Here is a 54236-nt window from a genome sequence, read left to right on the forward strand (position 1 = left end):
GCTCGCATTGGCAAGGTGCATGCCGGTGCGCAAAAGATCGTACAAGGGTTGGCTCATGAGTATGCGGTGACCGCTCAAGAGGCGGCTGCTAATTCAAATGTAAAGGAAGGCTATAGCTGTCTGATTGACGTAGAAGGAGAGCGCGTCGGTACCTTTGGCATTACTGGGCCGATTGATGTGGTGAAACCGCTGACCTTGGTAGCGGCAACGGTTGTTAGCTATCGGGTGAGGGAAACCTTTCGGCGCAGTGAAGCGGAGCGCATGGCTAAGCGCGTTTCCGGCGATATCCATCAGGCGGTGGCTGCTATTGAGGAAATATCCGCTTCTTCCCAAGAGCTGGCTTCGACAACAGAAAATGTGGTGCAGCTGTCGCGAGAATCCATGGATAAAGTGAAAAACACGGCGAAAATTCTGGATATGAGCCGGGCCATTGCGACGGAAACAAAACTATTGTCGCTGAATGCATCCATCGAAGCGGCGCGGGCGGGCGAAGTGGGACGCGGTTTTGCCGTGGTGGCTCAGGAAATGCAGAAGCTGGCGCAAAACAGCGCCGAAGCGACGGAGCAGATTAATGGAATTCTGGGGGATATTCAAAACGCGTTGAATCGGGTAATTGCTGGGGTCGATCAATCCGCCGGCATTTCCGGCGAGCAAGCTAAGGCCATGCAGGACATCAGCAATATGGTGGAAACGATGCAGAGCTCCACGGTGGCCTTGGCGTCTTTATATGATCGGTAATTGAGATTCAGGGGGCGGAACTATGGCTAAATTAGAGATTTCACGAGAAATGGCGCAGGAACTGACGGATTTTGTTTATAGCGCTACTGGTTGTCATACGATTGTGTGTGGCGAAGGCGGCGCTATTATCGGCGATTCAGCTAAAAATCGCTACGGCATGGTCCATGACGGGGCCAGGAGAATGATGCTCGGCGAAATTGATGAATTTTTTGTGACCGCTGAGCAGGCTGCGCAGGGGCAGATGAAAGAAGGCCAAAACTACCCTATCGTTTTTGACGGTGCGCGGGTAGGAAGCTTTGGCGTGGCTGGTGAGCTTACTATAGCGCGGCCTATTGCCAAGGTGGTGGCGGCGCTTTTTGGAACGAGGCTGCGGCAGCAGCAGCAGATTCAGCTGATTGAAACTATGTCGGGACAGGTGTCGGCGCAGGCGCAGCAAGCGGCGGCGGCGGTGGAGGAGATTTCCGCTTCATCCCAGGAATTGGCGGCGACGACGGAAAAAGTGTCGCGTCTGGCTGAGAATGCGGTGGAACGAGTGAAGGAAACGGCCCATATTTTGGATATGAGCCGGGCCATTGCCAGCGAAACGAAACTATTATCCCTTAATGCTTCTATTGAAGCGGCGCGGGCGGGCGAAGTGGGCCGAGGCTTTGCCGTAGTGGCCCAGGAAATGCAGAAACTGGCCCAAAACAGCGCCGAGGCGACAGAAACAATCAACAAGATTTTGGCGGAAATACGCAAGGCCAACGAGGATGTCATCGGCGGCGTGCATCAATCTGCTGAGATTTCCGGCGAACAGGCGAAGGCGATGGAAGAAATTGTACATATGGTGGAAGCCATGCAAGATACCAGCCAAAAACTAAAAGACGTGTTTTGAAAATTGATTAAAAAACCGGCGTAAGCCGGTTTTTTCTTATGGGCAGGCTTGGCAAAAAAGGAGAACTTCGAGTATAATAGATTATTATGGTGTGATGCACGTGTTCCTAGTTTTAAAGGAGACTCACGATGAAACGAGTTTTTGTTACTATTACAGGACGCCAAAAAGATGTATACGACCAGGAACAATGTCAGGAAATGACGGTTGCAGGCACGTATTATCGGCGGAACGGGGTCGATTACATTTCCTACCGGGAACGGGAAGAAGACGGCTTGGGACAAACGACAACCTTGTTGAAGATACATGAAGACCGAACGATTTTGGTGCGGCGCGGCGATGTGGAACAGGAACAGGAGTTTCGACGCGGCGAGCGTACGGAAAGCGGCTATGCTACGCCGTACGGCAAATTGTCCTTGGGCATTATGACGAAGGAATATTCTTGGCTTTTTGGACCGGCAAGCGGCGCGGTGGACATTACTTATGATTTGGAAATTGACGGACAATGGCAAAGTACCAATCAATTGTCTGTCGTGATACGGGAGGAGCAAATTTGTGGACATTAAGACAAGCCTAGAGAACGCCATTCGGGAAGCGGCTGCAGCGGCTATAGCCGCTGGCGACTTTCAGGCGGACACATTGCCGGAGGTGCTGCTAGAGGTGCCGCCGCAAAAGGAATTTGGAGATTATGCTACGAATTTTGCCATGCAGACCGCGCGGGCGGCGCGCACGAATCCGCGTAAAGTGGCCGAGGCACTGGTAAAGTATCTGCAGCGTCCCTGGCTGGAGCGCTGTGAGATTGCCGGTCCCGGTTTTATTAATTTTTATCTGCGGCCGGAATGGGTGCATGACCTGTTAGCAGATATTTTGGCTCAAGGAGATTCTTACGGCTGTACGCAAACCGGCAACGGTGAGAAGATCCAAGTGGAGTTTGTCAGCGCCAATCCGACAGGCTTGTTGCATGTGGGACATGGACGGGGCGCTGCTTTCGGCAGTGCTTTGGTCAATGTGCTGCGCGCCGCCGGCTATGACGTGCAGGCGGAATACTACATCAATGATGCGGGAAACCAGATTGACAATTTGGCGGCGTCTGTCAACGCTCGCTATTTGGAACTGTTGGGTCAAGAGATAGCCTTTCCGGAAAACGGCTATCGGGGCGAAGACATCATCACTACGGCCCAGGGCCTGCTTGATCGCGACGGCGACAAATATTTGTCCTGGAGTGAAGAGGAACGGGTAGCTCACTTTAAAGAAGTGGCGCTAGCGGAAAAACTAGCGATTTTAAAGGAGCACTTAGCGGCATTTAATGTGCATTTTGACGTATGGTTCAGCGAACGCACCCTGCATCAAAGCGGCGCTGTAGACGAGGCCTGCGCCATCTTGAAGGAAAAGGGCCAGGCTTATGAAAAAGAAGGCGCTTTGTGGTTGAAGTCCACTGCCTATGGCGATGATAAGGATCGGGTTATTATTCGCGACAATGGCGTGCCTACGTATTTGGCGGCGGATATCGCCTACCATCGCAATAAAGCGGAACGAGGCTTCGATAAAATCATTAATATTTGGGGCGCTGATCACCACGGCTATATCTGCCGAGTGAAGGCTTCCATGGCAGCCCTTGGTTATGAAGCGGAGCGTTTGGAAGTTTTGATTTTGCAGATGGTTAGTTTGTATCGGGATGGTCAACTGGTGAAGATGTCGAAGCGGACAGGCCAAAGCGTGACGTTGGACGAGTTGATGGAGGAAGTTGGCCGGGATGCGGCGCGCTATTTCTTTATTATGCGCTCCATTGACAGCCAACTGGATTTTGACATTGACTTGGCGCGGTCCCGGTCTAATGAAAATCCCGTCTATTATGTGCAATACGCACATGCCCGGATTTCCAGCATTTTCCGTCAAACCGCAGAAGCCGGGATTGTAATGGGGGAACTTGCCGCTTTGCCGCTGCAGGCTTTGCGTGAGGAAGCGGAGATTGAACTGATTAAAAAGCTGGGAGATTTTCCCGAAGAAATCGATCAGGCGGCTCGGGAACGGGCGCCGCACCGCATTGCTCGCTATGTGCATGAGGCGGCAAGTCTGTTTCATACTTTTTATAATCAATGCCGTATTATTGGCGCAGAGCCGGATGTGCAGCAAGCTCGTCTGGGTCTGGTTGCGGCGACGCAGCAGGTGCTGCGTCGGGCCTTGGGCATTCTCGGCGTAGATGCGCCTGAAAAAATGTAAGGAAAATTGGTTTTCCAGCTGGCGGAGTGCCAGCGTGCGTGCTATAATGGAGGACAGTTTTTAGAACGAGTAGGAGGATACCAGCATGGCCAAATTCATCTTTGTTACCGGTGGGGTCGTCTCATCCCTGGGGAAGGGCATCACCGCTGCATCCTTAGGGCGTTTGCTGAAGAGTCGCGGCTTGAAGGTGACCATTCAGAAATTCGATCCGTATATCAACATCGACCCTGGCACAATGAGCCCATATCAGCATGGGGAAGTGTTCGTCACCGAAGATGGAGGCGAAACCGATCTGGATCTCGGCCATTATGAGCGTTTTATTGATATTAATCTGAGCAAAAGCTCCAATGTTACCGCCGGCAAGGTTTATTTGTCGGTTATCAACAAAGAGCGTAAAGGCGATTATTTGGGCAGTACGGTACAGGTCATTCCGCACATTACCAATGAAATCAAAGAGCGTATCTATCGTGTTGGCCGCGAGGACAATGCGGATGTGGTCATTACGGAAATCGGCGGCACAGTCGGGGATATTGAAAGCTTGCCTTTCTTGGAAGCCATCCGGCAAGTGAAAAAAGAAGTGGGCCGTGATGATGTTCTTTATATTCACGTAACGCTGGTGCCGTACATTTCGGCAGCAGGCGAACTCAAGACCAAGCCGACCCAGCATAGCGTGAAAGAACTGCGCAGCATCGGTATTCATCCAGACATTATTGTCTGCCGTACAGAGCATGAGATTTCTCAGGATATGAAGGATAAACTGGCGTTGTTCTGTGATATTGATGTCAATGCCGTTATTCAAAACCGCAATGCTGCCAGCATTTATCAAGTGCCTCTTATGATGCATGAAGAAGGCCTTGACCGTATCGTCATGGAAAAACTCAAGCTGCAAGCCGGCGAGGCGGACCTGACGGAATGGACTGCTATGGTGGAAAAAATTATGAACCCCACGCAAAAGGTGACGATTGCGATGGTGGGCAAGTATGTAGCGCTGCAGGACGCTTATATGAGTGTTTCCGAAGCGCTGCGTCATGCAGGGATTGCTAATTCCGCCGCTATTGACATTCGCTGGGTTAATGCCGAGGAGATTGAAGAGCCAGGTACTGATTTGGCGGAAGTATTCGCTGGAGTGGATGGTATTTTGGTTCCCGGGGGCTTCGGTGATCGCGGCGTAGAAGGCAAGATTGAAGCCATTCGTTATGCGCGGGAAAATAAAATTCCGTATTTTGGCCTGTGTCTGGGCATGCAGACGGCAGTGATTGAGTTCGCTCGCAATGTGATGGGCTTTGTTGGCGCTCATAGCACGGAGTTTGCGCCGGAAACACCATATCCGGTAATTGATTTGATGCCGGATCAAGTGGATGTGGAACAAAAAGGCGGTACGATGCGGTTGGGCGTATATCCTTGCAAGGTCATGGAGAATACCCTGACGCAGGCGGCTTATCAAGAAGAATTGATTTATGAGCGTCATCGCCATCGCTTTGAATTTAACAATGCGTATCGTGAACAATTGACGCAAGGCGGTTTGATCTTGGGCGGCACGCTGCCCAATGGCCGATTGGTGGAAATTGTGGAATTGAACCGGAATGTGCATCCTTGGTTTGTGGCAACCCAGTTCCATCCGGAATTTAAATCCCGCCCGACCAATCCGCATCCGTTATTCCGCGATTTTGTGAAAGCCGCGGTAAACTATCACGCAGGTAAATAAGATGGAGCCGCCCTTCGGGGCGGCTTTTGGCATTGCAGCAGGAAAACGGCGTCGCGACGCGAAATGTTGAGAACAACGCTGATTGAGAAGGGGAGAAAGATATGACGAAGAAACGTTGGGGGCTAGTTTTGCTTGCTATCGTAATCCTTGCGGGCTGGTGGAAATGGTCGCCGGCAAAAGCGGAACCGCAAATTGCGGTGATTCATGTGGAAGGCGTCATTTTAGGCGGACGCGGTCAAAGCGGCCTATGGGGAGAAAACGGCGGCGTAGACGGCATTATTCGTCAATTGCATGAAGCTCGCGATGATGACGCGGTTAAAGCGATTATTTTGCGTATTAACAGCCCGGGCGGCAGCGCCACGGCGTCTCAGGAATTGGGGGAAGAAATCTTAAAAGTCAGGGCTGGCGGCAAACCAGTGGTATCCTCCATGGGAGACATAGCGGCGTCCGGCGGGTACTGGCTGGCGGCATGCACGGAGCGAATTTACGCCAATCCGTCAACGATTACCGGCAGTATTGGCGTATATATGCCTTATGCAAATTGGGAAGAACTATATCAAAAAATCGGCATTCGGAATGAACGCATTCAAAGCGGGCCGCATAAGGATATTCTTTCGCCGGATCGGGCGATGACGGCAACCGAAAAAGCGTTGCTCCAGGCCATGGTGAACGATATGTACGAGCAGTTTGTAACAGTAGTATCCGAGGGCAGAAAGCTGCCGCCGGAACAGGTTCGCTTGTTAGCGGACGGGCGCATTTACACGGGACGCCAAGCCTTGGCCAGCGGTTTGGTGGACGAAATGGGCAACTTGTATGATGCCATTGACGGCACGGTTGACAAATTAGGCTTGGCGGAACGCCCTATGATTCGGGAGATGGGGCAGACTTCTCCTTGGGACGCCCTTTTTGGCAGAACTACAGTAAGCAGCTTGGTACAGCAAGCCGTCTGGCAGGCACTGGGGACGGCGCCTAAAGCAGCTCCTGTGCTGGCGCCCATGGCCTTGCCGGCTGCCTACTAAGGAGGCGGGAGCATGAAGAGCAGGAGCTTGCTGGCAGGGATTGCTTTGGTGGGAATTTTGGCCGGCTGCGGTCTTAAGATGCCTGCGGCCGTGGCGCCCTTGCAGGTGCAAGGCGGTGAAATCACTGGCAGTGTCAGTGAAAATGGCGCTGGCAATATGGTTCGTCTGGTGCAAGGGACAGCGCTGGAAGGAACCAATGGCGTGGATATTGCCGCTGGGGGAGCCGGCATGGTGCGCTACTATCTAGAGGCTGGCGCCGCCCCGGAATTGGTGGCGGACAGCCGCTTCCTCTGGCGCTCGACCCAAGGAACAGGAAGACTGCTTTTGGAAGAATTGGGCCCTGACGGGCAGGTGAAGCGCAGCGTGGGCTGGGTTTATACTGGAACGTGGCCGGCGGCTGGCAGTGAACAGCGCTGGGTGGACGCCCGTTATCGCAGCAACTATGAAGCGAATTGGGTAGAGGCTCGTTATAGCGTACAACGCCTTTGGAACGAGTTTTTTCCAGGACAGCCGCTTAGCGCGGCCCATCGCTACCGCTGGGTGCTGGAAGCCGGCGAGGGGCAGCATGTATTGGTGAGTCGCTTTTCGCTGACGGCGCAGCCGGCTGCCGCAGTGGCTGTTTCTGCGCCCCAAGCGCTTGCGGTGCGCCAAGGAGAAGAAGTTCACTGGCGTACTCGTTTGCAGTATAACGGCTCGCAGCCGGAAGTAGAAATCACGGCGGCTATAGCGGAGCCGCAAGGATACGGCGTGACCGTGCAAGGAGACCGGGTGCGACATGTGCGTCTGACTCCAGGGCAGACTGTTGAATTGGATTGGGTCTTAGAGGGGCGTCGGGCCGAGCGTGTTAATTTTGGCAAGCCTTGGCAGCTGCAGTTATCCTTAAATGGAGAAGAAAAGGCGCAGACAGCGGTTTCTGTGGCTGCAGCCCGGCCGGGGAGCGTCTACTATGTGATGACGGAAGATTTGGAGCCGATTGACGGCGCTGGCTATGCCAAACCTTGGGGGAATCAGGACGGCTGGCTCAATCCAGAAGAATACCAAGTGCAGATGGTGCAGAAAGCGGAAACTCTTAATGCCATTGCCGCGCGTCATGGCGCTTTTTGGACTCATTATATCGCTTGGCCTGCGGTAGCCGCGGCGCAGTGGGCGCAAAGCCAATCACCGACCAAGCAATGGCAGGAAGCGGTGGCCGATATAGAACGTTCCGTGCGTCAGGAAAGCGCCAAAGGACATGAATATGGCGTACATATGCACACGGATTATGATCCGTACATACCTGGCAATGTATTATCATACTATGAGCCGGCAGACGGCCTTTGGGCCAATCATTTGCGGCATGGCTGGGCGCATTCGCTGGGGAGTTTTGGCGACTACGGAAACCGGGGCAGCAGGCTGGGAAGTTTGTATGCGTACCAGCGGCTTGTGGATGAATTGGCCGCCGACTCGTCCCAAGGACAGTTGTTGACGGCAAGAGCCGGTTCCTTTGATTTTGGCGCCAGCAGCGAGTCGCAAGACATGAGCAGTGAAGTATTTCGACGTTTGGGTTTGTGGGGTTCCAGTGACGCCGCCGGCAATAGCGGGAGGGAAACGTCTGCGCCTTATGGGGGCGAGTTGTATTTGGCCGCTAAAACAGATATTGGCCGCCCCGCGCGTGAAGCTTCTGAAGCCGGAGTGGTGGAGCTGCGTCCTACACCGCAGCCGCCTATCTTTTATGACCAACAAACGGCGGCGGTGATGAATGCCAAAGCGGATGCAGGCATGGAAGCTTTTGTTCGCAATGGCGCTGTTGTTCCTGGAGTGCATGGCATTATTGGCTTCACCCATGCCATGTTCATGCAGGGCGAGGGGGACTGGCGCAGCTTGTCCGGCGGCCAATTTGCCGCCCTAGACGCGCATCTGGCGTATCTAAAGCAGCGCTATGTACAGCAAGGATTATTGCGCTTCGCGACGGCCAGTCAATTGGTGCGCGCTTTCTTGGATGAAGAAAAACTGGAAGCAACCGCCTTGTACGGAAAGCGCCTGGAACACGGCTGGCTGAGCAGTCACTATGAAATAGAGCTGCTGGGGCGCGATTTGTCGGTTTCGGCGGAGCGGCCTCAGGCGGTTAGTGTCAAAATCCCCTTGTATCTTCGCGAACAGGCTTTTCGGGCGGAAGTGCGCAAAAACGGCGAGATGATAAGTTCCGCTTGGAATTTGCCTAACGCCGATAATGCTCTTGCTTTCGTCTGGGACGATCCGCAGGCAACGTATACGTTGACCGTGTATCATCAACCATGGCTGCGTAAAGCGGTAGCCGGATTGCGGCTGCTAAAGAGCTTTGTCAGGTGGTGACGGCGTCCTTATTTCAAAAGCGTGTATGTCCGGGCAGGATTTTTTTTTCCACTGGCGAACCTATTACTAAAAGGAGGAGTGGAGATGGTTGCTCGGACCTGGACGTCGTTGGCGTTGTTTTGTCAACGGTGCGGCAAACTAGAGCTGTATGAATTGTCTCGATTTTCCTTACGTCATGAACGGCAGCAGCTGTATTGCCATTGCGGTCAATGGCAAGGGGAGATCGTAGCTGCGTCGCACAGCCAGCCCTTGTTGCGGCTGCCATGTCTGTTATGCCGACAGGATCATCTGCTTTGTTTTACTCCGCAACAGTTTTGGCAGGTCGAAATGCATCGTCTCTATTGCCCGAGCCATACGCTGGAATTAGGTTTAATAGGTCATCCTGAGTTGTTGCGAGAGCAGCAACTTCGCCATCGTCAGATTTGCCAAGGTCTGCAGGGCGAAGAGGACGAAGAAACGATAGAGGACCCGCAGGTTCTTTTGGAAGTGTTGAATATGGTTCACGACTTGGCGGCGCAAGGGGAAATTTCTTGTGCCTGCCGCCAGCCGCAATTAGCGGCGGAAGTGTTGGATAGCGGCGTATTGTTGTCCTGCCGCTCTTGCGGTGCTAAGCACCTGGTTCCCGCTCGTAACGAGCGGGATTTGACTAAGGCCGCTCAGCTGCGGGAAATTGAACTGTATTCAGCTTCTTATGCGTATTTCCATTCTTAACCGGCGCTTGCCGGCGGAAGGATGAAACGAATAGAGGAGGAATGGCGATGAAGCTTTTTTTGGACACGGCCAATGTGGAGGAAATCCGTGCGGCGGCGGAATGGGGCGTTATTGACGGCGTAACTACAAATCCTTCCTTAATTGTCAAAGAAGGGAGAGACTTAAATACGGTTTTGCAAGAGATTGCCGAACTTGTGCCCGGACCCGTCAACGGTGAGGTTATTGCAACAGATTGGGAAGGCATGGTGCAAGAAGGACGCGCGTTGGCGAAGCTCTTTGCCAGCCTGGTCGTGAAGATTCCTATGACACCGGAAGGCTTAAAGGCTGTTAAGCAGCTTTCGGCTGAAGGCATTGAAACCAATGTGACCTTGGTGTTTTCCGCCAACCAGGCATTGCTTGCGGCTAAAGCAGGCGCACGCTATGTCAGCCCTTTTGTAGGACGTTTGGATGACATTGGCTATGATGGCATGGCCTTGGTGCAAGAGATTGTACAGATTTATGAACTCCACGGCTTTACTACCGAAGTTATTGCCGCCAGCATTCGCCATCCCCTGCATGTGACGCAGGCGGCCCTGGCTGGGGCGCATATCGCCACGATTCCTTACAAGGTGCTGCAAGGCATGACGAAACATCCGCTGACTGATAAAGGATTGGCAGCTTTTCTTGCCGATTGGAATAAATCAAAGTAGTTACAGCGCTCAGGGCCAGTCATTATGACGGCCCTGTTCTCATGGAGTTAGGGAGCCGGAGGAGCATCGGCTCCCTAAGAGAGTTATAAGAGTAATTTTCCGCAAGTTGATTTGAATAAAGAAAAAAACAGGAGGTTTTCAGACAAAATGGATCGTGAGTTATCATTAGAATTTGTACGGGTTACAGAAGCGGCGGCGATTGCCTGTGGGCGACTGATGGGCAAAGGAGACAAAATTGCTGCGGATCAGGCGGCGGTGGATGCGATGAGGACGATGTTCGATTCTGTCAACATCAGCGGTACCGTTGTTATTGGCGAAGGCGAAATGGATGAAGCGCCAATGTTGTATATTGGCGAGACGGTTGGCGCCGGCGGCATGGCGGTAGACATTGCCGTGGATCCGCTAGAAGGAACTAATTTGGTGGCGAAAGGGATGCCTGGAGCTATTGCGGTGCTGGCTGTTGCGCCGCAAGGCGGGTTGCTGCATGCGCCGGATATGTACATGGACAAAATTGCCGTTGGGCCTAAGGCAGCCGGTAAAATTCACATTGACGCTCCGGTCAAGGAAAATCTGAAAGCCGTTGCTTCCGCCTTGTCGCGCAAGGTTGAAGATTTGACGGTTGTTATTTTGGATCGCGATCGTCACAGCCGTTTGATTAAGGATGTGCGTGATGCTGGGGCTCGGATCAAGCTGATTACCGACGGCGATGTATCGCCGGTTATCAATGTAGGCATCGAAGGCTCCGGCATTCATATGTTAGTAGGGTCAGGCGGCGCGCCGGAAGGCGTTATTGCTGCGGCGGCTCTTAAATGCCTAGGCGGAGATATGCAAGGCCGTCTGCTTCCTTCTGATGACTGTGAAATAGCTCGGGCGAAGAAAATGGGTATTGGCGACATCAATAAGGTACTGACCATTGATGACTTGGTACATGGCGAGGACGCGATTTTTGCAGCGACGGCCATTACCCAAGGGGATATGTTGAATCCGGTACATTATTTTGGCGGCGGCGTGCGGACGCACTCTATTGTGATGCGCTACAAATCAGGCACGGTTCGTTTTGTTGACGCCATTCATAAGCTGGATCGGAAGAGTATGATTTTTAAACGGACCTGATTAGAACGTTTAAAGGATTTTTGATGAAAAGGGCGGCGCAAGCCGTCCTTTTGTATTGAGAATTTATTAGAATCAGAACGACAAATTCATTTTCGTGCTTTTCGCGATTTTCGCGGTTGAATCATAAATTGGAGGAACGTTGATAACGAACCGCGAAATACACGAAAGACGCGAAAGGGTTTTATAAGTAGCATTGACAGGTTTCATAGGAGATATATACGATGAGGGAATTACTTTCGTTAGTGCAGGCCGATGCCGCTTGCGCCGAGGCGATGCGTCTGATGCAAAAGCCCGGTCGGGCTGCTTGGGTCTACGGTCTGACAGGCAGTCAAAAACCATTTCTTTTGGCGGCTTCTTTGGCGGAAAAAATGCAGCCAATCGTGGTGGTTGCGGTGGATGATGCTCACTTGGAGGAGTATCGCCGAGAAATGGCTTTGTGGCTGCCGGTCTTAACTATATATGAGCTGCCGGCATTGCCGGAAGTTTCCTTTGCGCTTACAGCGCGCAGCCGGGAGAGAACCGCAGTTCGCATGGAAGCGCTGAGCGCTTTGGCGAGGTGTGAAGCTGCTTTGTATCTGACGACGATCGAAGCGGTTGCGCAGGGAGTTTGTTCTCAGCAAGAGTTGTTGGGTCGACGTCTGACTTTAAAAAACGGCGCTATGTGGGAACGGGAAAAACTGTTGGCGGAATTGGTCCGCTGCGGTTATGAACGGGTAGATGCGGTTGACAGCCGGGGGCAATTCAGCGTTCGCGGCGGTGTTATTGACATTTTTCCCTTGCAGCTGCCAACAGCCGTGCGCCTTGAATTCTTTGATAATGAAATCGATTTACTACGTTCCTTTGATCCGGAAACGCAGCGTTCCTTGGAGCGTTTAGAACAGGTGGATATTCTGCCCGCCCAGGAGGAGGCGCAGGGAACACAGTGCTTATTATCCTATGCCCAAGACGGCGCAGTTATTTTTGACGATCCGGCGCGGTTGCGGGAAGCGGCGCAAGCTTTGCTGGAAGAATGGCCCGCGGCGCTGCCTTGGGGAAAAATTGTGGAAGCAAGCCGTCTTCAGGCGGTGCAGTTTTGGTCTTTGATGCTGCAAAAAGTGGCGCATACAGAAGCACAGGATATTATTAGCATTGCCGCTAAAGGCGTAATGCCCTTTCATGGTCAGTTTGAACTTTTGACGCAGGAATTGCGTGCGCAAGAGGCTCGGCAGGCTGTGACTGTGCTTTTAGCAGGCAGCGAAGAGCGTTTGGAGGCTTTGCAGCAGGCCTTGGCGGCGCAGGGACAGGGCGTGTCGCGCGTAGCGAATTCCGGCAGCGTGCGCCTGCTCCTTGGAGAAATTACCGCCGGCTTTGAATGGGTTCAAGCTAAAGTAGTTGTCTTTGCGGAACAGGATTTACTGGGACGCCATAAAAGAAAACAGCGCCGTGCCAAAACGCAAGGGGAAAAAATTCGCTATTTCCGGGATATACGGATTGGGGATTATGTGGTACACGTCAGCCACGGCATTGGACGTTACGCCGGCGTGGAAATATTGGACATAGGAGGCGTACGCAAGGATTATCTGCTTATACGTTACACCGGTGATGATAAGCTGTATTTGCCTACGGATCAGGTTGGGCTGCTGCAAAAGTATATTGGCCAGGATGGAGAAGCGCCCAAACTCAGCCGTATGGGCGGTAAGGATTGGCAACGGGTGCGCAGCCGGACACAGGCGGCGGTAGCCGACTTGGCGCAAGAACTTGTGGCTTTATATGCGGCTCGCCAGGAGGAGGCCGGCTTTGCTTTTGAGGCGGATACACCGTGGCAAAGAGAATTTGAGGAATCCTTTCCTTATGAGGAAACGCCGGATCAATTGCAGGCGCTGGAGGAAATCAAAGCGGATATGGAACAGCCTCGGCCCATGGACCGGCTGCTTTGCGGCGATGTGGGCTTTGGCAAGACCGAAGTGGCGGTGCGTGCGGCCTTTAAAGCCGTGATGAGCGGCAAGCAAGTAGCCATGCTGGTGCCGACTACGGTGCTGGCGCAGCAGCATTATCAGACCTTGAGCTCCCGCTTTGCCGGCTTTGGAGTCGCTACCGGCGTTGTCAGTCGCTTTCGCAGCGCCAAGGAGATTCGCAAAACCTTGGAGGAAGTGGCTGCAGGAAAAGTGGATGTGTTGGTAGGAACCCATCGTATGCTGACAAGCGATGTGCGCTTTAAAGATTTGGGGCTGCTTGTTATTGATGAAGAGCAGCGCTTTGGAGTTGCGCAAAAAGAAAAAATTAAGCAATGGCGCAGCCAAGTAGATGTGTTGTCTTTAAGCGCTACGCCCATTCCAAGGACTTTGCATATGTCTCTTGTGGGCGTGCGTGATATGAGCATTATTGAAACGCCCCCGGAGGATCGCCTGCCGGTGGAAACCTATGTAGCGGAATATCATGAGGAGATTGCAGTGGAAGCCATTAGCCGGGAGCTGCGCCGCGGCGGCCAGGTATATGTTGTGCATAACCGGATTCAGGGCATAGAGCGCTTAGCTTTGCACTTAGGAGAACTGTTTCCTCAGGCTGGCGTACGTGTGGCCCACGGTCAGATGGCGGAGGAGCAGCTGGAGCAAGTCATGATGGACTTCTATGAAGGCGAAGAAGATATTTTAGTTTGCACCAGTATTATTGAAAGCGGTCTGGATGTGCCGAACGCCAACACTATTTTAGTATATGACGCGGATCGTTTGGGCTTGTCTCAACTGTATCAAATGCGAGGGCGGGTAGGGCGGTCCAGCAGAACTGCTTTTGCGTACTTCACCTACCGCAAGGACAAGGTTTTGACAGAAGTGGCGGAAAAACGGCTGCAGGCCATTAAGGAATTTACAGAGCTGGGCGCCGGCTTTAAGATTGCCATGCGCGATTTGGAAATCCGCGGCGCTGGCAGTCTGTTAGGGCCGCAGCAGCACGGGCATATCGTCAGCGTCGGCTTTGAAATGTATTGCCGTCTGCTGGATGAGGCAGTACAGGAACTGCGCACCGGGGCAAAGCCCAAGCAAGAAGTGGAGCCGCTGCTGGATATAAAAGTGGATGCCTATTTGCCGGAAGAGTATGTGGGCGATGCCATGCAGAAAATGGAATTGTACCAGCGTATTGCGGGAATTCGGCGCGACGAAGAAGTGGAAGAACTTTTGGATGAGCTCCTTGACCGCTTTGGCGAACCGCCGCAGGCTGTGTTGCGTCTGCTAGCGGTAGCTAAGCTGAAAAACCGCGTGCGTCGCTTAGGGATTCGTAGTATTGTGCAGAAGCCGGAAGGGTATGAAGTAGCCTTTCAAGAGCCTTTGCAATTTGCACCGGAGCATATAATGGCGCTAAAAGAGGGTTTGCCGTCCCGGGTCACCTTCTTTCCAGGCAGTGCTGGAGGGTTGCGCCTTAAAACAGCAAATCTGCCGCAGGAAAAGGCGGAGGCGTTGTTGTTCAAGAGCATGCAATGTCTAGAAGAAGGGACGCTAGCTTGAAAACCGTCTTTCGAGGTAGGAATGCCCAAGGTTTTCTGATATAATTAAAATTGCATTTTCTTGAGAGGATGGGCTTGGGTGAGTAGTAAAGACACCTTTTTGCGTGGCGCCTTGATTTTAACCGTTGCAGGAATTGTAGTTAAACTCATTGGCTCTGTAAATCGCATCTTATTATCCCGCTTATTGGGCGGGGAGGGAATTGGCTTGTATCAGATGGCCTATCCCATCTATTTGTTGGCGTTGAGCGTTTCCTCCGCCGGGATTCCTGTGGCTATTTCCATTTTGGTGGCGGAACGGGTGGCCTTATCGGACTATCGGGGCGCTAACCGCGTATTTCGCATCTCCCTGGCGCTGCTGACCTTTACGGGCGTCTTGTTTACCATTTTGCTGTATACAGGGGCGGGCTGGCTGATTGAGGAACAGTTTGTACGCGATCCTCGGGCCTATTACGCCTTGGCGGCCTTGGCGCCGGCTATCTTTTTTGTGACCGTTCTTTCCAGTTATCGCGGTTATTTTCAAGGCTTACAAATGATGACGCCTACGGCGGTTTCGCAGATCTTTGAACAGTTACTGCGGGTAATTACCATGATTGCATTGGCATTCATGTTGTTGCCGTATGGTTTGGAATATGCCGCAGCCGGCGCTAGTTTCGGCGCCGGACCGGGAGCTATGGCCGGCTTAGCGGTGCTGATTTACTTTTATATGCGTCAGCGTTCGCAGTTTAAAGAAAAAATGGCGACCCAGCCGGATTTGCCCCCGCAGTCCAGTTGGCGGATTATCAGTCGGATTGTAAAATTGGCGCTGCCGGTTTCGCTGGCCAATATCATGTTGCCGGTGGTTTCCAGCATCGACTTGTTTATTGTGCCTGCCCGACTGGAAGCGGCGGGCTATACGGTCGCTGCGGCGACAGAACTCTTTGGTTATCTTACAGGCATGGCTGTGGCGCTGATTAACTTGCCGACGATTTTGACGGCTTCTTTGGCGGTAGGATTGGTGCCTGCTATTTCAGAGGCCTTTACCCTGGGACGCAAGGAGCGGATTTACGATCGTACGGCGACAGCCATGCGTATTGCCAATCTAATTACCATTCCCAGTTTTGCGGGCATGTGCCTCTTGGCTACGCCGATTTCGCAGATGCTTTATGGAACGCCGAATGCCGGAGACTGTATTGCTATTTTGTCTTTTGGCATCGTTTTACTGGGAGTACATCAGGTTACAACTGGTGTTTTGCAGGGCTTGGGGCATACGACGATTCCCTTGGTGAACATGATGGCTTCGGCGGTTGTCAAAATCGGTATGAGCTGGTATTTGACGGCTATGCCGGAGTTGGGTATCAAAGGGGCGGCCTGGGCGACCAATGTGGATTTTGGCGTGGCAGCGCTGTTGAATATGTATTTTGTGCATCGGTATGTTGGTTTTAGTCTTGATTGGGGGCATACGCTGCGGACCGTGGCGTCAGCCGCTGTAATGGGGATTGCGGTTATCTTTTCTTTTGACGCCTTGTTTCAGACGCTACATAGCAATACCGTGGCTACGCTGGGGGCTATTCTATTGGGAGCTACGGTCTATTTTGCCTCTATGCTTATCGTCGGCGGCGTGACCGCGCAGGAAGTGGAGAAAATCCCCCGCATAGGCGCTAAGCTGACTTTGTGTTTGCAGCGCATAGGCTTGCTGCGTCACTAGAAGCTAAAGAAAAAAGAAAAAACTCCGGCCTCAAGCGGCTGTTTCGCAGTTGCCGTGGCTGTTGAGGAGGCGTGCACCATGGGTAAATTGACAATCGTCGGCTTGGGACCTGGTAATGCAGACTTACTGACTTTGGGGGCTGTAAAAGCCATGCAGGAGACCTCCTGTCTGTTGTTTCGTACGGGTCGCCATCCTACGGTAGCGGAGCTGGAGCGGTTAGGGCTTTCTTTTTTGACTTACGACGAAGTATATGAAACAGAAAGTTCTTTTGAAGCGGTTTACCAAACGATTACCGTAGATGTGCTGCGGCGCGCCGAAACAGCCGATGTGGTGTATGCTGTACCGGGCAGTCCGGTCGTGGCGGAGCGGACGGTGCAGATGCTTTGCGAACAGGCGCCGGCCTGGAATATTTCCGTGGAAGTTCTTCCAGGCATGAGCTTTGTGGAAATTCTTTGCGTACGCTTAGGCTTGGATCCGATTAACGGCTTGACTATTTTGGATGCGGCAGATCTGGAGCGTGTTTGCTGCGGCGCGCTTCCAACCGGACTTGTTGTTACGCAAGTCTACAATCGTCAAGTGGCGTCGGACGTCAAGCTGACGCTGATGGAACACTATGGAGACGTTTATCCAGTTGAGCTGGTTAATCATTTAGGCTTAGCGGATGAAAGCGTTCGCTCCATACCTTTGTGCGAACTGGATCGGCAGCAGGATATTGATCATCTGACCTCGATCTACGTGCCTTCTTTGCAAAGCAGAACTGAAGTGCAGCCTTTTGAAGTAGACGCCTTGACGGAAGTTATGGCAGTGCTTCGTTCGCCCGAAGGCTGCGTTTGGGATCGGCAGCAGGATCACCGCTCGCTGCGGCGGTATCTGTTGGAGGAGACCTATGAGGTCTTGGAAGCCATTGAAAAGGACGATATGGAACTTCTCTGCGAGGAGCTGGGCGATCTTTTGCTGCAAGTGGTGTTTCACGCTCGCATTGCCGAGGAAAACGGACGTTTTTCCATGCAGGAGGTGATTAACGGCGTAGTCGATAAAATGGTGCGCCGCCATCCCCATGTGTTTGGTGAAATTACCGTTGATGATGCGGCGGAGGTGGTGCGCAACTGGGAGCGCATCAAACGCGAGGAAAAGAATCGCGGCGGTGTTCTGGCTGGCGTTCCCCGAGAATTTCCGGCATTGCTTAAGGCCTGCAAATTGCAAGGCAAAGCGGCCAAGGTGGGCTTTGACTGGCCGGATGTGGCGCCGGTCTGGGGAAAGGTTGACGAAGAGCTTCAGGAGCTGCGTGAGGCGGCCAGCGAAGCGGCTCGGGAAGATGAATTAGGCGATGTTTTGTTTGCGATGGTCAATTTGGCGCGGTTCTTGCATGTGGAACCGGAAACCGCTCTTTTAAAGGCCTGCTTGAAGTTTGAAAAACGCTTTGGCTTTATTGAGAAACAGTTACAAGAAAAAGGAGTTTCTTGGGAGCAATCTTCGTTAACAGAGTTAGATGCTCTTTGGAATGCTGCCAAAGCCTTAGAATAGAGAAAATATGCGATGAAATAGCGTTTTTTTTCCAAAGGATAGAGGAATCTGGCGGCGCGTAGCGAATACACTTATTCGCAATCATGAAATCAAGGCGCTTTTTTTACTAAAGCGCGCTGACGGCATTGCCGTCAAAAAAAGACAAGGGGGATGGATTTGTGAACAAGACTGAATTGGTGGCCAGTGTGGCCGAGAAGACAGCCATGACCAAAAAGGATGCGGAAAAAGCCCTGAATGCGGTATTTGCCAGCATCGAAGAAGCTCTTGCCAAGGAAGAAAAAGTACAGGTCATTGGCTTTGGCACTTTTGAAGTAAAAGCTCGTGAAGCTCGTACCGGCCGTAATCCGCAGACCGGCGCTGAAATTAAAATTCCTGCGTCTAAAAACCCTGTATTTAAAGCTGGCAAAGCTCTTAAAGACAGCGTTAATAAATAAGGAATCGTGATTGTCAAAAAACCAGGCTGTCATGGCCTGGTTTTTTTCTCGAAAGTTGCGAATGTCATGCTGCCTTGAGACGCCTGATGCAGAGAAGATAAGCTTGGTTAGTACAGCAGGGTTTCAGGAGAACATGGCAAAGAGCAAGAAAGGCAGTGAATGGCATGATGGGCAGCATTTTAATTGTAGATGATGAGGCTTCCATTCGGGAGTTGTTGCGTTTTAATCTGCAAAAAGAAGGATATGTGGTGTCGGAAGCGGCGGACGGCTTGGAGGCGCTGCAACTAATTAAGCAGCAACGGCCCGATTTGGTGCTCCTTGATTTAATGCTTCCAGGCATGGATGGTTTGGAAGTGTGCCGCAGAATTAAGGGACAACAGGGAACTGCCGGTATTCCTATCATCATGCTGACCGCTAAGAATGAGGAAGTAGACAAGGTGCTGGGCCTGGAGCTGGGGGCGGATGATTACCAGACCAAGCCTTTTGGCTTGCGGGAATTGATGGCTCGCGTCAAAGCGGTGTTGCGGCGCAGCCAAAAAGGGAGCCATGGACATAGCGAGATCTCCATGGGCGCTTTAAAGATGAATTTCAGTCGTTATGAGGCTTGGCTGGACAAAGAGAAGCTAGAATTGACTCCCAAAGAATATGAGCTGCTAAAGCTCTTTATTACCAACACAGACCGCGTGTTCAGCCGAGAACAGCTGCTGGAAAAGGTATGGGGTTATGAATATTTTGGGGATACTCGAACCGTAGATGTGCATGTGCGTCACTTGCGGGCCAAGCTGGCGGCAGCGCCGGAAGTAGCAGAGGCCATCGAAACCGTGCGAGGCGTAGGCTATCGTTTTCAGGACATCTGAGAAATCAGGTGTCCTTTTTTATTAATCCAAACTTAACAGTAGCGTCAATTGTTTTATGGTATAGTGCAAATAAGAAGAGTTTAGTGCTAGCTAAATAAGCAGGAGGATGCCATACTATGAGCAATAAGATTCAAGCTAACAAGCTGAAATTATATTACGGGGAATCATTGGCGCTGAAGAAGGTTACCTTGGGCGTTGAAAAAAATAGCGTTTTAGCTTTGATTGGTCCTTCCGGTTGCGGAAAGTCGACGTTCTTGCGCACGTTGAATCGCATGAATGATTTAATTGAAAACGTACGCATTGAGGGAGAAGTATTGCTTGACGGCAATTCCATCTATCATCCCGACACCGATGTGGTCATGCTGCGCAAACGCGTAGGCATGGTTTTCCAGCGTCCTAATCCGTTTCCGATGTCCATTTACGATAATGTGGCCTATGGGCCCCGTATCCATGGAAACAGCAAGAAAAGCGCGCTGGATGAGCTGGTGGAGCGCAGTTTGCGCGGCTCCGCTCTTTGGGATGAAGTGAAAGACCGGCTGCATTCTTCGGCGCTGGGATTGTCCGGCGGCCAGCAGCAGCGTCTTTGCATCGCTCGCTTGCTGGCGGTAGAGCCCGAAGTACTGCTCATGGATGAACCCTGTTCGGCGCTGGATCCGATTTCAACCATGAAGATTGAAGAATTGGTTTCGGAGTTGAAACAACGCTATACCATCATTGTTGTTACGCATAACATGCAGCAGGCGGCTCGGATATCAGACTATACCGGGTTTTTCCTTAATGGCGACTTGGTGGAACACGATCAGACCGATGTGATTTTTACCCGTCCTCAGGATCAACGCACTGAAGACTACATTACAGGCCGGTTTGGCTGAAAAACTGAGGAGGATGGCTATGAATACGACGCGGCATAATTATGACTATGAGCTTCAAGGTGTGCGCAATGATATTTTGCAAATGGGACAGCTGGTAATTACGGCGATTGAACGTTCCATTCAGGCGCTGGTGGATTTGGATATGGAGCTGGCTTGCCAGGTTATCCAAGGGGATGACGCCATCGACGAGCTGGAACTGCTTTTGGAAGAACGCTGCGTGGTGCTCATTGCCCGGCAGCAGCCTTTAGCTAAAGATCTGCGCATACTCAGCACGGGACTGAAGATCAGCACCGATCTGGAACGTATTGGCGATCATGCCTTTGATATTGCCAAAATTGCCAAACGTCTGGGCGAAGGCGGCAACGGTCATGTCAAGCCCCTCTTGGACATACCGCGTATGGCCGGCTTGGCGACGCAGATGCTGCGCGACGCGTTGACGGCATATGTGAACATGGACGTAGAGCTAGTGGACAAGGTTTGTCAGGCGGATGATGAAGTGGACGCTTTGTACAACCAGCTGTTTCGAGAGCTTTTGACCTACATGCTGGCGAATCCGGCGGTCATTAATGACGCGACGCAGCTTATCTTTGTAGCGCGCTATTTGGAACGCGTAGCCGACCATACGACGAATATTGCCGAATGGGTCATCTATCTGCAAACCGGGCAGCGCTTGCATAAAAACTAAAGAATGAATGCTTTGAAAAACCGCGCAAGCGGTTTTTCTTGTTACTTAAGCAGGAAAGAGACGCCTCAAGTAGAATTGGTTACTAAAAGCGCCATTTTTACGAAGATGAGGTAGATAATAATGATGAAATCCGGTTTTCGCCTAATCGCAACACAGACTGTTGCAGAACTGGCTTCGAAGGCTCATACGTATGAGCATGAGCAAAGCGGGGCCAGGTTGGTATATTTGGAAAATGACGATGATAATAAAGTCTTCTCTATTACCTTTAAGACGCCCCCGGCGGATCATACCGGGGTGCCGCACATTTTAGAGCATTCCGTTCTTTGCGGCTCCCGCAAGTTTCCGTTGAAAGAGCCTTTTGTCGAGTTGATCAAGGGCTCGCTGAATACGTTTTTGAATGCCATGACCTTCCCTGATAAGACCATGTATCCTGTAGCCAGTCAAAATGACAAGGATTTTCGAAACTTGATGGATGTCTATTTAGATGCGGTGTTCTTTCCTGTCATCTACGAACAGCCGGAAGTTTTGATGCAAGAAGGCTGGCATTACGAGCTGGAAGCGCCGGAAGGGGAGCTTACGTACAAGGGCGTTGTGTACAATGAGATGAAAGGCGTCTTTTCTTCGCCGGAATCGCTGGTGGAACGCAAGACCTTGGAGGTTTTGTTTCCGGATACGACGTATCATTTTGAGTCAGGCGGCGATCCGGATTTTATTCCGCAGCTGACGCAAGAGCAGTTTTTGGATTTTCACCGCCGTTACTATCATCCGGCGAACAGCTACATCTATTTATATGGCAAGATGAATATTGAAGAGCAGCTGGCTTTTCTGGATGAGGCCTACCTAAGCCGGTTTCAGCGCCAGGAAGGCTTTGTGGCGGAAATCGAGCGGCAGAGTCCGTTTGCGGCGCCGCTCGAGGTGGTAGTGCCCTATCCGGTGGATGCCAGTGAAAGCCAGGAGGGCAAGGCGTTTTTTGGCCTGAGCCAAGTGGTAGGCGAGGCTTGCGACGCGGAGCTAGGACTGGCTTTTGCCATTTTGAATCATTTGCTGCTGGGTACGCCGGGAGCGCCGCTGAAGCAGGCGCTGATTGCCGCTGGCATCGGCCAGGATGTACTGGGGCGGTATGAAGATGCGTTGGTGCAGCCTGTGTTTAGCATACTGGTGCGCGGGGCGGCAGCCGATGCCGGCGATAAGCTGCGCCAGGTGGTACGGCAGACGCTGCAAGAGCTAGTAACTAAAGGAATTGATAAGGAACTGCTGGAAGCTTCCATCAACCGCAAGGAATTTGAACTGCGCGAGGCCAATTTCGGTTCGCATCCCAAGGGCTTGATATACCATATCCGCATGCTGGACAGCTGGCTCTATGGCGGCGATCCGTTGCTGCATCTGACTTATGAGCCGCTGCTGGCCAAGATGAAAGAAGGCTTGGGCGGGCGGTATTTTGAGGAGCTTATCGAACGCCATCTCCTGCAGAATCCGCACCAGGTTCTGGTGGCGGCCGTACCGGAAGCCGGTCTGGAGGAACGCCGTACAGAAGAGCTGCGGCAGAAGCTGGCTCAGCTCAAGGGAACGCTTGCTCCTGCGGAAGTGCAGCTCATTTGCGAGCAGACCAAACAGCTTAAAGCCAGACAGACCAAGCCGGACAGCCCGGAGGCGCTGGCGTCTATTCCGCTCTTGGCTCTAAAGGACATAGAAAAGAAGGTAACCCGTATTCCGCAGCAACAGCGCCAAGTGGAAGGGCGAACGGTTTTGCTGCAGCCTATTTTTACGAATCGCATTGCTTATGTCAATCTTTACTTTGACACTACCGCTGTGGATCAGGCGGATTTGCCATATCTCTTTTTGCTTTCCAGCGTTTTGGGCAAGGTGGATACCTGCGATGGTTCCTATCAGCAATTGGCCAAGGAGATCAATCTGCATACAGGGGGGATTTCCTACCAAACGATGGCGCTGCCGAAAGCATATGATGCAGAGGCCTATAAGCCGCGCTTGCTTGTAAAATCGAAGGCGCTGCTGCAAAAAGCGCCGCAGCTTTTCCGGCTGCTGCGCAGCGTTTGCCAAGGCAGTCGCTATGACAATCTGGCGCGCCTCAAGGAGCTTGTGGCGGAAAGCAAGGCTCGCATGGGGCTGGTCATGCTGGAATACGGGCATACGGTAGCGCTCAGTCGCGTGCTTTCGTATGTATCTCCCGTAGAAAGTTACAATGAGAGCGGCGTTTTTACGTATTATCGCTTTTTGGAAGACTTGGAACGGAATTGGGCGGACCAGGCGGAGCAAACGTCGGCGGCTCTGCAGCGAGTGGCGCAGCGCGTATTTTGCCTGGATCGTTTGCAATGGGGCGTTACTTGTGAAGAAGAGCAGTACGCAGAATTGGAACCTTTGCTGCAACAGTTCGCCGCGACACTGCCGGCAGGAGGCTTGCCCAGCGTTTCCTATCGTTTTGAGCTGCAGGCGGCCAACGAAGGGCTGATGACGGCGGGCAAGGTGCAGTATGTAGCCAAGGCCTATAATTTTGCAAAACTAAACTATGCGTATACAGGCAGCATGAAGGTTCTGGAAACGGTGCTGCGCTTCGACTATCTGTGGAACCGCGTTCGTGTTCAGGGCGGGGCCTATGGGGCGTTTGCGCGCTTTGATCGCAACGGGAATCTAGCCTTTGCTTCCTATCGGGATCCGAACCTGCAGGAAACGCTGCAGGTGTATGGAGAAATGGAAGACTATTTGCGGTCTTTTGCCGTATCGGAACGGGAAATGACCAAATACATCATCGGTACGATGAGCCAGCTGGATGCGCCCCTTACGCCGTCGATGAAGGGAGAGAAGGCCGAACTAATGTGGCTTATCGAGTTGACTTGGGAACAAGTCCAGCAGGAGCGGGATGCTGTGCTTAGCACCAATGCCGCCAAGCTTAAGGAATTGGCAGAGGTGGTAGGCGCCTGCATGGCGCGAAATCATATTTGCGTAGTCGGTAATGCCGGCAAACTGCAAGAGCAGGCTGGGCTGTTCGGAAAATTGGTTTCTGTTTTTTCGTAAAGAATTTGCTTTCAACAAGTGAGCCTCCTGGGTGGTAACGAAAGATCGTGCCCTCAGGAGGCTTTTTTAAGAGCTTGTTGAGTTAGTTTGATAAGGGGTGATGGTATGTCGTTGGCAAAGTATGAAATTTTTTCCACTATTGTTGATGCGGGAAGCCTCACTAAAGCGGCGGAACGCTTAAATCTGACCCAATCGGGAGTCAGCTATGCAGTGACTACGCTGGAATCGGAATTAGGCTTTTCTTTGATCAAGCGGGACCGTTCCGGAGTGACCCTGACGCCCAATGGCGAGCGGATTCTCCAGTGCATTCGCGGGATTTTGCATCAAGAAAAGCTGTTGAGGCAAGAGGCGGCCGCTATCAAAGGCGTAGATATCGGTACGGTGTCTATCGGGACGCTTGCCAGTGTCTCTATGCGCTGGCTCCCTGGTATTTTAGGCGAATTTCAACGGCTGCATCCTGCGGTGGAAGTCAAGACGCGCATGGGCGGGTATGATGAAATGAACGAATGGATCAGTCACCGGGTGGTGGATTTTGGTTTTGTGGCGCTGCCGGCGTCAAAACAATTTGACGCCATTCCGTTGAAACGCGACAAATTAATGGTGGTAATCCCGCCGGAGCATCCCCTAGGGAAGCGGCGGGAGCTGATGCTGAAAGAGCTGGAAAATGAACGGCTGATCATGCCCTTATGGGGGAGTGATGACAATATTCGCAAAGTATTAGCAAAAAGCAAAGTGAATTTTCGCATTCAATATGAGGTGGCGGAAGAACGGACCATTTTAGCGATGGTTCAAATGGGTCTGGGGATCAGTATTTTGCCCCAGTTAATGCTGGTGCATTTGCCGAAGGGAGTTCAGTTAGTGCCGTTAGCTCATGATGAAGATTACCGAACCATTGGTTTAGCCGCCATTTCCTTGAAATACTTATCGCCGGCGGCGCGTAATTTTGTAAACTGTACGCGTGCGTGGCTGGAGGAACATCATGAATTAGATTTCCCCTCGTTTTCCATAAAATAACACATCAAAAAAACTGATGTAAGTCACCAAAATGTCCAATTTTACTGTGAAAGAGCTGAGTAGTATAATAAATACAGTCGCCGGATATATCAAAAAAATCTGAATATCGGAAAAAACATTTGTAAAATGTCGCTGTCCCGTGGAGGGGTGACTTTCTTGGAAGTCTGAGTTTTGCCAGGAGCATCTTTAAAAGTGTAATGATTACACTTTTTGCTGTGAATTAAGACTCCCTGAAGGAGGCAGGCTAGCCTTATATTAAGGCTGGTGAAGACGGAATTTTCCTTCAAAACTAAAAAGAGTGACAAGTCCCCTTGAGAAGGACTAAATGTTAACTTAGTCCTTTGCTAGAGAATACAAAAGTTTGTATTGCTTGAACTTTTTTTACAAATGTTATGAAAAACCTTTTGTCGTGTCCTGTAGTTTTCTGTATTTTGTTAACAATAATGATAGTAGAGGCTGCAGCACAGTTCGCTGCCGGGGGCGGCAAAAGTAACACTCCGACACAAGAGGAGGCAGGCCGGAGCGAAAAAGGAGATGCCTTGACAATGAAAAACGGCAAATGGAAATTGGGTCTGACCACCCAGATCTTTCTAGGATTAATTCTGGGGGTGCTTTTCGGACATCTGTTTCCAGCCCTTGCCGTCGATCTCAAACCTATCGGCGACATGTTTATTCGGATGATCAAAATGATTGTGGTTCCTTTGATTTTTAGTTCACTGATTATGGGGATTGCCGGAACCGGCGATTTCAAAAAACTGGGGCGGCTGGGCTTGAAGTCTATTATCTGGTTTGAAGCCGCTACAACGCTGGCGTTGGTTGTCGGCTTGACGGTAGTAAATGTTTTCGAACCAGGACAGGGCCTGCAAATTACCGCGACCGATGCTGCTGCAGTAACGGCGGCATCGAAGAAAAGCATTGATATGTCACATATGTTGATTAATATTGTGCCGACCAATGTGGTAGATGCGGCTGCACGCGGCGATATGCTGCAAATCATCATGTTTTCCGTTTTTTTCGGCGTAGCTGCGGCTGCGGTGGGAAGCAAAGGCGAACCGGTGGTGAAAGTCGCAGTCAGTATTGCGGAAGTCATGTTCCAGTTTACGAGTTATGTCATGCGTCTGGCGCCTATCGGCGTATTTGCCTTGATTGGTTTTACTGTAGGCAAGTTTGGTCTAGGCATGCTGGTGCCGTTGGCAAAACTGATTGGCTCGTTGTATTTTGCGCTGATTGTTTTCGTTTTGCTGGTTCTTACGATAGCTTCTCTGCTGATTCGCGTTAACTTCTTTCACCTGCTGCGAGCACTGAAAGAACCGCTGCTGATTGCGTTTTCAACAGCATCTAGTGAAGCGGCGCTGCCTGTAGCAATGACGAAGCTGGAAAAATTCGGAGTGCCTAAGCATATCGTTACCTTTGTACTGCCGACAGGCTATACCTTCAACTTGGATGGATCTACCTTGTACAGCGCGTTGGCGGTAGTGTTCATCGCACAAGTCTACAACATTGACTTTCCTCTTACGACACAGCTGCTTATGGTATTGACGTTGATGCTTTCTACAAAAGGCATTGCGGCGGTGCCGGGGGCTTCGCTGATTGTTATTGCAGGGACGGCGGCCGCTTTTGGACTGCCTGTAGAGGGGATTGCAATCATTTTGGGAGTCGACCGAATTTTGGATATGGCGCGCACGGCGTGCAATCTTATTGGCAACTGTATTGCCTCAGTCGTTGTAGCGCGTTGGGAGCATGAGCTTCCTGACGAACAGCTGGCTGTCGCTTATGCGCAGCAGTACGACGACTGATACAATAGTAATCACAAAGTAAGGAGCGATCAAACCATGGAAAACAGTGATAAGGTCGTCTTGGGAGTTATCGGGGCCGACTGTCATGCGGTGGGCAATAAAATTCTTGCCCATGCCTTACGGGCGGCTGGCTTTGAGGTGGTCAATCTGGGCGTACTGGTGCCGCAGCAGGAATTCGTCAATGCTGCGATTGAAACCGATGCGAAAGCCATCTTGGTGGCATCTCTTTACGGTCACGGCGAAATTGACTGCCGCGGTCTGCGGGACGCTTGCAAAGAAGCCGGCATCGGCGGCATCAAGCTGTATGTAGGCGGCAACCTAGTTGTCGGCAAAACCGACTTCACCGAAGTAAAAGAAAAATTCCTTGCCATGGGTTATGACCGTGTATATGAACCAGGCATTTTACCAGACCAGGTGATTGAGGAATTGAAGCAGGACCTGGCCCGGGCGTAAGCCGGGAGAGGAGAGACGAGCATGAGCCATGTGCTACTCATTGACTTTGGCAGCACGTACACCAAGCTTACGGCTGTAGATGTCGAGAAGGAAGAAATTTTGGGCACGGCACGAGGCATTACTACAGTAGAGACAGATATCATGGAGGGACTGCAGGAAGGCTTGGATGTGCTTTTTGCTCAGACAGGCAAGCTGGAGTTTCAGCGGGTGCTGGGATGTTCCAGTGCTGCAGGCGGCCTGAAAATGGTGGCCATTGGCCTGGTGCCGGAATTAACGGCTGAAGCTGCTAAGCGAGCTGCTTTAGGGGCCGGCGCCAAGGTGCTGGGCGTGTACTGCAACGAGCTCAGCGAGTATGAAATTGAGGAAATTGCAGCGTTGAAGCCGGAAATTATTCTTCTGGCCGGCGGTACGGATGGGGGCAACAAGGAGGTAATTCTCCATAATGCCCGCATGTTGTGCACACTGGGTCTGGATGTACCGGTGCTGGTGGCAGGCAATAAGTCGGTGACGCCGCAGGTGGTTGGGATTTTAAGCAAAGTCATGACCGAAGTGGTGCATACGGAAAATGTCATGCCGCGTTTGGGCGAGTTGAATATCGATCCAGCGCGCGGCGCCATTAGAGACTTGTTTTTGCGGCGCATCATCGAAGCTAAGGGCTTGAATAAGGCCAACAAATTTATAGACAAGATGATGATGCCAACTCCGGCGGCCGTGCTCAAGGCAGCGGAGCTCTTAGGAACCGGAACCACGCATGAAAGAGGTTGGGGCGATTTGATGATTGTGGATATCGGCGGTGCGACTACTGACCTGTATTCCATCGCTAAAGGAGAGCCCAAACAGCCGACAGTGACCATGCGAGGGCTGCCAGAGCCTTTTGCCAAACGGACGGTGGAAGGAGATCTGGGCATGCGCTACAGCGCTACCGCTTTGCTAAAGGCGGCCAGCGCACCCCTGCTGGCTCAAAAAGCCGGGGTTAGCGAAGAGGAAGTGGCGGCATACTGTCATTTGGTGGAAAACCAAGTGGATACGCTGCCGCAAACGCCGCGGGAGCAGGCCATTGAGGACGCTCTTGGCTGGGCGTGTACCAAAGTAGCGGCGCAGCGCCATGTCGGAAAAATCGAATCGGTCTTCAGCTGTGTAGGCGAGGTTTTCGTACAGGTTGGCAAGGACTTAACTACCGTTGAGAAGGTCATCGGAACCGGCGGTGTTATTGTGCATCATGACCGGCCGGAATGCATTCTTGAAGGCATTCGCTATGACGCAGCAGCTGCGGAATATCTAAAACCCAAACAATGTGATTATTATATTGATGGTGAATACATTCTCTCCGCCATGGGGCTTCTGTCGGAAGAACAGCCCGAGGTGGCTCTGCGGATGATGAAAAAATATCTGAAACGGAGGCAATCAGCGTGGAATTGAAAAATAAGAAATGGTCCCATGACGAATTTTTCGCAATGCGCAAAGAGATTTTGGCCCAGTGGCCTACAGGAGCCGAGGTGGATTTTGACGAAGCCGTCAAATATCATGAAACCATTCCGGCGCGCAAGCATTTTTCCAAACAGCTTATCAAAGCTAAAAAAGAAGGCCGCACTTTGACGCAGCCCCGGGCTGGCGTAGCGCTTTTGGATCAGCATATTGAACTGTTGAACTTCTTGCGCACAGAAGGGGAAGCCGATCTGCTGCCGACTACGATTGACAGCTATACGCGTCAAAATCAATACAAAGAAGCCCAGGTAGGTATTGAAGAAAGTAAACAGGCCGGGCGTTCTTTGCTCAACGGTTTTCCTGCCGTCAACCATGGCGTGCATGCAGTACGTAAGCTGGCGGAAAAAGTAGACGGCCCCATTCAGGTGCGTCACGGCACGCCTGACGCCAGACTGTTGACGGAAATTACGCTGGCTGGCGGTTTTACCTCCTACGAAGGAGGCGGTATTTCCTACAACATTCCTTACGCCAAGAGCGTATCGCTGGAACAGACGATTCTTGACTGGCAGTATACAGACCGTTTGGTAGGTCTCTATGCAGAACATGGCGTCGAAATCAACCGCGAGCCCTTCGGACCTTTGACAGGTACCTTGGTGCCGCCGAGCATTTCTCATGCCGTAGCGATTATCGAAGGTATTTTGGCGGCCGAACAGGGCGTTAAAAACATTACTCTCGGCTATGGCCAATGCGGCAACCTGGTGCAGGATATCGCAGCCATTCGTTCGTTAGAAGCGCTGGCTGAAGAGTATTTTGCAAAATTCGGCTATGAAGGCTGCACGCTGACTACGGTTTTCCATCAGTGGATGGGCGGCTTCCCGCAGGATGAAGCTAAGGCGTTCGCCGTTATCTCCTGGGGCGCTGCGGCGGCTGCCTTTGCGAAAGCTACCAAAGTTATCGTGAAAACGCCGCATGAAGCATTGGGTATTCCTACGAAAGAAGCCAATGCTATGGGCTTGCGCACCACCAAACAGATGATTAACATGCTGGCGGATCAGAGCTTCCCGGCTACACAGCAATTGGAAGACGAAATCGCCATGATCAAAGCGGAAACCCGCTGCATCGTAGATAAGGTTCTGGAATTGGGCGAAGGCGATATTGCCGTCGGTACGGTGCGGGCTTTTGAAGCCGGCGTACTGGATGTTCCGTTTGCTCCCAGCAACCATGCCATCAATAAAATTCTGCCGGCTCGCGACCATCACGGCGCCGTGCGTCTCTTCGATTGCGGCAACTTGCCCTTTACGCAGGACATCATTGACTTCCATCGCGGTAAAATCGACGAGCGGGCTAAAGCGGAACGCCGTCCGGCGAGCTTCCAGATGGTTATCGACGACATTTACGCCATTTCTAAAGGACGCCTTGTAGGACGCCCGCGCTAAGACACAAAAAGTTTTCGGAACCAGGCTGTGAAGCCGGAGTTCTTTAGGGAGTTCCGGCTTAGCAGCAGCGTTTGTCAATTATAGGAGAAGCTGCTGGCTTACCCAGCGGCTCCAAAGACAAAAAGGAGTGTGTTCTCATGAAAATTGTTGATGTTGTTTGCTCGAAGGCTCTTACCGGCTTTTATTTTGACGATCAGCGGGCCATTAAAAAAGGCGCCGATCATGACGGCTTTACTTACTTAGGAGACCCTGTAACACCCGGTTTCCAGGCGATTCGCCAGTCCGGCGAAGCCGTATCGGTGATGCTTGTCTTGGAAGACGGCCAGGTTGCTTACGGCGATTGCGCTGCGGTGCAGTACAGCGGCGCCGGCGGCCGGGATCCCTTGTTCTTGGCGAAAGATTTCATTCCGGTGATTGAAAAGGAAATCAAGCCTCGTCTGGTAGGGCGTGAATTGGACTCCTTCAAAACCATGGCGGAAGAAATCGACTCCATGAAGGACGCTAAAACAGGCAAGTCCATCCATACGGCGTTGCGCTACGGCGTAACCCAGGCTATTTTGGACGCCGTGGCTAAAGGCAAACATAAACTGATGTGTGAAGTAGTTGCCGAAGAATACGGTACAACCGTAAGTGAAAAAGAAATTCCGATCTTCACGCAGTCCGGCGACAACCGTTATGAGAATTCCGACAAGATGATTATCAAAGGCGCTCAGGTGCTGCCGCATGCGTTGATCAATCATGTGGAAACCAAGCTGGGCAACGATGGCGGCTTGCTGTTGGAGTACATCACTTGGCTGAAAAACCGGGTGCTGCAATTGCGCACCAGTGAAGAATACCAGCCGGTACTGCACATTGACGTGTACGGCACCATTGGTATTGCTTTCAATAATGACCTGGATAAAATGGTGGACTTCTTCCGCAAAGCCGAAGCCGCTGCGGCTCCTTTGCAGCTGCGCATTGAAGGCCCCATGGACATGGAAGAGCGGGAAAAACAGATGTTGGCGCTGAAAGAACTCACCGCCCGGCTGCATGCGGAAAAAATCGGCGTGCAAGTGGTGGCTGACGAATGGTGCAACACATTTGACGATATTAAGTACTTTGCCGACAATGGCGCCGGCGATATGCTGCAGATCAAAACGCCGGACTTGGGCGGCATCAACAATATTATTGAATCGGTTATTTATTGCAAGAAAAAAGGCGTTGGCGCTTACCAAGGCGGCACCTGCAACGAAACAGACCGCTCGGCGCAGGTTTGCGTCCATGTAGCTATGGCCACGCAGCCGGTGCAAATGCTGGCGAAACCAGGCATGGGTGTAGACGAAGGCCTGATGATTGTTTACAATGAAATGGAGCGCATTCTGGCGGTGCGCAAGGCACGCCAGGCGTAACGAGACCGGCGTCTGACAACAGCGGCGGGGCGCGCTTCGGCGCGCCCGCGCTGCCTTTTTTTAAGGAAAGCTGTTTCTTGAAGCCGGCGTAATTGAGGTGGAGCGATGAAATCCATGATGCTCGAACAATTGATGTATGCCAGCTACTTTGCCCCGCGGGGGCGCAAGCGCATGTATATTCTAGGACAGCAAATCAGTGAACGTTATTTGTCGCCTCTGGATCGGCTCATTGGCGTCATCGGCGGTCCTGGAGCTGGTAAATCGTCTCTCATCAAAGGTATGTTTCCGGGCTTGGAACTTACCAATGACGATGAAGGCGTGAATGTGCGTCCTCTGCCGCTTTTGAAAAATATTGATAAAGGTTTTTTTTCCAGCCACACCTATCATATGGATGTGCGCTTTGAAATGGCCTTTACGCAGCTTCATGCCTTGGCAGAAGCCGTTTCCAAGGCGCTGGAGCACGGCAAACGAGTGATTGTCGAACATTTCGATTTATTGTATCCGGCTTTAAACATTAACGCCGACGTGCTCTTAGGGGTGGGCGGCGAAGTGATCGTCGTCCGCCCGAATGTGTTTGGTCCTTTTCCGCAGGAAATTAAGGATGTTGTAACTAAAACCTTGAAATATCGCAAAATGGCCCATACGGCGGAGGATTTGACAGCGCGCATTTTACTGCGTGATTACGGCGCTATCCTTCCGTTTGAACATCGTGACGTCCATCATGGCTTTGTGCTGGAGTATCCTGTCGACATGGACGTGGATTTAGAGGAAGTGGAGAAGAAGGTAAAACGTCTGATTGATGAGGCGCTGCCTGTTTTCTACAGCGACGAAGACCACATCTGCATTGGCGATGATGCCTGGTTGTGCACGGGGCCGCGAACTCATGTGAAAAATACGGAGGAAATTGAAAATTTCCGTCTGTTACATGAATATAAACGTGATGAAAAGAGCAAGAGTTATTTGATTATCGGTCTGGTTGGCACGCCGTCGGATAACAACCTGGATGGGTTTGCCGGCGTCAGCTATGCCGCCAGCCTATAGGAGAATGAAGGAGGAATTGGCATGGCAAGTGTGCTGAAAGCAGCGCAGGCTGGCACGTTGGAATCAGGAGACATCATGATTCAGATCAGTCCTGGTGAAGCGGGCAAGGGCCTAGGCATAGAACTAGAAAGCATCGTCATGATTCAATATGGAGAAGCCATTCGGCAAACGCTGCAGGAAGTGGCGCAAGAGCAAGGCGTGTCTGACGTGCAGGTCAAAGCCGTAGACAGAGGGGCGCTGGATTGCACCATTCGGGCTCGCTTTTTGACGGCGTTGAGCCGTGCGGGCGTTTCGCTGAAAGGAGAGATGGCGTCATGCAATTAAGACGGACTATGCTGTTTATCCCGGGAAATAACCCGGCGATGCTGCAAAACGGCGGCGTTTTCGGCGCTGATTCGGTTATTTTGGACCTAGAAGATGCGGTGGCGCCGAACGAAAAAGATGCGGCCCGCTACCTGGTAAGTCACTCCCTTCGTACCGTTGACTACGGCGAAAGCGAGCGGACAGTACGTATTAATCCCTTGGATACCTTTGCGGCGCAAGACATTCCTTTAATTGTGGCCAGCGGCCCCGACGCCTTGGTAGTGCCCAAAGTGGAAAGCGCTGAAGACATCCGCCAAGTGGCGGCTATGGTGGAAAAAGCGGAAAAACCGGGACAAAAACCGGTTAAGCTGATAGCGCTCTTAGAAACTCCCAAGGGGATTGCCGAAGCCGGACGTATTGCCGTGGCTCATCCCCGAGTGGATGCCTTGGCCTTAGGCGCGGAAGACTATACGGCAGCGCTAGGCGCGGCTCGAACCAAAGGCGGCCAAGAAATTTATACGGCGCGGACTTTGTTGATCAATGCCGCTGCTGCAGCGGGCATTCAATCCATTGATACGCCTTTTACCGACGCCAATGACGAAGAAGGACTGCTGGCGGATACCCGCCTGGCTAAAGCGCTGGGTTTTAAAGGGAAACTTTCTATTAACCCTCGGCAAATTGACGCCATCCACAGCATTTTTAACCCCACGGCTCTAGACGTCGACTGGGCGGAGCAAGTGATCGAAGCCATTCAGCGGGCCGAAGCCGAAGGTTCCGGCGTCGCCTCACTGGGCGGAAAAATGGTCGACGCTCCTGTTGTGCAGCGGGCGCAGAGCGTGCTGCATCTGGCGCGCCGTTTGGGCATGGTCGCGGAACAAGGCTGAGGAGGGCGAAACAATGAAAAATCAAATTGGACGTGAAATACCTGAAACGATCCCAGGGTACGGCAAAGTCAACGCCTTTGCCGGCGTCTTTGCCACCATTCCGGACGGCAAGCGTCAGGCTCCGCCGGTTAAGCGCATGCTGCCCGGGCAGACCAAGCTGGTGGAAAGCCTGGAAGAAATCTTTAAACGCGTGCCCATTAAAGACGGCATGACCTTATCTTTTCATCATCATTTCCGCAACGGCGATGGTGTTTTGAACCAAGTGCTGGAAGTGGCGGCCAAGTTGGGCCTTAAAAACCTGAAAATCGCTCTTAGTTCTATCTTTCCGGTGCATAAGCCTTTAATTGAGCATATTAAAAACGGCGTAGTTACTGGCCTTGACGCCAATTACATGTCCGGACCTGTAGCGGAAGCCGTTTCTAAAGGCCTTCTAGAGAAACCCGTTATTTTGCGCACTCACGGCGGACGCGCTAGGGCCATCGAATGCGGGCAGCTCAAAATCGACGTTGCTTTTATCGCCGCTCCGGCAGCAGATGATTACGGCAACTTGAACGGCGTATCCGGTGACACCGCCTGCGGTTCCCTGGGCTATGCCTTTCCTGATGCGGAATACGCCGACTATGTAGTGGCTGTTACCGACCATATTGAACCCTACCCGCTAGCGCCCGTCTCCATTTCCCAGACCCGGGTGGATGCGGTGGTCGTTGTGCCCTGCATCGGCGATCCCAAAGGCATTGTTTCCGGTACGACCCAGGTTACCAAAGACCCTGTAGGTCTTAAAATTGCTACTAACGCCGCCAAGGTTATTGAAGCCACCGGCCTTATTCAAGATGGTTTTTCTTTCCAAACCGGCGCTGGCGGCGCTTCCTTGGCGACGGCGCATTTTGTGCGTCAAATGATGGAAGCCAAAGAGGTCACAGGCAGCTTTGCCTTGGGCGGTATTACCGGCTATATGGTGGACATGCTGGAAAAAGGGCTTTTCCGCCGCGTTTTTGATGTTCAGGGCTTTGACTTGGAAGCGCAGCGTTCGCTGCGGGACAATCCCAACCATATCGAAGTAGGCGCTGGGCTGTACGCCAGTCCCTTTAACGGCGGCTGTCTGGTAAACAAGCTGGACGTCGTCATTTTAGGCGCTACGGAAATCGATACCGACTTCAACGTCAACGTTGTTACCGGCTCTAACGGTGTTATCATGGGCGGCAGCGGCGGTCACTCTGATGCGGCTGCAGGCGCCAAAGTCACTATTGTTGTCGCGAATTTGCTGCGCGGGCGCCTGCCGATTATTGTTGACAAGGTGCTCACGGCGACAACGCCGGGAGAATCCATTGACGTTTTGGTAACCGAGCGCGGCATTGCCGTGAATCCGCGACAGCCTGAACTGCGCCAGCGTCTGGCAGAAGCCGGCTTGCCGGTAAAAGACATCGCGCAGCTTAAAGAGCTGGCGGAAGCCATTGCCGGCGCTCCGGCGGCGGTGCAAACCGGCGAGAAAATCGTCGCCGTGGTGGAATACCGCGACGGCACGATCATCGACGTGGTTCGCCAGGCGAAAGAGGTGTAAGCCATGGCCTGGGGACAATGGGAAGAACGGGTCATCAATCGCAATAACCCCAGGCAAAGTCAAGCGGTGAGGGAATTCCTCACCGCTTTTGGCCTTGCTTACGATCCGGCGACAGTGGAGCATACTATCGCTCTTTATCAAGCTGGACAGATGATTGCCACTGGCTCCCGGGGCGGCGAAGTGCTGCGCAATATCGCCGTGCATCCGGATTTGCAGGGCGAGGGGCTGACGGCGACCATCGTTTCCGCCTTAATGCGTCAAGGCGGCGAAGCGGGAGTGCGGCACTTTTTTATTTTCACGAAGCCGACGGCGGCGCCTCAGTTTACCGGCTTGGGTTTTCGCGAGCTGGCGCGGGTAGAGCCTCAGGCGGTGCTGCTGGAAGGCGGTCTGGGTTCTGTTCAGGATGAAGTAAAACGCTTGTCTGCCGCAGTAGGCGATTTGCCTGAAGGCGACAGGGCGGCTCTTGTGGTTAATTGCAATCCTTTCACCCGCGGGCACCAGGCGGTAATTGCCCGGGCGGCTGCGGCTCATGCCGGTGTAGTGGTGCTGGTAGTCAGCGAGGATCGTTCGCTCTTTCCTTTTGCCGTGCGCCTGCGCTTGGTACAGGAGGGGGTATCCCATCTGCCCAACGTACGAGTGGTGGAAGCCGGTAAATACATTATTTCCGCTGCGACTTTTCCTGATTATTTTACGCGCGGCGAAGATACGGTTATTGCCCAAACTCGTTTGGATGCTCATGTTTTTGGCAGCTATATCGCGCCAGGTTTGGGCGTGTCTGTGCGTTATGTCGGCGAGGAGCCCTATTGCGAGGTGACTAGGGCTTATAATCAAGCGTTGCAGGAAGTACTGCCTTCGTATGGCGTAAAGGTAGTGGAAATACCGCGTCTGGCGGAAGGAAGCGAGCCGATCAGCGCTTCTCGAGTCAGGGAACTCTTGCGTCAAGGCGCTGGGTGGGAACAAGTAGCGCCGTTGGTGCCGGAGAGCACGCTGCGCTATTTGCGCTCTTCTGCAGCGGCGGAAGTGTTGGCGGCCATTCGCGCCAGCGATTCGCGTCATTGATTTACAATTTGTGTTTTGAAGAGGAAGCTGCGTGCATCTTGTGCAGGCAGCTTTGTTGTAGTATGCTGAAACGGAATTTACAGCAGTTGAGTAAAGGGGTCATCGAGTGAAACAGCTTACATTAGAAGAGGTGCTGGCGGCTAAAGAGGCTAGGCAAGAGCGCCAGCAGGCGCTGCGTTTGCGCACTGCCTTGCCGTTGGTCAGCATTACCTTGAATATTCCGGGGCCAATCAAGGATAGTGAAGTTCTCCGCTCCTTGTGTCGGGCGGCGGCGGATGCTTTAGGCGCGCTTTTTACGGTGGCTGCGGAAGAACGTACCTATGCGACTACAGGTCCGGAAATTTTGCTGGCCCTTGACGCGGTGGCGGCGGAAATTAAGGCGGCGGCGGTAGAATTGGAAGAAAGCCGCAGTTACGGGCGCTTATGGGATATTGACGTATTTACTGCGGATGGAGAGCTTTTGTCGCGGCAGCAACAGGGACGTCACCGCTCCTGCTTGCTCTGCGCGGCTGACGCGCGGCTGTGTATGAGGGAGAGGCGACACTCGGCAGCGGAGCTGGCGAGTGCGGTGCAGCAAAAATTGCTTTCCTTTCAGGCGGAACAAACCAGGCGCGTACGTCCGGCGGCGGAAAAGTTGGCTGTTTTGGCGGTAGAGGCGATGCTGTATGAAGTGGCTGCCACACCGGCCCCGGGATTGGTGGACCGCGCTAACAGCGGGGCTCATCAAGATATGGATATTTTCACGTTTTTGTCTAGCTCTGCGGCGTTGTCTCATACCCTGGGCCGCTGTGCGGAAGCGGCTTTTCGCCACAAAGGGACGCTGGAGGAGCTGTTGCCCTTGCTGCGCGTGCTCGGCCTGGAAGGGGAAAGGTCTATGCTGGCGGCTACACGAGGCGTCAATACGCAAAAAGGCTTGCTCTTTTCCTTGGGGCTGGCCGTGGCGGCGGCAGCCTGGGTGCTGCATAAAGGGGAGTCGCTGCATGCGGAGGCGGTTTTAACTGCGGCGGCAGAAATGGTGCAAGGTATTGTGGAAGCGGAGTTGAAGTCTCTGGCTCGTAAAAAGCCGGAAGAACTGACAGCTGGCGAACGCTTGTATCTGGAATATGGCGTGCAGGGTATTCGCGGCGAAGTGGCGGCGGCTCTGCCGGCTGTGCGCTTATGCGGTCTGCCGAAACTGCGAGAAGCGTTGGCGGCTGGACTGAGCGTCAACGACGCTTTAGTGCAGACGTTGCTGGAACTATTTATGACGGTTGATGATACTACAGTCATGAATCGCCATGATGTAGAAACGATGCGCGGCTGGGTACGCCAGCAGACGACGGCGGTTTTAGCTTCCGGAGGCATGCTGGCTGCCGACGGGCAGCAGCGCTTAGCTAAGATGGATGCGCTGTTTATTGCGCGGAATATCAGCCCTGGCGGGGCGGCGGACATGCTGGCGGTAACTTGGTTTTTGCATCGTCTGGAAGACTGGCGGTACGAGCAGGAATGACATAGATGCAGGGCGAATTCTCCTCTTAAAGAAGCGAAGGCAAAAGGGGGCGAAGCTATGAGTGTGCAAAAAGCGGCGCTGCGTGAACGGACACGAGAGATTGCCCGCGTTTTCATTCGTCATGGCTTTGGCTTTCTTTTGCGTGATCTGGATTGGCGGCAGGTGGGCAAAGGCGACGAAGGCTTGCTGGTAGCTAAAGATTTTTATACGGATGCACAGCAGGAGAAAATCCGGACTATGTCGCAGCGACTGCCGTTGATGTTGGAGGAATTGGGGCCTACTTTCATTAAGTTTGGTCAGTTTCTCAGCAGCCGGCCGGATTTGCTGCCGGATTTCTTACTGGAAGCCTTGGAACGCTTGCATGAGCAGGTGGCCCCTATTCCCTTTGCCGAGGTGGAAGCGGCTCTAGATGGTAATCTTCCTTCGTGGCGGCAGGATTTTTTGCAGGTGGAGCCAGAGCCGCTTGGCATGGGGTCTATTGCGCAGATTCATCGCGCCCGACTGCAGGATGGCCGTGTTGTGGTGGTCAAAGTACGCAAACCCGGCGTGGTAGATACTATAGAAGTGGATTTAGCGATTTTGAAGCGTACCGCGGCCTTCATCGGCGAGCAGCCTGAGGTGAAGCGTATTATCGCTTTAGAACAACTGGTGTCTGTTTTTGCTCATGGTCTGCAGAAGGAAACGGATTTTGCCGTAGAAGCGGTGAATATGACGCTCTTTGCCAGGAAGCTGCCTAAAGACGGGCGCATCCGCATTCCAGCCTGTTTGCCGGAATGGAGCAATCAGGCCGTGCTGACCATGGAATACATTGAAGCGTTGTCCTTAGAACAGGCTCTCAAGCAGCCGGTGGCGCTGCGGAAAAAATGGGCGCGAAGCCTGCTAGACAGCTTTTTAGGACAAGTGTTTGTATATGGCTTTTTTCATGCGGACCCGCATCCGGGAAATCTGCGTTTTGACTTGCTGGGCGATGTCATTTATTTTGATTTCGGTCTGGTTGGGCGCATGGAAAGCCGGATGCAGCGGCTGCTTTTTGAAAACTTCCTGGCTATCCGTAATTTGGATGTAGAAGGCTTGATGAATGTTTCCATTGCCATGGGAAAACCAATGGGAGACATTTCTTGGCAGAACTATTATGAGGATACGGCGGAACTGCTTTTTATGGCCTTGGATGCCGGTCATAGCAGCGGCGGTCTGGGCGGCATTATGACGAGTATGTTTAAGGTGGCCCAGCGGTATGGGGTGCGCATGCCGGAGAGGATGCTCTTTTTTGCCAAAGCGCTGGCAATGACGGAAGGGGTGGCGCGGCGGCTGGATCCGGACATCAATCTGGAACGGGCGGTTGAAGAGGTGCTGGAAGCCTATGTGCGTCAACAATTGGAAGTGGATTTTAGCGTACAGGCCTTGGAACTGAAGAAAAAGTGGCAGATTTTCAGTCATGAGCTGCCATACTATGTATCGGCTCTGACCCGGGGAGAAAAACGCATTCCCATTGAAATCGGGGGCATGGAGCATATCGGCGACAGCCTGCAAAGAGCGGTGCATACAGTGGCGTACAGCTTGGTAATTGCAAGCTTGGTGGTGACCGCCGGCATCATGATGAGCGCCCAAGGGGCCTTTGAAGACCTGATCCGTACGACCGGCTACTTGCTCCTTTTAGGCGCCATTAGCGCTTCGGTATATCTGTATTTGCGCATCTTTCGCCAAGTGAGGCGCTAGGCCGTCAAGGGAGGCGCTTGAACAGGAGAACCGGAGTCGAGGGAGGTACGCAGGAGGGCTGCGGGAGAAGGTGAAATTCAATAGGAGCAGGTGGGAATAGGGAAAATATATGAAAATACACAAGGGATTACTTGACTTCGTGGCTTCGAAAATGTATGCTTTCTGGTATGCTAAAAAGCTCTTCTTGTAAGCGGGATTGCTTGCAAGAAGAGCTTTTTTGATGTGCCAAAATTTGTAGAATGAACCGCGAAATACACGAAAGACGCGAAATTGATTTTAAATATCGTATCCGTAACCCTCTTGCGTGCCCTCCGGTTCTCCCTTTACTCTTGTTCAATTCTCGTAGCCTTGGTTATTCGATGTTATAAATTTTGCCGCCGTTTTGTGCGTTGCGTTTAGGAGCGAAATCAGGCTGGCGCAACAGCGGGAAATGCAGCAGCATGGAGGTTCCTGCGTCTGGCTGGCTTTGAACTTCAATGCGTCCATGATGCATGTCCACAATGAATTTTACAATGGATAAGCCCAAGCCTGAGCCGCCGGCCTCGCGGGTCCGCGCTTTTTCAACTCGGAAAAAGCGGTCGAAAATATACGGAAGCTCTGAGGCGGGAATGCCGATGCCGCTGTCTTTAATCAAAATGTGAATCTCATTGGCTTCTTTCCAGGCTTTAAGCAGGATTTTGCCGCCTTTTGGAGTATACTTAATCGCATTATGGACTAAGTTAACCAAGGCTTGCTTGAACCAGTCGGCTTGAGCTTGTATCCAAAGCGGCTCACTAGGTCCTTCCCAAAGCAGCAGCTGCTCCTTGTGTTGGGCGAGGCCGCCCATTTCATTGACGACGCTTTCAAAAAGCGGCGCAAGAGAGGTGGGCTGCAGCGTGACTTTTTGCAGATATTCTTTGGAACTGAGTTTGGCCAGCTGCAGCAAATCCGTTACCAGGCGATGCATGCGGGCTGACTCAGTATGGATGATGGAAATGAACTTTTGACTTAATTCGGGGTTTTCCAGCGCTCCGTCCAGTAAGGTTTCCGCAAAGCCTTTAATGGCGGTCAGCGGTGTGGCCAGCTCATGGGAGGCGTTAGCCACGAAATCAGTCTGCCGCTCATATAGTTCCTGCAAAGCGGTAATATCGTGGAAGACGGCGAGCACGCCTTCTTTGCTGCCGCTGCTTTCCGGCAGGGGGGCAAGGAAAACCTGGAAAACATGGCGCCGGCCATGCAGGTTGAGCTGCAGTTCAATGCTTTGCGTTTCTTGCAGGTGCAAGACGCTTTGGATGCCTTGCTCCAGGGAACCGTTGCCGATAACTTGCAAGTTATGTTGTCCCAGAAGATGGGGCTGCAGGTTGAAGAGCTCGCGGCCTTGACGATTGATGGAGGTAATGCGTCCGTAACGATCAAGAAGCAGTACCGCGTTCTCCATGTGCTCTAGAATTAGCTCTAATTTGTGCTTTTCCGCGGCCATTTCTTTCACTTTGTCATCTAAATGAGAAGTTAGTTGATTGAGCGTATGGGCGAGCACTTCCACCTCGTCGCCAGTGCGGATATGGGCTCTCTTTTCCCAATTTCCTCCGGCGATTTCTCGGGCGACAGCGGTAATTTCCTCAATGGGAGCTGTGAATTGCTTGGCTAGACGCATGCCGACCAAAACGGCCAATATGGAAGTAAGCAGCAGCGCCCAGAGCATGACGGTTTGCAGCTGTTGGAACGTGGCTTCAATACTGGCGAGGGTTCCGGCGATGCGTACAACGCCGATGGTGCGGCCGTCTTGCAAAACAGGTACTGCCACATAGAGAAGATTTTCGCGCAGCGTGTCGCTGTAACGGGAAGTTTGTGACGGATGTCCTTCGAGGGCGCCGCTGACTTCCGGACGATTGCCGTGGTTATCCAGTGTTTCCGGGCGTTCCCAAGAATCGGCTACCACTGTGCCGTTAGCCAGTACTACGGTAATGCGCAAGCCGGTTTCCGCCGCAAGTCGCTGCGCTTCGTCCTGCAGCTTGGGGTATTGTGCAGGAAACGGCAAATCTTTTTCAATGTATTGGCGGGTAGTGAGGGCTTGCAAGGTCAATGAATTTGTCAATAGCTGTACGGTGTGGTCGTGGGTGCGCCATAACAAGTAGCCTCCTAAGGAGCCGACTGTGACAAGAATCAGCAGCAACAAGGCCAAGCTAAGACGAGTGTTAATTCCTTTTATACTCATAATCTGGCGTTAACCTCCCTGATGGAGTAAAATATAAGAGATTTGGCAATGAACCATCATTACATAGATGATAAGCTTCTATAGCGGACTGCGCAAGAGCGCAGGAGCGAAGATTTACAAAGAATTAATAGTAAGCAGGTTTTTTCCTGTTGTGAAGCAAGGTATAGTCAAAGCAGGCGCTTTTTTTCAAGAGAGAGCGGCCCTAGCGGACGGAGTGTGAAAAATGGCAGCAGCGAAGAAACGGGTTTTAATTGTATCAGCATCCATTGGCTCTGGCCATCATCAAGCGGCCAGGGCTATTGCAGCGGAGCTGGCGCGACGCCAGGATAATCTGCAGATAACCATTGCCGATTTCATGGAAGATACGGATTCCTATTTAGCGGCTTTTATGAAGGAAGCCTATTTGAAGATGCTCGAACTGTCTCCCAATATGTATGATTTGGTGTATCGGGTGTCGCAGGCGCCTCTTCCCGGGTTTAAGGCGCAGGGCCTGTTGGCGCGGGTATTACAGGGAGGGATGGCGCAGCTGGTGCGCCGTCATAGGCCGGATTTGATTATTGCTACGCATCCTTTTCCTTGCGGTGCAGCGGCGTACTTGCGAGACAGCCGACGCCTGCGAGCGCCCTTGGTAGGGGTTATTACCGATTTTGCCGTACATCGCCTCTGGGTGTATGAGCATGTAGACGCTTATTTTGTGGCTGCGCCGGAAATCAAGAGGGAATTGTCTGCGTTGGGAGTGCCGGCCAGACGCATTTACGCCAGCGGTATTCCGGTCCATCCGCAGTTTACGGCCAATGCGGGCGGCAGAGGGATTCTAGGGGAGTTGTCTTTGGCGGCGGATCAGCCGCTGGTGCTCTTGATGGGCGGCGGCTTGGGCATGGGAGGTATTCGCCAGGCTCTGGCCAGTATGGATGAACTGAAACTGCCGCTGCAGTTTGTTGTTTTAGCTGGAAAAAACAAAGAATTGCAGGGAAAATTGCAGGAAGAAACGAAAAATTTGCGCCATGCCGTGCGTGTTTTGGGCTATACAGACCGCATTCCAGAGTTGATGCGGGCGGCCGCCATGCTAGTGACTAAGCCGGGAGCTTTGACTGTGTGCGAAGCCTTGGTGAGTGAAACGCCGCTTCTGTTGTATGAGCCTATTCCTGGACAGGAATGGGAAAATGCCGTATTTTTGACGCAACGAGGCGTTGCTTTGTGGGCGAAAAACCGTCAGGAATTAAAGGACGGAGTTACGACGTTATTGACCAGGCCGGAACAGGTGGAGAAGCTGCGCAAGGAAGCAGAAGCGCTGCGACGTCCGGCTGCGGCTGCGGCAGTGGCGACGGCGGCGCTAGCGTTGCTGCGGCGTAAACGCTGATATTTTAGAACGAAGTAGTTCCTTAACACAGACTTAACATATACGTAACACAAAAGAGATTCCTCAGCGCTAGAATAAAACTGTCCTAAAAATTTAGCGGGAGGGTATGAAATGAACGTATTTCGTAAGTCGAAAATGTGGGCGGCAGCTTTAGCGCTGATGTTGGGCGTTGGTTTGGTGGCTGGTTGCGGCGGTTCCAAGGATGCAGGCAAAACGGCAGAGGTACAGGGTACTGTAACGGCTGCTGGCTCGACGGCGCTGTTGCCGCTGTTGAAATCCGGTCAAGAAGAATTCCAGAAAAAATACGCCAAGGTTACGGTGAATATCGCCGGCGGCGGTTCCTTTACCGGTCAGAACCAAGTGGCTTCCGGAGCGGTCAATATCGGCAACTCGGACGTAGCCATTCAAGACAGCCTGAAAGACAAAGGCCTTGTGGAACATAAACTGGTAGGCATTCCTTTTATTTTCATCGTTAACAAAGATGTTGCGGTTGATAACTTGACCCAACAGCAGTATACAGATATCATGACTGGCAAAATCACGAACTGGAAAGAAGTTGGCGGTAAGGATCAGAAAATCACCCTGATTCATCGCTCTAAATCTTCCGGTTCCCGGGCGACTATTGCCGAAGTGGTGCTGAAAAATGCAGCCTTTACGGATAATGCGGTTATTCAGGATTCCAACGGCGCTGTACGGGCGGCTATTGCCAGCACTCCCGGCGCTATCGGCTATGTGGATGCGGCCTATGTGGATGACAGCATCAAGGCTCTTGCGTATAACGGCGTGAAGTACTCCATTGACGGCGTTGTAAATGGTCAGTATCCGGTCTTTACCTTCGGTCGTATGTTCACCAAAGGCGAACCTACGGGGGCGATTAAAGCCTTTATTGATTTCGTGACCAGCAAAGAGTTCCAAGAAAGCTATGCTGAAAAGAATGGGTTTGTGCCTGTTACCAAAATGAAGAAATAAGATAAGCTGAAAAACTCCGCTCGATACGAGCGGGGTTTTTTTGTTTGTTTTCTTAACAAGAACTTAACAATGGATTAACACAGCGAAGGCGCGTTTTTCTTATAATAAACGTAATAAGCCACTAGTAACGAAGATGACAGGAGCGAGAAAAATGGAAGCTGTGGAGTTGGAGACGATGAGTAATCAAGGACATGAAGGCCGCCTGAAATATGATCGCTATGTTCGCTATTTCTTTTTCGTCAGCGCCTTGCTGATGACCGTCATTATTAGTTCGATTATTATTTTTGTGGGACAGCAAGGACTGCAGACTTTTTTAGAAGTAAGTCCTGTGGAATTTTTCTTTTCGTCTAAATGGGACCCTGCAGAAGGTTCTTATGGCGCGTTGAGTTTTATTCTGGGCTCTGTGTATGTGACCCTGCTGGCTATAGCCTTGGGCGCTCCGCTGGGGTTGGGCGGCGCTGTTTTTATGGACAAGGTAGCTCCGAAGTGGCTGCGGGATATCTTAAAGCCTGCGGTAGGGCTCTATATGGCTATTCCCTCGGTGGTTTACGGCTTTATCGGCTTGACAGTAGTGGTCCCTTTTGTGAGAGAGTTTTTCCAGCTCAGTACCGGCTTTGGCCTGTTTACGGCTGGAGCCATCTTGGCCATTATGATTTTGCCTACAATTATTAGCATTTCCGAGGACGCTTTGCAAGCGGTGCCGCGTTCGTTGGAAGAGGCTTCGCTGGCGCTGGGCGCTACGCGGTGGCAAACCATTTGGCGGGTATTGGTTCCGGCTGCACTGCCGGGAATTTTGACCTCGGTTATTTTGGCCATGGCGCGGGCGGTGGGTGAAACAATGGCTGTGCAAATGGTAATCGGCAATACGCCGCAGCTTGCCAAATCGCTGTTCATGCCAACTTCTACCTTGCCTAGTGAGATTGTTGTAGAAATGGGGAACACTCCTTTTGGTTCCGCCTGGGGTAACTCCTTGTTTTTGATGGCGTTGGTGCTTTTGCTTATGTCGTTAGGGATGATTTTATTGATTCGCCGTATGGCGCAGAGGAGGATGGCTTGATGTCGGCACAGTGGCAGAATAAATTGGCGACAGGGGTCCTTTGGTTGGCTGGCTTTTTGATTATCGGTATTTTAGCCGCTTTTCTGGGGTATATGCTTTATAAGGGACTTCCTGTGCTTAGTTTCGACTTCATTTTTGGCAAACCCAGCGATATTACCGCTGGGGGCGGCGTAGGTCCGCAGTTTTTCAACACTTTTTACATTTTAGGATTGTCCATGCTCTTTTCAGTGCCTTTGGCAGTGGGCGCCGGTATTTATCTGGCAGAGTATGCCGGCAATAACCGGATTACCGATTTGGTGCGTTTGAGCACGGAAAGCCTGGCCACGGTGCCGTCTATTGTTTTGGGCTTGTTCGGCATGATAATTTTTGTCAATATTCTGGGCCTTGGTTTTAGCATTATTGGAGGCTCGTTAGCTTTGATGCTGTTGAATTTGCCGGTATTGGTACGAGTGACGGAAGAGTCTTTGCGTACGGTGCCGCAATATTATCGAGAGGCGTCGCTGGCTCTGGGCGCTACGAAATGGCAGACCATTTGGAAAGTGGTTTTGCCGAATGCGCTGCCTGGTATTGTAACAGGCGTTACCTTGACGGCCGGCAGGGCCATTGGGGAAACGGCGATCTTGATTTTTACCGCCGGCACTACCGTGTCCAGACATATGATGGATCCGGACTTGCTGGCAGCCGGAGAGACACTGGCGGTGCATATGTGGTATGTCATGGGTGTGGGCTTGGTTCCGGACCGCGTGGAAATTGCCAATGGTATCGGGGCGTTGTTGATACTTTCGGTTTTGGTAATGAATTTGCTCTTTACGCTGCCTGTGGAGATCCTGCGCCGGCGTCGCGGCGCAGCTAATCATTAAGAACTGTTGGATGCTCACAATGAAATAGACTGCGGAAGCCGCCTTTGAGAAGGCGGCTTCCGCAGTCTTTGGGGCTACTGTTAAAAAAGAGTTAAATGGAGGAGATTCCATGGTGCGCCACTTGACAAAATGGGTTCAATGCGGAAAACAGTGGTTGGCGAATCGGCGGGCGAGCAGCCAGGGGTTGAAGCTGCGTAGCATGTCATGGCATTCGCTGTCGACGCAGGCGGTTTTGTTGCTGCTGCTGACGTGCTTAGCGCCATTGGTCGGCGCCGGCGGCTATTTTGCCGTCAGCTCTACCGACGCGCTGACTAAAGCGGCAGTAGAGAATAATGATAAGATTGCCGATCGCGTTGCCAATGATGTGTCCGGTTACATACAAAACAAACGGAATTTTTTGCTCGTTACAAGTGGCGACGAGGAAATACGCAGTTTAAATGCTAAACGTTTGGAACGATATTTGAAATTAGTGCAACCTTATTATGGCGGTAATGAATTGTTGTTTGTAGCGGATCGCAGCGGCAGGCAAGTATGGCGTACAGATGGGCTAAACTTGCAAAATGTGGCGGAACGTCGTTATTTTCAAGAGGTTATGGCAGGGCATGTTGTTATGTCGGAACCGGTGCTTAGCAAAGGCGCCGGGCAGCTGGGCGTAGTCGGCGCTGTGCCGATCCAGGGAGAGAACAAAGATATTATCGGTATCTTAGGCGTTGTGCTTCCCTTGCAAAACCTGCAAGTCTTGCTGGAGCGGGTGCTCTCGGAAAATCCGGGCTATGGCATTGTGGTGTTAAACCAACAAAAAGTGCCGCTCCTCCATCCTGGCAATGCGGAAGCGGTAAAAGAGCGCCGACCGCTGGAAGAAGCATATTACACGCAGGTGCTGGAGCAAAAAACAGGGAATCTGGAAACGCAGGTGCGCGGTCAGGACTATTTTTTATCCTACCGTCCGGTTGCCAATACAGACTGGGTTGTTGTTTCTCTCTATCCCAAGGATATGGCCTTGGCGCAAAGCCAGGAGATGGTGCGGCGCACAGTTTGGGGTATAGGCGTGTTGGTTGTTTGTTTTTTGGCGGGAGGATTTTGGGCGGTGCGACGGACGCTGCAGCCCTTGCAAACGTTGATGCGAGGCGTGCAAGAAGTCGGTCGGGGCAAGCTGTCTGCGCGTACAGTTTGTGCATCCAGAAATGAACTGGGAGAATTGGCGGCGGCGTTCAATGGCATGACGGAAAATTTACAGCAAGTTGTGCGAGAAACTAGAAAATCCTCAGGGGACGTACTGACGTCCGCTTCCTTTTTAGAAACGGCGCTGGAACAGGGGCAAGAGGGAAGTAAGCAAATGGCGCAGTCTGTAGAAGAAATTGCCGCCCGTTTGGAAGGACAAAAAAGCGTGGTGCTGGATGCGGCGGAGCGCTTGGCGGAGATAACGCGTCGTTCCCAAGAAATTGTGGCCTTAGGCCATGTTACAGAGGAAAAAGGGCAGCATTGCTCCAATTTGGCCAGAGAGGGCCAGGGCGCGTTGTTTCAAACGGTGTCTCAATTGGAAGAGACCAAAAAAACGGTGCAGCAAACCAGACAGTATGCAGCAACATTGTCCGATAATGCGCAGTCCATCAGCCAAATTACTCAGTTGATTCGCAATATTGCCAGTTCTGCTAAGCTGCTGGCATTGAATGCGGCGATCGAAGCGGCCAGAGCGGGCGAGGCGGGACGCGGCTTTGCCGTAGTGGCGGGAGAAATCGGCAAGTTAGCCGTGCAATCCGATGAGGCGAGCGGCAACATTATGCATATTATTACCGCCATTGAAGCCAGTACGGTGCAGACGCTGGAAACGATGGAGGGAACCTTTGCGCTGATGGAAGAAGGGGTTGCCGGTGCGCTGCAAAGCCGGGAGGCGTTTTTGAACATTGTTGACGCCGTGGCTCAGGTTCATGCAGCGGCAGGCAACATCCGCAGCGAAGCATTCCGTCAAAACGAACTGTGCATAGAAACGCAAAATCAAGTGCAGGAAGTAAAGGAGCTTGCAGAGGAAAGCAGTAACGATGTAAGCGAAATAGCGGCGACGGCCCAGCAGCAGGCCGCAGCTGTAGAGGAAATGGCGGATACGGCCCTGGGGCTAAGGCAGCTGGCGGAAGGTCTGGAAGAAGGCGTGCGTAAGTTTGAAGTCTGAGAAGTGTAACAAATTTATGGATAAATGACAGGAAAATGCGTGCCGGCGGCGAATAAAAGAAAAAGCTTATTTTGCAGAAGCGGAAATGGAGGTGCAGCATATGGGGAAAACCCGGACCCGAAAACTGTCTGGGTTTCGTCTGCTTGCCGGCGCTTTGGTTTTATATGGTATTTACCTGATTGGAGGACATTATCAGCAGCTTTGCGAAGTGCGCAAAGAGCGGGCGGCGGCGGAAGTGAGACTGGAGCAATTGCAGCAGCAGCGCCAGGCTCTGTTAGAGGAAAAAAATCGTCTACAGACGCCGGAGTACATAGAAAAACTTGCACGAGAAGAATTGGGCTTGGCGAAGCCGGAAGAAGCGTTATATCTAGCAGCGCCTCGCCGTTGAACGGTAGAAGCGTATTTATAGAGCAGAAGGCTTTTTATAGGGTTATTTCCTGGGCGGTTCCCTTGACATGCTGGAAAGCGGGCAGGTATAATGAGAACATAATATTTGGCGACATGCCTAAAACAAGCGATCATTTAAGGGGGAGCATATAACAGTATGGCCATCGAAGTAGGCAGCGTGGTTGAAGGAGTGGTCACAGGTATCACTAACTTCGGCGCATTTGTTGAGTTGCCGGAAGGCAAAGTGGGCCTCATCCACATTTCTGAGGTTGCGGATGTATATGTGCGCGATGTGCGTGACTTTTTGAAAGAGCAGGATCGCATCAAAGTTAAGGTGCTTTCTATTGATGAACGCGGGAAAATAGGCTTGTCGGTAAAACGCTTGAATCCGCCAACAGCGGCTCCCAGCGTAGCGCCCAGCGCGCCGCCGCCGCGTCGTCCAAGCGGTTTTCACGATAACCGGCGTCCGCATCGTCCGGTTACAGTAACTTTTGAAGACAAACTAAGCAAATTTCTCAAAGACAGCGACGAGCGTCTGTCGGAACTTAAACGCAGCACAGAATCAAAGCGGGGCGGTCGTGGAGCGCGCCGCGGCGAATAAGGTAATTCGTAAGAGCAAAGAGCATTTGCAAAAATGCTCTTTTTCTGTTTGTGCTACAGGCGAACAAGGAGCTTGACGGCTCTGAGAGGAGCAAAAATGGAAAGCAAGGATATTGCTTCTTTGGCTGTATTAGCTGGAGAAGAGCTGCTCAAAAGCGGTGCGGAAACCTATCGCGTGGAAGAAACGATGGAACGGATTGCTTTGGCCTGCGGCGCTAAACGGGCGGAAAGCCTTGTGCTTCATACTGGCTTGGTGCTGGAGGTCGAGGCGGCCGACGGACAGTGCGTCACCAGAATTTGCCGCGTAGGGGCGCGAAGCATTCATTTAGACCGGATTCATAAGGTGAATGCCGTGGCCCGCCGGTTGGAAGAGGGCCGGACAACGCCCCCGCAGGCGGCGGCGTTGTTGCAGCGTATTGCGCGGGAGCACAGGGCTGTGCCTGTTTGGTTGCTGGCTTGTGCAGCCGGCTTGGTGGGCGGTCCGACGGTGCTGCTTTTGGGCGGAACGTTGGAAGAAGGCGCGGCTGCTTTTTTTGTGGCTGCCGGCATGCGGTGGCTGTTGTCCTGGTTAACCAAGTATCATGCGGCGCCCTTTACGCTTGATTTAGTTGGCGCCATGGTGGTGGCTTTTTTAGGGGCTTGGTTGGGGCGTGCTTGGGAAGAGCTCAGCCGGGACCTTATCATTGTTGGCGGTTTGATGCCCTTGGTGCCGGGAGTGGCGATTACCAACGCCTTGAGAGACTTGCTGGCGGGAGACTTAATGAGCGGCGCCGCTAGAATTCTGGAAGCGGCCCTTACGGCGGTGGCCGTAGCCATGGGAGTTATTCTTGTACTGGCCTTGCCGATGCGCATGGGAGGGTAAAGATGGAGATCTTTTTATTGCGGTTGTTGTCTTGCTTTTTGATGTCCGCCGCCTTTGGTATTCTCTGCCGCATTCCTCAGTCGGCGCTCTTGTGGAGCGGCGCGGGCGGGGCGTTATGCTGGGCGGTAATGTATGCTGTAAGCCAAGCGGGCGGCAAACTGGTGGCGGCGGTCTTTTTCGGCAGCCTGGCTTTGGGCTTGGCTGCGGAATGGCTGGCTCGACGTACGCATAAGCCGGCGACCATCTATATTGTTACTGGATTTATTCCTTTGGTGCCGGGGGCGGAAGCGTACCATACGATGCGGCTTCTTGTGGAAGGTACTTACGCGGAAGCTGGCTCTATGGCGGTGCGCATGCTGTTGATCGCCGGCGCTATTGCTTTTGGCCTGTTTTTAAGCTCGGCGTTGATTCGCATGCTGCGGCGCAGCGGAAAGGGGGCAGGCAAGCATGCTGCTGTCTAAGGTGCGCTCCTGGTGCGAGCGGCGGCAATTGTTCCCCGAGCAATCGCTGGTTTTGGCCGCCTGTTCTGGCGGCCCGGATTCTTTGGCGTTGGTGCATGTGCTGCAGCGCTTAGCCGGAGAACAGGGGTTTCGCTTGGCCGTGGCCCATGTGGATCATTGTTTTCGCGGCGAAGCTTCGGCGGCGGACGAACGGTTTGTGGCGGACTTTTGTCGTGAACGTCAGCTTTCTTATCAGGCGGTGGCGATTGATGTGCCCGGCTATTTGCGAGAGCATGGCGGATCGTCGCAGGATGTGGCCCGGCGCTTGCGCTATCAGTGGCTGCGTGAGACGGCGAGCTCCTTGGGGGCGTCGTATATTGCCCTTGGGCATCATGCGGACGACCAAGCGGAAACCTTCCTGTTGCATTTGCTCCGTGGCGCAGGCGCGGAAGGCTTGGCAGCCATGGCGGAACAGGAAGCGCTCCTTATACGGCCGTTTTTGCAGGTGCGCCGCCGTGAGATTGAAACGTACTGCAGTGAACAGGGGCTAAGGCCGCGCTTGGATGCAAGCAATTTAAAAGACAAGTATTTGCGCAACCGTATCCGGCATCACCTGTTGCCGGATTTGAGCGCCTATAATCCGGAAATTGTACCAGCCTTAACGCGAACAGCCGATATTATTCGAGAGGAACATGAGTTTGTTCGCCAAGAAGCGCTAAAGGCGCAGGCGCACTGTGTTCTTTGGCTAGAGAATTCCTGCCAAGTAAAGTTGCTCGCTTACTCTGCATATCATCCGGCGGTACAACGGGAGCTGTGGCGGCAGGTTTTAGAAAAAAAGCGAGGCGCCTTGACAGGAATCTGCTTTGTGCATGTGGAAAATCTCTTAAAGTTAGCCTCTGACGGACGAACTGGCACCGTGCAGGTGCTGCCAGGAGGCTGGCAAGTCCGCAAAGACTATGCCTGTTTGGTACTGGAGCCTTTGGCTGCAGCTGCCAAAGCGCCGCTTCAAGAGTCCAGGTGGCAGCGGGAAGTCGATGTACCAAGTGTGACGGAGTTGCCGGACGGAAGCTGCTTGGAAACTTCTTGGCTTGCGTTTGAGGATGCTGCAGGGTCAGACGTGTTGTCAATGGCCTGGGCTGCGGCGGAGCCGCCTTTGGTGGTGCGCTTTCGTCAACCTGGCGATGTGTTTCGCCCGGTCGGAATGGGAGGACGCAAAAAACTAAAGGACTATTTAATTGACGCCAAAGTGCCACAGGCGGAGCGGGACCAACTGCCGCTTTTATGCGATGCCCAAGGGATTCTTTGGGTGGCGGGTCTGCGGGCGGACGAACGAGCGTCCGGCGCGGGCAAGCAGCTGTATGTGCGGCTGCAAAGAGATACTCAATGATGTAGGAGGAATTGGAAGGTTATGTTGCAAGACATTGAACGCGTTTTGCTGAGTGAAGAGCAATTGCGGCAGCGCGTCCGCGAACTGGGTGAAGAAATCAGCAAGGAATATGCAGGCAAGGAAATTTTGATGATTGGCGTGCTGCGCGGCGCCGTTATGTTTATGGCCGATTTGGCCCGGGCGATAACCGTACCGGTGATGATCGACTTTATGGCGGTATCCAGCTATGGAACGTCTACTTCTTCCAGCGGCATCGTGCGCATTTTAAAAGATTTGGATGAGGAAGTAGCCGGCAAGCATGTGCTGATTGTAGAGGATATTATTGATTCCGGCCTGACTTTAAGCTACTTGGTAGACAATATCAAATCCCGCCAGCCTGCCAGTGTGCGCATCTGCACATTATTGAACAAGCCGGAACGGCGTAAGGTGGATTTGGAAGTCAATTATAACGGCTTTGTGGTTCCTGATGAATTTGTTGTCGGCTATGGACTGGATTATGCGGAAAAATATCGCAACGTGCCTTTCATTGGCATTTTGAAGCCTGCGATTTATGCATAAGCAGGCGGCTCTTTTTGTTGTCCGCAGAAACGGTTAATGATATAATTAATTTCTATGGAGGCCAAAGTGAACAGCTGTGTGCGCTCCAATGAGAGGAGGGCTACGATTGAATAAATTTTTCCGGAATGTGAGCTTTTACCTGCTCATCATCATTATCGCGATTTCCATCATTGACTACTATTCGTCGAAGACGACGAACAAGCAGGAAATCATTTATACCCAGTTCCTGCGCCAGGTGGACGAGCAGAAGGTGGAAAAAGTCACGATAGTGGAAAATACGATTCGTGGTAAGCTTAAGGATGGTACGGAGTTTACAACCGTAACTCCAGACGACCCGACGTTGATTAACACCCTGCGTGCCAAGAATATTGAAATCAAGGCGGAACAGCCGCCGCAGCCGCCGTGGTGGACCACTATTTTTTCATCCATTTTGCCTATGCTGTTGCTGATCGGAGTTTGGTTCTTCATCATGCAGCAGACCCAAGGAGGCGGCAACCGGGTGATGTCGTTCGGCAAAAGCCGGGCGAAGCTGCATGGCGATGAAAAGATCAAAGTAACCTTTAAGGATGTAGCCGGCGCCGATGAGGCCAAGCAGGAACTCGAAGAGGTCGTGGAATTTCTCAAGCATCCGAAAAAATTCAATGACTTAGGCGCTCGGATTCCTAAAGGCGTATTGCTTTTTGGACCTCCTGGCACTGGTAAAACGCTGTTGGCGCGGGCGGTAGCCGGCGAAGCAGGCGTACCGTTCTTTAGCATCAGCGGCTCCGACTTTGTGGAAATGTTTGTCGGTGTGGGTGCGTCCCGAGTGCGGGACCTTTTTGAACAAGCTAAGAAAAATGCGCCTTGCATTGTCTTTATTGACGAAATTGACGCCGTAGGTCGTCAGCGCGGCGCCGGTTTGGGCGGGGGCCATGACGAACGGGAGCAAACCCTGAACCAATTGCTGGTAGAGATGGACGGCTTTGGCGTCAACGAAGGCATTATCATTATTGCCGCTACCAACCGTCCGGACATTCTGGACCCAGCGCTGTTGCGCCCGGGTCGCTTTGACCGGCAGATTGTCGTAGACCGTCCAGACGTCCGCGGCCGAGAAGAAATTCTTAAAGTTCACGTTAAGGGCAAGCCTTTGGCTAAGGAAGTGGATCTGGATGTTCTGGCTCGCCGGACGCCGGGCTTTACCGGAGCGGATTTGAGCAACCTAGTGAATGAAGCGGCGCTCTTAGCGGCGCGGCGCAATAAGAAACGCGTGGAAATGGGAGAAATGGAAGAAGCAGTAGAGCGTGTCGTGGCTGGGCCGGAGCGCAAGAGCCGGGTCATTAGCGACAAGGAAAAACGCCTCACCGCTTACCATGAAGCAGGCCATGCGTTGGTGGGCATGCTGTTGGATCATACAGATCCGGTGCACAAGGTTTCGATTATCCCGCGGGGACGCGCCGGCGGCTATACGCTAATGCTGCCCAAGGAAGACCGTTACTATGCCACTCGTTCGGAACTATTGGCGCAGTTGAAAGTCTTCTTAGGCGGTCGTGTGGCTGAAGCTGTGGTGTTGAATGAAATTAGCACTGGAGCGCAAAACGATATCGAACGGGCTACTGAGCTGGTTCGCAAGATGATTTGCGAATACGGCATGAGTGAAACCATGGGCCCCATTGCTTTTGGTAAAAAGCAGGAGCAAGTGTTCCTGGGCCGCGATATTTCCCGGGACCGCAACTATAGCGAGGAAGTAGCTCATTCCATCGATAAAGAAGTCCGTAAGATGGTGGAAGAAGCGTATAACGGCGTAGAAAGCATTTTGCGCGAAAATATCGAACAGCTGCATGTCATTGCTGCTGCGCTGATCGAAAAAGAAACGCTGGAAGCGGAAGAATTGCTGCG

Annotated in this window: 44 protein-coding genes; 43 read left to right on the plus strand and 1 reads right to left on the minus strand. The window is 52.3% G+C overall.

What is annotated here, in order from left to right:
• The 31 genes from PHF27_RS01570 to PHF27_RS01720 all read left to right on the plus strand — a co-directional run.
• Nucleotides 1–738 (plus strand): methyl-accepting chemotaxis protein (locus PHF27_RS01570; RefSeq protein WP_300065219.1); only part of this gene is annotated, 738 nt, incomplete at its 5' end.
• Between the two features lie 22 nt (nt 739–760).
• Nucleotides 761–1612 (plus strand): methyl-accepting chemotaxis protein, encoded by an 852-nt coding sequence (locus PHF27_RS01575; RefSeq protein WP_300065221.1) that lies wholly within the window; start codon nt 761–763, stop codon nt 1610–1612.
• A 128-nt stretch (nt 1613–1740) separates the two neighbouring features.
• A complete protein-coding gene (locus PHF27_RS01580; RefSeq protein WP_300065223.1) occupies nt 1741–2175 on the plus strand; it encodes a DUF1934 domain-containing protein in 435 nt (144 codons plus the stop codon).
• Nucleotides 2165–3829: an arginine--tRNA ligase gene (argS, locus tag PHF27_RS01585; protein WP_300065225.1), complete on the plus strand. Its 1665-nt coding sequence runs from the start codon at nt 2165–2167 to the stop codon at nt 3827–3829. The genes PHF27_RS01580 and argS overlap by 11 nt, the downstream gene beginning before the upstream one ends.
• Before the next feature lie 85 nt (nt 3830–3914).
• A complete protein-coding gene (locus tag PHF27_RS01590) occupies nt 3915–5534 on the plus strand; it encodes a CTP synthase (protein WP_300065227.1) in 1620 nt (539 codons plus the stop codon).
• Between the two features lie 101 nt (nt 5535–5635).
• Nucleotides 5636–6553 carry a signal peptide peptidase SppA gene (sppA, locus tag PHF27_RS01595; RefSeq protein WP_300065229.1) on the plus strand — a complete coding sequence of 306 codons (918 nt, stop codon included), beginning with the start codon at nt 5636–5638 and terminating at the stop codon, nt 6551–6553.
• Nucleotides 6554–6565: 12 nt separating this feature from the next.
• Entirely contained in the window at nt 6566–8884 is a 2319-nt protein-coding gene (locus tag PHF27_RS01600) for a hypothetical protein (RefSeq protein ID WP_300065231.1), read from the plus strand.
• Between the two features lie 84 nt (nt 8885–8968).
• Nucleotides 8969–9595 (plus strand): hypothetical protein, encoded by a 627-nt coding sequence (locus tag PHF27_RS01605; protein WP_300065233.1) that lies wholly within the window; start codon nt 8969–8971, stop codon nt 9593–9595.
• Between the two features lie 47 nt (nt 9596–9642).
• On the plus strand, nt 9643–10284 hold the full coding sequence (gene fsa / locus PHF27_RS01610) for a fructose-6-phosphate aldolase (RefSeq protein WP_300065235.1): 642 nt from the start codon (nt 9643–9645) through the stop codon (nt 10282–10284).
• Nucleotides 10285–10431: 147 nt separating this feature from the next.
• The gene (gene glpX, locus PHF27_RS01615) at nt 10432–11397 is read left to right on the plus strand and encodes a class II fructose-bisphosphatase (protein WP_300065237.1); all 966 of its coding nucleotides are present in this window, start codon (nt 10432–10434) and stop codon (nt 11395–11397) included.
• A gap of 221 nt (nt 11398–11618) precedes the next feature.
• On the plus strand, nt 11619–14873 hold the full coding sequence (gene mfd, locus PHF27_RS01620) for a transcription-repair coupling factor (protein ID WP_300065239.1): 3255 nt from the start codon (nt 11619–11621) through the stop codon (nt 14871–14873).
• Nucleotides 14874–14951: 78 nt separating this feature from the next.
• Nucleotides 14952–16556, plus strand: a complete 1605-nt coding sequence (locus PHF27_RS01625; protein WP_300065241.1) for a polysaccharide biosynthesis protein — start codon at nt 14952–14954, stop codon at nt 16554–16556.
• Nucleotides 16557–16634: 78 nt separating this feature from the next.
• A complete protein-coding gene (mazG, locus tag PHF27_RS01630; RefSeq protein WP_300065243.1) occupies nt 16635–18080 on the plus strand; it encodes a nucleoside triphosphate pyrophosphohydrolase in 1446 nt (481 codons plus the stop codon).
• A 158-nt stretch (nt 18081–18238) separates the two neighbouring features.
• Nucleotides 18239–18514 (plus strand): HU family DNA-binding protein, encoded by a 276-nt coding sequence (locus PHF27_RS01635; protein WP_018702577.1) that lies wholly within the window; start codon nt 18239–18241, stop codon nt 18512–18514.
• Nucleotides 18515–18678: 164 nt separating this feature from the next.
• A complete protein-coding gene (locus tag PHF27_RS01640; protein WP_300065246.1) occupies nt 18679–19371 on the plus strand; it encodes a response regulator transcription factor in 693 nt (230 codons plus the stop codon).
• Nucleotides 19372–19487: 116 nt separating this feature from the next.
• Entirely contained in the window at nt 19488–20243 is a 756-nt protein-coding gene (gene pstB, locus PHF27_RS01645; RefSeq protein ID WP_300065248.1) for a phosphate ABC transporter ATP-binding protein PstB, read from the plus strand.
• Between the two features lie 19 nt (nt 20244–20262).
• Entirely contained in the window at nt 20263–20928 is a 666-nt protein-coding gene (gene phoU, locus PHF27_RS01650) for a phosphate signaling complex protein PhoU (protein WP_300065250.1), read from the plus strand.
• Between the two features lie 120 nt (nt 20929–21048).
• Nucleotides 21049–23958 (plus strand): insulinase family protein, encoded by a 2910-nt coding sequence (locus PHF27_RS01655; RefSeq protein WP_300065252.1) that lies wholly within the window; start codon nt 21049–21051, stop codon nt 23956–23958.
• Nucleotides 23959–24063: 105 nt separating this feature from the next.
• A complete protein-coding gene (locus tag PHF27_RS01660) occupies nt 24064–24972 on the plus strand; it encodes a LysR family transcriptional regulator (protein ID WP_300065254.1) in 909 nt (302 codons plus the stop codon).
• A 545-nt stretch (nt 24973–25517) separates the two neighbouring features.
• Complete coding sequence (locus PHF27_RS01665; protein ID WP_300065256.1) at nt 25518–26768, plus strand: cation:dicarboxylase symporter family transporter; 1251 nt, start codon at nt 25518–25520, stop codon at nt 26766–26768.
• Between the two features lie 36 nt (nt 26769–26804).
• Entirely contained in the window at nt 26805–27221 is a 417-nt protein-coding gene (glmS, locus tag PHF27_RS01670; RefSeq protein WP_300065258.1) for a methylaspartate mutase subunit S, read from the plus strand.
• Nucleotides 27222–27242: 21 nt separating this feature from the next.
• Nucleotides 27243–28640: a methylaspartate mutase accessory protein GlmL gene (gene glmL, locus PHF27_RS01675; RefSeq protein ID WP_300065260.1), complete on the plus strand. Its 1398-nt coding sequence runs from the start codon at nt 27243–27245 to the stop codon at nt 28638–28640.
• Nucleotides 28631–30082, plus strand: a complete 1452-nt coding sequence (locus PHF27_RS01680; RefSeq protein ID WP_300065262.1) for a methylaspartate mutase subunit E — start codon at nt 28631–28633, stop codon at nt 30080–30082. Before glmL ends, PHF27_RS01680 begins: the two co-directional genes overlap by 10 nt.
• A 137-nt stretch (nt 30083–30219) precedes the next feature.
• Nucleotides 30220–31470: a methylaspartate ammonia-lyase gene (locus PHF27_RS01685; protein WP_300065264.1), complete on the plus strand. Its 1251-nt coding sequence runs from the start codon at nt 30220–30222 to the stop codon at nt 31468–31470.
• A 132-nt stretch (nt 31471–31602) separates the two neighbouring features.
• Entirely contained in the window at nt 31603–32511 is a 909-nt protein-coding gene (locus PHF27_RS01690; protein WP_319404475.1) for an alanine-tRNA synthetase second additional domain-containing protein, read from the plus strand.
• Nucleotides 32512–32532: 21 nt separating this feature from the next.
• Entirely contained in the window at nt 32533–32835 is a 303-nt protein-coding gene (gene citD, locus PHF27_RS01695) for a citrate lyase acyl carrier protein (RefSeq protein WP_300065268.1), read from the plus strand.
• A complete protein-coding gene (locus PHF27_RS01700) occupies nt 32826–33698 on the plus strand; it encodes an aldolase/citrate lyase family protein (RefSeq protein WP_300065270.1) in 873 nt (290 codons plus the stop codon). Before citD ends, PHF27_RS01700 begins: the two co-directional genes overlap by 10 nt.
• A 13-nt stretch (nt 33699–33711) precedes the next feature.
• Nucleotides 33712–35256: a citrate lyase subunit alpha gene (citF, locus tag PHF27_RS01705; RefSeq protein WP_300065272.1), complete on the plus strand. Its 1545-nt coding sequence runs from the start codon at nt 33712–33714 to the stop codon at nt 35254–35256.
• A gap of 3 nt (nt 35257–35259) precedes the next feature.
• Nucleotides 35260–36315 (plus strand): [citrate (pro-3S)-lyase] ligase, encoded by a 1056-nt coding sequence (locus PHF27_RS01710; protein WP_300065274.1) that lies wholly within the window; start codon nt 35260–35262, stop codon nt 36313–36315.
• 106 nt (nt 36316–36421) lie between these two features.
• A complete protein-coding gene (citX, locus tag PHF27_RS01715; protein ID WP_300065276.1) occupies nt 36422–37804 on the plus strand; it encodes a citrate lyase holo-[acyl-carrier protein] synthase in 1383 nt (460 codons plus the stop codon).
• Nucleotides 37805–37861: 57 nt separating this feature from the next.
• Nucleotides 37862–39520 (plus strand): AarF/UbiB family protein, encoded by a 1659-nt coding sequence (locus PHF27_RS01720; RefSeq protein WP_300065278.1) that lies wholly within the window; start codon nt 37862–37864, stop codon nt 39518–39520.
• A 352-nt stretch (nt 39521–39872) separates the two neighbouring features.
• Here PHF27_RS01720 and PHF27_RS01725 read toward each other — a convergent pair whose 3' ends face one another.
• A complete protein-coding gene (locus PHF27_RS01725; protein WP_300065280.1) occupies nt 39873–41714 on the minus strand; it encodes an ATP-binding protein in 1842 nt (613 codons plus the stop codon).
• 223 nt (nt 41715–41937) lie between these two features.
• Between PHF27_RS01725 and PHF27_RS01730 the strand changes: the two genes are divergently transcribed.
• From PHF27_RS01730 to ftsH, 12 genes are all read left to right on the plus strand, one after another.
• Nucleotides 41938–43074, plus strand: coding sequence for a glycosyltransferase (locus PHF27_RS01730; protein ID WP_300065282.1), 1137 nt, complete (start codon nt 41938–41940; stop codon nt 43072–43074).
• 111 nt (nt 43075–43185) lie between these two features.
• Nucleotides 43186–44043 carry a phosphate ABC transporter substrate-binding protein gene (locus tag PHF27_RS01735; protein ID WP_300065284.1) on the plus strand — a complete coding sequence of 286 codons (858 nt, stop codon included), beginning with the start codon at nt 43186–43188 and terminating at the stop codon, nt 44041–44043.
• A gap of 151 nt (nt 44044–44194) precedes the next feature.
• Complete coding sequence (gene pstC, locus PHF27_RS01740) at nt 44195–45100, plus strand: phosphate ABC transporter permease subunit PstC (protein WP_300065286.1); 906 nt, start codon at nt 44195–44197, stop codon at nt 45098–45100.
• Entirely contained in the window at nt 45100–45960 is an 861-nt protein-coding gene (gene pstA / locus PHF27_RS01745; protein WP_300065288.1) for a phosphate ABC transporter permease PstA, read from the plus strand. The genes pstC and pstA overlap by 1 nt, the downstream gene beginning before the upstream one ends.
• A gap of 109 nt (nt 45961–46069) precedes the next feature.
• Nucleotides 46070–48127, plus strand: coding sequence for a methyl-accepting chemotaxis protein (locus PHF27_RS01750; protein WP_300065290.1), 2058 nt, complete (start codon nt 46070–46072; stop codon nt 48125–48127).
• Nucleotides 48128–48227: 100 nt separating this feature from the next.
• On the plus strand, nt 48228–48515 hold the full coding sequence (locus PHF27_RS01755; protein ID WP_300065292.1) for a septum formation initiator family protein: 288 nt from the start codon (nt 48228–48230) through the stop codon (nt 48513–48515).
• A 156-nt stretch (nt 48516–48671) separates the two neighbouring features.
• The gene (locus tag PHF27_RS01760; RefSeq protein ID WP_300065294.1) at nt 48672–49115 is read left to right on the plus strand and encodes a S1 RNA-binding domain-containing protein; all 444 of its coding nucleotides are present in this window, start codon (nt 48672–48674) and stop codon (nt 49113–49115) included.
• A gap of 96 nt (nt 49116–49211) precedes the next feature.
• On the plus strand, nt 49212–49976 hold the full coding sequence (locus PHF27_RS01765; protein WP_300065296.1) for a threonine/serine exporter family protein: 765 nt from the start codon (nt 49212–49214) through the stop codon (nt 49974–49976).
• A 2-nt stretch (nt 49977–49978) separates the two neighbouring features.
• On the plus strand, nt 49979–50437 hold the full coding sequence (locus PHF27_RS01770) for a threonine/serine exporter family protein (protein ID WP_300065298.1): 459 nt from the start codon (nt 49979–49981) through the stop codon (nt 50435–50437).
• On the plus strand, nt 50424–51803 hold the full coding sequence (gene tilS / locus PHF27_RS01775) for a tRNA lysidine(34) synthetase TilS (RefSeq protein WP_300065300.1): 1380 nt from the start codon (nt 50424–50426) through the stop codon (nt 51801–51803). The genes PHF27_RS01770 and tilS overlap by 14 nt, the downstream gene beginning before the upstream one ends.
• A 21-nt stretch (nt 51804–51824) precedes the next feature.
• Nucleotides 51825–52361 (plus strand): hypoxanthine phosphoribosyltransferase, encoded by a 537-nt coding sequence (gene hpt, locus PHF27_RS01780; RefSeq protein ID WP_300065302.1) that lies wholly within the window; start codon nt 51825–51827, stop codon nt 52359–52361.
• Between the two features lie 106 nt (nt 52362–52467).
• Nucleotides 52468–54236 (plus strand): ATP-dependent zinc metalloprotease FtsH (gene ftsH / locus PHF27_RS01785; protein ID WP_300065304.1); only part of this gene is annotated, 1769 nt, incomplete at its 3' end.

It is taken from the genome of Anaeromusa sp. (assembly GCF_028691475.1).
Classification (GTDB): domain Bacteria; phylum Bacillota; class Negativicutes; order Anaeromusales; family Anaeromusaceae; genus Anaeromusa.

What these genes read in the sequence shown, in the direction of transcription:
- sppA (WP_300065229.1), top strand. Translation starts at nt 5,636, where the DNA reads ATGACGAAGAAACGTTGGGGGCTAGTTTTGCTTGCTATCGTAATCCTT.
- PHF27_RS01770 (WP_300065298.1), top strand. Translation starts at nt 49,979, where the DNA reads ATGGAGATCTTTTTATTGCGGTTGTTGTCTTGCTTTTTGATGTCCGCC.
- PHF27_RS01750 (WP_300065290.1), top strand. Translation starts at nt 46,070, where the DNA reads ATGGTGCGCCACTTGACAAAATGGGTTCAATGCGGAAAACAGTGGTTG.
- PHF27_RS01685 (WP_300065264.1), top strand. Translation starts at nt 30,220, where the DNA reads ATGAAAATTGTTGATGTTGTTTGCTCGAAGGCTCTTACCGGCTTTTAT.
- PHF27_RS01600 (WP_300065231.1), top strand. Translation starts at nt 6,566, where the DNA reads ATGAAGAGCAGGAGCTTGCTGGCAGGGATTGCTTTGGTGGGAATTTTG.
- phoU (WP_300065250.1), top strand. Translation starts at nt 20,263, where the DNA reads ATGAATACGACGCGGCATAATTATGACTATGAGCTTCAAGGTGTGCGC.
- PHF27_RS01660 (WP_300065254.1), top strand. Translation starts at nt 24,064, where the DNA reads ATGTCGTTGGCAAAGTATGAAATTTTTTCCACTATTGTTGATGCGGGA.
- pstC (WP_300065286.1), top strand. Translation starts at nt 44,195, where the DNA reads ATGGAAGCTGTGGAGTTGGAGACGATGAGTAATCAAGGACATGAAGGC.
- tilS (WP_300065300.1), top strand. Translation starts at nt 50,424, where the DNA reads ATGCTGCTGTCTAAGGTGCGCTCCTGGTGCGAGCGGCGGCAATTGTTC.
- PHF27_RS01640 (WP_300065246.1), top strand. Translation starts at nt 18,679, where the DNA reads ATGATGGGCAGCATTTTAATTGTAGATGATGAGGCTTCCATTCGGGAG.
- glmL (WP_300065260.1), top strand. Translation starts at nt 27,243, where the DNA reads ATGAGCCATGTGCTACTCATTGACTTTGGCAGCACGTACACCAAGCTT.
- citD (WP_300065268.1), top strand. Translation starts at nt 32,533, where the DNA reads ATGGCAAGTGTGCTGAAAGCAGCGCAGGCTGGCACGTTGGAATCAGGA.
- PHF27_RS01720 (WP_300065278.1), top strand. Translation starts at nt 37,862, where the DNA reads ATGAGTGTGCAAAAAGCGGCGCTGCGTGAACGGACACGAGAGATTGCC.
- glmS (WP_300065258.1), top strand. Translation starts at nt 26,805, where the DNA reads ATGGAAAACAGTGATAAGGTCGTCTTGGGAGTTATCGGGGCCGACTGT.
- glpX (WP_300065237.1), top strand. Translation starts at nt 10,432, where the DNA reads ATGGATCGTGAGTTATCATTAGAATTTGTACGGGTTACAGAAGCGGCG.
- citF (WP_300065272.1), top strand. Translation starts at nt 33,712, where the DNA reads ATGAAAAATCAAATTGGACGTGAAATACCTGAAACGATCCCAGGGTAC.
- PHF27_RS01655 (WP_300065252.1), top strand. Translation starts at nt 21,049, where the DNA reads ATGATGAAATCCGGTTTTCGCCTAATCGCAACACAGACTGTTGCAGAA.
- hpt (WP_300065302.1), top strand. Translation starts at nt 51,825, where the DNA reads ATGTTGCAAGACATTGAACGCGTTTTGCTGAGTGAAGAGCAATTGCGG.
- PHF27_RS01730 (WP_300065282.1), top strand. Translation starts at nt 41,938, where the DNA reads ATGGCAGCAGCGAAGAAACGGGTTTTAATTGTATCAGCATCCATTGGC.
- PHF27_RS01765 (WP_300065296.1), top strand. Translation starts at nt 49,212, where the DNA reads ATGGAAAGCAAGGATATTGCTTCTTTGGCTGTATTAGCTGGAGAAGAG.
- PHF27_RS01580 (WP_300065223.1), top strand. Translation starts at nt 1,741, where the DNA reads ATGAAACGAGTTTTTGTTACTATTACAGGACGCCAAAAAGATGTATAC.
- PHF27_RS01725 (WP_300065280.1), bottom strand. Translation starts at nt 41,714, where the DNA reads ATGAGTATAAAAGGAATTAACACTCGTCTTAGCTTGGCCTTGTTGCTG.
- PHF27_RS01755 (WP_300065292.1), top strand. Translation starts at nt 48,228, where the DNA reads ATGGGGAAAACCCGGACCCGAAAACTGTCTGGGTTTCGTCTGCTTGCC.
- mfd (WP_300065239.1), top strand. Translation starts at nt 11,619, where the DNA reads ATGAGGGAATTACTTTCGTTAGTGCAGGCCGATGCCGCTTGCGCCGAG.
- PHF27_RS01690 (WP_319404475.1), top strand. Translation starts at nt 31,603, where the DNA reads ATGTATGCCAGCTACTTTGCCCCGCGGGGGCGCAAGCGCATGTATATT.
- mazG (WP_300065243.1), top strand. Translation starts at nt 16,635, where the DNA reads ATGGGTAAATTGACAATCGTCGGCTTGGGACCTGGTAATGCAGACTTA.
- PHF27_RS01590 (WP_300065227.1), top strand. Translation starts at nt 3,915, where the DNA reads ATGGCCAAATTCATCTTTGTTACCGGTGGGGTCGTCTCATCCCTGGGG.
- PHF27_RS01700 (WP_300065270.1), top strand. Translation starts at nt 32,826, where the DNA reads ATGCAATTAAGACGGACTATGCTGTTTATCCCGGGAAATAACCCGGCG.
- PHF27_RS01665 (WP_300065256.1), top strand. Translation starts at nt 25,518, where the DNA reads ATGAAAAACGGCAAATGGAAATTGGGTCTGACCACCCAGATCTTTCTA.
- PHF27_RS01760 (WP_300065294.1), top strand. Translation starts at nt 48,672, where the DNA reads ATGGCCATCGAAGTAGGCAGCGTGGTTGAAGGAGTGGTCACAGGTATC.
- pstA (WP_300065288.1), top strand. Translation starts at nt 45,100, where the DNA reads ATGTCGGCACAGTGGCAGAATAAATTGGCGACAGGGGTCCTTTGGTTG.
- PHF27_RS01575 (WP_300065221.1), top strand. Translation starts at nt 761, where the DNA reads ATGGCTAAATTAGAGATTTCACGAGAAATGGCGCAGGAACTGACGGAT.
- PHF27_RS01605 (WP_300065233.1), top strand. Translation starts at nt 8,969, where the DNA reads ATGGTTGCTCGGACCTGGACGTCGTTGGCGTTGTTTTGTCAACGGTGC.
- pstB (WP_300065248.1), top strand. Translation starts at nt 19,488, where the DNA reads ATGAGCAATAAGATTCAAGCTAACAAGCTGAAATTATATTACGGGGAA.
- PHF27_RS01710 (WP_300065274.1), top strand. Translation starts at nt 35,260, where the DNA reads ATGGCCTGGGGACAATGGGAAGAACGGGTCATCAATCGCAATAACCCC.
- fsa (WP_300065235.1), top strand. Translation starts at nt 9,643, where the DNA reads ATGAAGCTTTTTTTGGACACGGCCAATGTGGAGGAAATCCGTGCGGCG.
- PHF27_RS01735 (WP_300065284.1), top strand. Translation starts at nt 43,186, where the DNA reads ATGAACGTATTTCGTAAGTCGAAAATGTGGGCGGCAGCTTTAGCGCTG.